This window comes from Gloeothece verrucosa PCC 7822 (assembly GCF_000147335.1).
Classification (GTDB): Bacteria; Cyanobacteriota; Cyanobacteriia; order Cyanobacteriales; family Microcystaceae; genus Gloeothece; species Gloeothece verrucosa.
This window is the reverse complement of sequence record NC_014501.1, coordinates 6,019,649-6,076,741: the sequence shown is the minus strand read 5'-3', so window position 1 is coordinate 6,076,741 and position 57,093 is coordinate 6,019,649. Positions and strand designations below refer to the sequence as shown.

58 protein-coding genes and 1 tRNA gene (2 of these 59 only partly in view) are annotated in these 57,093 nt (G+C 40.5%); 30 read left to right on the top strand and 29 right to left on the bottom strand.

Annotated elements, in window-relative coordinates; all coding sequences use genetic code 11:
• Positions 1-411 carry the 5' end (the start) of a signal peptide peptidase SppA gene (gene sppA / locus CYAN7822_RS27325; RefSeq protein ID WP_013325503.1) on the bottom strand. Its footprint begins 414 nt before the window's first position, so 411 of the gene's 825 nt are visible here — the first part of the coding sequence; its start codon is at positions 409-411; the stop codon falls past the left edge of the window.
• A gap of 211 nt (positions 412-622) precedes the next feature.
• Between sppA and CYAN7822_RS27320 the strand changes: the two genes are divergently transcribed.
• Positions 623-1,621, top strand: coding sequence for a DMT family transporter (locus tag CYAN7822_RS27320; protein ID WP_013325502.1), 999 nt, complete (start codon positions 623-625; stop codon positions 1,619-1,621).
• Between the two features lie 259 nt (positions 1,622-1,880).
• Entirely contained in the window at positions 1,881-2,612 is a 732-nt protein-coding gene (locus CYAN7822_RS27315) for a lysophospholipid acyltransferase family protein (RefSeq protein ID WP_013325501.1), read from the top strand.
• Between the two features lie 83 nt (positions 2,613-2,695).
• Here the strand turns inward: CYAN7822_RS27315 and CYAN7822_RS27310 are convergent, their stop codons facing one another.
• Positions 2,696-3,976, bottom strand: a complete 1,281-nt coding sequence (locus CYAN7822_RS27310; protein WP_013325500.1) for an RNA-guided endonuclease InsQ/TnpB family protein — start codon at positions 3,974-3,976, stop codon at positions 2,696-2,698.
• A gap of 230 nt (positions 3,977-4,206) precedes the next feature.
• Between CYAN7822_RS27310 and accA the strand changes: the two genes are divergently transcribed.
• The 3 genes from accA to folE all read left to right on the top strand — a co-directional run bounded on the left by accA (position 4,207) and on the right by folE (position 7,029).
• Positions 4,207-5,187, top strand: a complete 981-nt coding sequence (gene accA / locus CYAN7822_RS27305) for an acetyl-CoA carboxylase carboxyl transferase subunit alpha (protein WP_013325499.1) — start codon at positions 4,207-4,209, stop codon at positions 5,185-5,187.
• A gap of 310 nt (positions 5,188-5,497) precedes the next feature.
• The gene (locus CYAN7822_RS27300; RefSeq protein WP_013325498.1) at positions 5,498-6,226 is read left to right on the top strand and encodes an SDR family oxidoreductase; all 729 of its coding nucleotides are present in this window, start codon (positions 5,498-5,500) and stop codon (positions 6,224-6,226) included.
• 59 nt (positions 6,227-6,285) lie between these two features.
• Entirely contained in the window at positions 6,286-7,029 is a 744-nt protein-coding gene (gene folE, locus CYAN7822_RS27295) for a GTP cyclohydrolase I FolE (protein ID WP_013325497.1), read from the top strand.
• A 263-nt stretch (positions 7,030-7,292) separates the two neighbouring features.
• Here the strand turns inward: folE and CYAN7822_RS27290 are convergent, their stop codons facing one another.
• A complete protein-coding gene (locus CYAN7822_RS27290) occupies positions 7,293-8,111 on the bottom strand; it encodes an acyl-CoA desaturase (RefSeq protein ID WP_013325496.1) in 819 nt (272 codons plus the stop codon).
• Between the two features lie 243 nt (positions 8,112-8,354).
• Between CYAN7822_RS27290 and CYAN7822_RS27285 the strand changes: the two genes are divergently transcribed.
• Together CYAN7822_RS27285 and CYAN7822_RS27280 are read left to right on the top strand one after the other, a co-directional pair.
• Positions 8,355-9,587, top strand: coding sequence for a methionine gamma-lyase family protein (locus CYAN7822_RS27285; protein ID WP_013325495.1), 1,233 nt, complete (start codon positions 8,355-8,357; stop codon positions 9,585-9,587).
• A 174-nt stretch (positions 9,588-9,761) separates the two neighbouring features.
• A complete protein-coding gene (locus CYAN7822_RS27280; RefSeq protein ID WP_013325494.1) occupies positions 9,762-10,166 on the top strand; it encodes a CAAD domain-containing protein in 405 nt (134 codons plus the stop codon).
• An 82-nt stretch (positions 10,167-10,248) separates the two neighbouring features.
• Here CYAN7822_RS27280 and CYAN7822_RS27275 read toward each other — a convergent pair whose 3' ends face one another.
• Both CYAN7822_RS27275 and CYAN7822_RS27270 read right to left on the bottom strand, forming a co-directional pair.
• Positions 10,249-10,824, bottom strand: coding sequence for a Uma2 family endonuclease (locus tag CYAN7822_RS27275; RefSeq protein WP_013325493.1), 576 nt, complete (start codon positions 10,822-10,824; stop codon positions 10,249-10,251).
• Between the two features lie 128 nt (positions 10,825-10,952).
• Positions 10,953-13,034, bottom strand: coding sequence for an NAD(P)H-quinone oxidoreductase subunit 5 (locus CYAN7822_RS27270; protein WP_013325492.1), 2,082 nt, complete (start codon positions 13,032-13,034; stop codon positions 10,953-10,955).
• Positions 13,035-13,595: 561 nt separating this feature from the next.
• Here CYAN7822_RS27270 and CYAN7822_RS27265 point away from each other — a divergent pair.
• The gene (locus tag CYAN7822_RS27265; protein ID WP_013325491.1) at positions 13,596-14,216 is read left to right on the top strand and encodes a CPP1-like family protein; all 621 of its coding nucleotides are present in this window, start codon (positions 13,596-13,598) and stop codon (positions 14,214-14,216) included.
• Between the two features lie 32 nt (positions 14,217-14,248).
• On the opposite strand, the gene CYAN7822_RS27260 is transcribed toward CYAN7822_RS27265, so the two are convergent.
• The 3 genes from CYAN7822_RS27260 to CYAN7822_RS39685 all read right to left on the bottom strand — a co-directional run bounded on the left by CYAN7822_RS27260 (position 14,249) and on the right by CYAN7822_RS39685 (position 17,752).
• Positions 14,249-15,790: a glycoside hydrolase family 1 protein gene (locus CYAN7822_RS27260; RefSeq protein ID WP_013325490.1), complete on the bottom strand. Its 1,542-nt coding sequence runs from the start codon at positions 15,788-15,790 to the stop codon at positions 14,249-14,251.
• A 123-nt stretch (positions 15,791-15,913) separates the two neighbouring features.
• On the bottom strand, positions 15,914-17,113 hold the full coding sequence (locus CYAN7822_RS27255; RefSeq protein WP_013325489.1) for an MGDG synthase family glycosyltransferase: 1,200 nt from the start codon (positions 17,111-17,113) through the stop codon (positions 15,914-15,916).
• 450 nt (positions 17,114-17,563) lie between these two features.
• Positions 17,564-17,752, bottom strand: a complete 189-nt coding sequence (locus CYAN7822_RS39685; RefSeq protein ID WP_245602621.1) for a hypothetical protein — start codon at positions 17,750-17,752, stop codon at positions 17,564-17,566.
• Between the two features lie 80 nt (positions 17,753-17,832).
• Here CYAN7822_RS39685 and CYAN7822_RS27245 point away from each other — a divergent pair, with 80 nt between their 5' ends.
• Entirely contained in the window at positions 17,833-19,275 is a 1,443-nt protein-coding gene (locus CYAN7822_RS27245) for an NF041680 family putative transposase (RefSeq protein WP_041933402.1), read from the top strand.
• A gap of 301 nt (positions 19,276-19,576) precedes the next feature.
• On the opposite strand, the gene hisC is transcribed toward CYAN7822_RS27245, so the two are convergent.
• The 3 genes from hisC to hisB form a co-directional block, all read right to left on the bottom strand.
• Positions 19,577-20,623: a histidinol-phosphate transaminase gene (gene hisC, locus CYAN7822_RS27240; protein ID WP_041934055.1), complete on the bottom strand. Its 1,047-nt coding sequence runs from the start codon at positions 20,621-20,623 to the stop codon at positions 19,577-19,579.
• A 67-nt stretch (positions 20,624-20,690) separates the two neighbouring features.
• Positions 20,691-21,329, bottom strand: a complete 639-nt coding sequence (locus CYAN7822_RS27235) for a Uma2 family endonuclease (RefSeq protein WP_013325486.1) — start codon at positions 21,327-21,329, stop codon at positions 20,691-20,693.
• Positions 21,330-21,974, bottom strand: coding sequence for an imidazoleglycerol-phosphate dehydratase HisB (gene hisB, locus CYAN7822_RS27230; protein ID WP_013325485.1), 645 nt, complete (start codon positions 21,972-21,974; stop codon positions 21,330-21,332).
• A gap of 117 nt (positions 21,975-22,091) precedes the next feature.
• Here hisB and CYAN7822_RS27225 point away from each other — a divergent pair, with 117 nt between their 5' ends.
• The 4 genes from CYAN7822_RS27225 (at position 22,092) to CYAN7822_RS27210 (ending at position 26,612) form a co-directional block, all read left to right on the top strand.
• The gene (locus CYAN7822_RS27225; RefSeq protein ID WP_013325484.1) at positions 22,092-22,916 is read left to right on the top strand and encodes an inositol monophosphatase family protein; all 825 of its coding nucleotides are present in this window, start codon (positions 22,092-22,094) and stop codon (positions 22,914-22,916) included.
• 123 nt (positions 22,917-23,039) lie between these two features.
• Positions 23,040-23,237, top strand: a complete 198-nt coding sequence (locus CYAN7822_RS27220) for a cyclic di-GMP-binding domain-containing protein, MshE-related (RefSeq protein WP_013325483.1) — start codon at positions 23,040-23,042, stop codon at positions 23,235-23,237.
• A 729-nt stretch (positions 23,238-23,966) separates the two neighbouring features.
• Entirely contained in the window at positions 23,967-24,605 is a 639-nt protein-coding gene (locus CYAN7822_RS27215; RefSeq protein ID WP_013325482.1) for a chemotaxis protein CheB, read from the top strand.
• 132 nt (positions 24,606-24,737) lie between these two features.
• The gene (locus CYAN7822_RS27210) at positions 24,738-26,612 is read left to right on the top strand and encodes a CheR family methyltransferase (protein WP_013325481.1); all 1,875 of its coding nucleotides are present in this window, start codon (positions 24,738-24,740) and stop codon (positions 26,610-26,612) included.
• A gap of 8 nt (positions 26,613-26,620) precedes the next feature.
• Here the strand turns inward: CYAN7822_RS27210 and smpB are convergent, their stop codons facing one another.
• Complete coding sequence (smpB, locus tag CYAN7822_RS27205) at positions 26,621-27,088, bottom strand: SsrA-binding protein SmpB (protein ID WP_013325480.1); 468 nt, start codon at positions 27,086-27,088, stop codon at positions 26,621-26,623.
• Between the two features lie 521 nt (positions 27,089-27,609).
• Here smpB and CYAN7822_RS27200 point away from each other — a divergent pair.
• Entirely contained in the window at positions 27,610-28,458 is an 849-nt protein-coding gene (locus CYAN7822_RS27200; RefSeq protein ID WP_013325479.1) for a DUF6492 family protein, read from the top strand.
• A gap of 140 nt (positions 28,459-28,598) precedes the next feature.
• Here CYAN7822_RS27200 and argC read toward each other — a convergent pair whose 3' ends face one another.
• The gene (argC, locus tag CYAN7822_RS27195) at positions 28,599-29,657 is read right to left on the bottom strand and encodes an N-acetyl-gamma-glutamyl-phosphate reductase (RefSeq protein WP_013325478.1); all 1,059 of its coding nucleotides are present in this window, start codon (positions 29,655-29,657) and stop codon (positions 28,599-28,601) included.
• Positions 29,658-29,909: 252 nt separating this feature from the next.
• Here argC and ribBA point away from each other — a divergent pair, with 252 nt between their 5' ends.
• The 3 genes from ribBA to CYAN7822_RS27180 all read left to right on the top strand — a co-directional run bounded on the left by ribBA (position 29,910) and on the right by CYAN7822_RS27180 (position 33,518).
• A complete protein-coding gene (gene ribBA / locus CYAN7822_RS27190; protein ID WP_013325477.1) occupies positions 29,910-31,577 on the top strand; it encodes a bifunctional 3,4-dihydroxy-2-butanone-4-phosphate synthase/GTP cyclohydrolase II in 1,668 nt (555 codons plus the stop codon).
• Between the two features lie 6 nt (positions 31,578-31,583).
• Positions 31,584-32,069, top strand: coding sequence for a DUF29 domain-containing protein (locus tag CYAN7822_RS27185; RefSeq protein ID WP_013325476.1), 486 nt, complete (start codon positions 31,584-31,586; stop codon positions 32,067-32,069).
• Between the two features lie 444 nt (positions 32,070-32,513).
• Positions 32,514-33,518 carry a CHAD domain-containing protein gene (locus CYAN7822_RS27180; RefSeq protein WP_041934054.1) on the top strand — a complete coding sequence of 335 codons (1,005 nt, stop codon included), beginning with the start codon at positions 32,514-32,516 and terminating at the stop codon, positions 33,516-33,518.
• Positions 33,519-33,644: 126 nt separating this feature from the next.
• On the opposite strand, the gene msrP is transcribed toward CYAN7822_RS27180, so the two are convergent.
• Entirely contained in the window at positions 33,645-34,628 is a 984-nt protein-coding gene (gene msrP, locus CYAN7822_RS27175) for a protein-methionine-sulfoxide reductase catalytic subunit MsrP (protein ID WP_013325474.1), read from the bottom strand.
• Positions 34,629-34,778: 150 nt separating this feature from the next.
• Between msrP and prfB the strand changes: the two genes are divergently transcribed.
• The 9 genes from prfB to CYAN7822_RS27130 all read left to right on the top strand — a co-directional run bounded on the left by prfB (position 34,779) and on the right by CYAN7822_RS27130 (position 40,199).
• Positions 34,779-35,892, top strand: a protein-coding gene (prfB, locus tag CYAN7822_RS27170; protein WP_013325473.1) for a peptide chain release factor 2 whose coding sequence is annotated in 2 segments (ribosomal slippage) — positions 34,779-34,850 and positions 34,852-35,892 — 1,113 coding nt in all. Because the reading frame shifts where the segments join, the coding sequence is not laid out codon by codon here.
• A gap of 139 nt (positions 35,893-36,031) precedes the next feature.
• Positions 36,032-36,229 carry a DUF3285 domain-containing protein gene (locus CYAN7822_RS27165; RefSeq protein WP_013325472.1) on the top strand — a complete coding sequence of 66 codons (198 nt, stop codon included), beginning with the start codon at positions 36,032-36,034 and terminating at the stop codon, positions 36,227-36,229.
• Between the two features lie 11 nt (positions 36,230-36,240).
• A complete protein-coding gene (gene ybeY / locus CYAN7822_RS27160; protein ID WP_013325471.1) occupies positions 36,241-36,786 on the top strand; it encodes an rRNA maturation RNase YbeY in 546 nt (181 codons plus the stop codon).
• 77 nt (positions 36,787-36,863) lie between these two features.
• Entirely contained in the window at positions 36,864-37,373 is a 510-nt protein-coding gene (locus CYAN7822_RS27155) for a diacylglycerol kinase (RefSeq protein ID WP_013325470.1), read from the top strand.
• Positions 37,374-37,377: 4 nt separating this feature from the next.
• Positions 37,378-37,968, top strand: a complete 591-nt coding sequence (locus tag CYAN7822_RS27150; RefSeq protein ID WP_013325469.1) for an anthranilate synthase component II — start codon at positions 37,378-37,380, stop codon at positions 37,966-37,968.
• Between the two features lie 30 nt (positions 37,969-37,998).
• Positions 37,999-38,865, top strand: coding sequence for an MBL fold metallo-hydrolase (locus CYAN7822_RS27145; protein WP_013325468.1), 867 nt, complete (start codon positions 37,999-38,001; stop codon positions 38,863-38,865).
• Between the two features lie 13 nt (positions 38,866-38,878).
• Positions 38,879-39,373 (top strand): peptide-methionine (S)-S-oxide reductase MsrA, encoded by a 495-nt coding sequence (gene msrA, locus CYAN7822_RS27140; protein WP_013325467.1) that lies wholly within the window; start codon positions 38,879-38,881, stop codon positions 39,371-39,373.
• 26 nt (positions 39,374-39,399) lie between these two features.
• Positions 39,400-39,771, top strand: a complete 372-nt coding sequence (locus CYAN7822_RS34860) for a recombinase family protein (protein WP_013325466.1) — start codon at positions 39,400-39,402, stop codon at positions 39,769-39,771.
• Between the two features lie 17 nt (positions 39,772-39,788).
• Positions 39,789-40,199 (top strand): hypothetical protein, encoded by a 411-nt coding sequence (locus CYAN7822_RS27130; RefSeq protein WP_013325465.1) that lies wholly within the window; start codon positions 39,789-39,791, stop codon positions 40,197-40,199.
• Positions 40,200-40,419: 220 nt separating this feature from the next.
• Here the strand turns inward: CYAN7822_RS27130 and CYAN7822_RS27125 are convergent, their stop codons facing one another.
• From CYAN7822_RS27125 to CYAN7822_RS27115, 3 genes are all read right to left on the bottom strand, one after another.
• Positions 40,420-40,860: a hypothetical protein gene (locus CYAN7822_RS27125; RefSeq protein WP_157871857.1), complete on the bottom strand. Its 441-nt coding sequence runs from the start codon at positions 40,858-40,860 to the stop codon at positions 40,420-40,422.
• A 131-nt stretch (positions 40,861-40,991) separates the two neighbouring features.
• Positions 40,992-42,227, bottom strand: a complete 1,236-nt coding sequence (locus CYAN7822_RS27120; RefSeq protein ID WP_013325463.1) for a hypothetical protein — start codon at positions 42,225-42,227, stop codon at positions 40,992-40,994.
• Between the two features lie 60 nt (positions 42,228-42,287).
• Entirely contained in the window at positions 42,288-43,073 is a 786-nt protein-coding gene (locus CYAN7822_RS27115; RefSeq protein WP_013325462.1) for an SAM hydrolase/SAM-dependent halogenase family protein, read from the bottom strand.
• 190 nt (positions 43,074-43,263) lie between these two features.
• Here CYAN7822_RS27115 and pirA point away from each other — a divergent pair, with 190 nt between their 5' ends.
• Positions 43,264-43,425: an arginine synthesis PII-interacting regulator PirA gene (gene pirA, locus CYAN7822_RS37985; protein ID WP_483466313.1), complete on the top strand. Its 162-nt coding sequence runs from the start codon at positions 43,264-43,266 to the stop codon at positions 43,423-43,425.
• An 84-nt stretch (positions 43,426-43,509) separates the two neighbouring features.
• Here the strand turns inward: pirA and dtd are convergent, their stop codons facing one another.
• The 5 genes from dtd to CYAN7822_RS27090 all read right to left on the bottom strand — a co-directional run bounded on the left by dtd (position 43,510) and on the right by CYAN7822_RS27090 (position 46,736).
• Positions 43,510-43,965 carry a D-aminoacyl-tRNA deacylase gene (gene dtd / locus CYAN7822_RS27110; RefSeq protein WP_013325460.1) on the bottom strand — a complete coding sequence of 152 codons (456 nt, stop codon included), beginning with the start codon at positions 43,963-43,965 and terminating at the stop codon, positions 43,510-43,512.
• A gap of 31 nt (positions 43,966-43,996) precedes the next feature.
• Positions 43,997-44,239 (bottom strand): DUF4351 domain-containing protein, encoded by a 243-nt coding sequence (locus tag CYAN7822_RS27105; protein ID WP_013325459.1) that lies wholly within the window; start codon positions 44,237-44,239, stop codon positions 43,997-43,999.
• Between the two features lie 92 nt (positions 44,240-44,331).
• Positions 44,332-45,453: a CobW family GTP-binding protein gene (locus CYAN7822_RS27100; protein WP_013325458.1), complete on the bottom strand. Its 1,122-nt coding sequence runs from the start codon at positions 45,451-45,453 to the stop codon at positions 44,332-44,334.
• 136 nt (positions 45,454-45,589) lie between these two features.
• Positions 45,590-45,958: a cyclic nucleotide-binding domain-containing protein gene (locus tag CYAN7822_RS27095; RefSeq protein WP_041934052.1), complete on the bottom strand. Its 369-nt coding sequence runs from the start codon at positions 45,956-45,958 to the stop codon at positions 45,590-45,592.
• A gap of 139 nt (positions 45,959-46,097) precedes the next feature.
• Positions 46,098-46,736 (bottom strand): histidine phosphatase family protein, encoded by a 639-nt coding sequence (locus CYAN7822_RS27090; protein ID WP_013325456.1) that lies wholly within the window; start codon positions 46,734-46,736, stop codon positions 46,098-46,100.
• 86 nt (positions 46,737-46,822) lie between these two features.
• Here CYAN7822_RS27090 and CYAN7822_RS27085 point away from each other — a divergent pair, with 86 nt between their 5' ends.
• Both CYAN7822_RS27085 and CYAN7822_RS27080 read left to right on the top strand, forming a co-directional pair.
• Entirely contained in the window at positions 46,823-47,386 is a 564-nt protein-coding gene (locus CYAN7822_RS27085) for a TIGR04376 family protein (protein WP_013325455.1), read from the top strand.
• A gap of 395 nt (positions 47,387-47,781) precedes the next feature.
• The gene (locus CYAN7822_RS27080) at positions 47,782-48,186 is read left to right on the top strand and encodes a fasciclin domain-containing protein (protein WP_013325454.1); all 405 of its coding nucleotides are present in this window, start codon (positions 47,782-47,784) and stop codon (positions 48,184-48,186) included.
• A 98-nt stretch (positions 48,187-48,284) separates the two neighbouring features.
• Here the strand turns inward: CYAN7822_RS27080 and CYAN7822_RS27075 are convergent.
• The 3 genes from CYAN7822_RS27075 to CYAN7822_RS27065 form a co-directional block, all read right to left on the bottom strand.
• Positions 48,285-48,357: transfer RNA gene (locus CYAN7822_RS27075), tRNA-Glu, on the bottom strand.
• 90 nt (positions 48,358-48,447) lie between these two features.
• Positions 48,448-49,410, bottom strand: coding sequence for an NAD-dependent epimerase/dehydratase family protein (locus CYAN7822_RS27070; RefSeq protein WP_013325453.1), 963 nt, complete (start codon positions 49,408-49,410; stop codon positions 48,448-48,450).
• On the bottom strand, positions 49,407-50,543 hold the full coding sequence (locus CYAN7822_RS27065) for a hypothetical protein (protein ID WP_013325452.1): 1,137 nt from the start codon (positions 50,541-50,543) through the stop codon (positions 49,407-49,409). Before CYAN7822_RS27065 ends, CYAN7822_RS27070 begins: the two co-directional genes overlap by 4 nt.
• 750 nt (positions 50,544-51,293) lie before the next feature.
• On the opposite strand from CYAN7822_RS27065, the gene CYAN7822_RS27060 reads away from it, so the two are divergent.
• Positions 51,294-52,499, top strand: a complete 1,206-nt coding sequence (locus CYAN7822_RS27060; protein WP_013325451.1) for an MFS transporter — start codon at positions 51,294-51,296, stop codon at positions 52,497-52,499.
• Positions 52,500-52,669: 170 nt separating this feature from the next.
• Here the strand turns inward: CYAN7822_RS27060 and CYAN7822_RS27055 are convergent, their stop codons facing one another.
• The 4 genes from CYAN7822_RS27055 to CYAN7822_RS27040 form a co-directional block, all read right to left on the bottom strand.
• The gene (locus CYAN7822_RS27055) at positions 52,670-53,404 is read right to left on the bottom strand and encodes an aspartyl/asparaginyl beta-hydroxylase domain-containing protein (RefSeq protein ID WP_245602650.1); all 735 of its coding nucleotides are present in this window, start codon (positions 53,402-53,404) and stop codon (positions 52,670-52,672) included.
• A 64-nt stretch (positions 53,405-53,468) separates the two neighbouring features.
• A complete protein-coding gene (locus tag CYAN7822_RS27050; protein ID WP_013325449.1) occupies positions 53,469-55,139 on the bottom strand; it encodes a GH3 auxin-responsive promoter family protein in 1,671 nt (556 codons plus the stop codon).
• Complete coding sequence (locus CYAN7822_RS27045; protein WP_013325448.1) at positions 55,136-56,401, bottom strand: aminotransferase class I/II-fold pyridoxal phosphate-dependent enzyme; 1,266 nt, start codon at positions 56,399-56,401, stop codon at positions 55,136-55,138. The genes CYAN7822_RS27050 and CYAN7822_RS27045 overlap by 4 nt, the downstream gene beginning before the upstream one ends.
• A gap of 111 nt (positions 56,402-56,512) precedes the next feature.
• A protein-coding gene (locus CYAN7822_RS27040; RefSeq protein WP_013325447.1) for an aromatic ring-hydroxylating dioxygenase subunit alpha crosses the window boundary here: on the bottom strand, positions 56,513-57,093 show its 3' portion. The gene runs 433 nt beyond the window's last position; 581 of the gene's 1,014 nt are visible here — the last part of the coding sequence; its start codon lies beyond the right edge, outside the window; its stop codon occupies positions 56,513-56,515.

Sequence of the window (57,093 nt, the reverse complement as noted above, 5' to 3'; positions counted from 1 at the left end):
TTTGTAAGGCCCTGATTTAATGACTTTGAAGGATACGCCGATTTTATCGAGTAACCTTTCTAGATTATTCCCTCGGATAATGACCCCAATACTCCCTGTAATTGTACCTGGGTTAGCCATGATGTGTTGCGCCCCCATCCCGATATAAACGCCACCCGAAGCCGAAATATTGCCGAAACTAGCGACGATTTTGACTTTATCCTGCAAACGCCTCAGCGCTTGGTAGATTTCTTGAGAGTCTCCCACTGTTCCTCCGGGAGAATCTATTCGTAATAGCAGGGCGGGATATTTCTTTTCTTCTACCTTTTTTAAGGCTTTAAGCACCTGTTTACGAGTTTGAGAGGCAATTACCCCTGTAATTTCTATGCGAGCTATCTGTTTGCTAGTTCTGGGTTTAAACGGCCAAATCATAAAACCATTTTCTTTATTGAGTGATTAAAGAGATTAAGCACAAATGTCAGTGAATTATCTATCTTCTAGTTTGCCTTATCTTGCCTGAGCCTAGCCGAGTTCGTGGAAAAATTTATTTTTGGGTTTGAGTTAACAAAAATATACAATTAGTTAGAATAGAATAACTAAACTTAAAATTAATTCATATTACCCTCCCCTTTCGACTCGACTCATGGAATTAAATCTGAGAAAGTCTTATATAGCCTGGTCTTCAATCTTTGCTATCGCTCCCTTTTTTCTTTGGGGAACGGCAATGGTAGCGATGAAAGGAGTTATTCCCAACACCACTCCTCTATTTATGGCTGGCGTTCGCCTTTTACCCGCCGGACTATTAGTATTACTGATCGCTATTGGGTTAGGCCGTCCTCAACCCAATAGTTGGCGGGCCTGGCTGTGGATTGGAATTTTTGCCTTACTAGACGGGACCATGTTTCAAGGCTTCTTAGCTGAGGGATTAGTCAGAACAGGGGCGGGTTTAGGTTCTGTCATTATTGACTCTCAACCTCTGGCAGTGGCACTGATGAGTAGTTGGCTGTTTGGGGAAGTGATTGGTTTATGGGGGTGGTTAGGTTTAGGACTCGGAATGATCGGTATTAGTTTGATTGGTTTGCCGGATGAGTGGTTCATTCATCTATTTCAGGGACAGACCATTTCTTTTTCCTTTAGCTGGTTAGGTTTGTTTGATAGTGGAGAATGGTTAATGTTCCTCGCTTCCCTGTCTATGGCAGTGGGAACAGTAACTATCCGTATGGTCAGTCGACACGCCGATCCAATCGTCGCTACCGGCTGGCACATGGTATTAGGCGGCTTACCGCTATTTCTCGGTTCTGCGCTGTGGGAATCTAACCAATGGACTCAAATCCATCTCGAAGGTTGGTTAAGCTTGACTTATGCTACCGTTTTTGGCAGTGCTATCGCTTACGGAATTTTCTTTTATCTGGCCTCTAAGAGTAATCTGACCAGTTTAAGCTCTCTCACCTTTTTAACGCCTGTATTTGCGCTAACCTTTGGAAATCTCTTTTTAGCTGAAGTTCTCAGCCCTTTGCAATGGCTCGGCGTTTGTTTAACTTTAGTCAGCATTTACCTCATTAATCAACGAGAAAAACTTGCTCAACAACTTGAAAAATTAGGGTCTTCTAAAAGCCTGGTACAACCGACAACGAACCAATAAAGTCGTCAGACTTTCAAGCTGAGGCATCGGCCTAACAACAAGCGTAGCAATTGCTAGATGATGGTTGCCCTTTACAACAGACAATATATTGCCTGATAAATTTTCAGATCATATCCCTCGACAAATTTATCCATAACCATTAGAAATTGAAAATCGAATGACACCTAAATAACTGTCCCTAGGCCAGAAGACACTTGCCATCGTTTGAACTTAAGCTAGAGCTAGAAGCAAGAGAAACGAACAGCATCATCTGTCAGTCATGAGTCAGCAAATACATTCGATTGATGAATCAAGCGCTAAAAAAGCTATCACCGTAAGCTCTCATATTAATCCTTTATTAATACGTCTTGTTTATCCTCTGGGATGTTATTTAGTCATTCCCTTATATTTTGGTCGCATCAAAATAACAGGACAAGAAAATATTCCCACTACAGGGCCTGTGATTGTCGCCCCAACTCATCGTTCTCGTTGGGATGCTTTGCTGATTCCCTATGCTGTTGGACGGTTTGTCAGCCGCCGAGATTTACGTTTTATGGTTATGGTGGAGGAAATGCAAGGGTTACAAGGTTGGTTGATTCGTCAATTGGGTGGGTTTCCCGTTAATACTGAGCGTCCGGGAGCGAAAAGTGTCCTGCATACAGTGAAACTATTAAGTGAAGGCGAAATGGTGGTGATTTTTCCTGAAGGGGGGATTTTCCGCTCTACTGAAGTTCAACGCCTCAAACCCGGTGTCGCACGAATGGCTATTGATGTGGAAACCCATCAACCCGGCAGTGGGATTAAAATTTTACCGGTTAATCTTAACTATTCTCATCTGTACCCTCGTTGGGGAACTGATGTAGAGATCAAGATTGGTCAGCCTATTGATGTGGCTCAATATCAGGGAACCAACCTCAAAGAAAATACACGACAACTGACAGCAGTTCTCAAAAATGCCCTCAAGAAGCTTCAAGAAGAAAAACAAGCGGCAAAAGAAGTAGTTTTAGTCTAAAATGCCCTTCAAATAGTCTCCCAGACAGCATGGAATAACTACCGATTCGGTCAAGTGAGATATTGACACTCCCCATCTAATTACTACACTTTGTTTGGTAATATAGATGGGGATTCTTGGTTCACAGAAGATGCTTGCTCTGACAGGATTGCTCCAACCAAAGTAGAGGCATCTTCTCCCCCATTAGCTATAGCTAACGTTGAAAGAATTTCACTTTCAAAAGCTTTAGATCCGCTATGCCCTAGCGTACTTAATCCTAATTTCAAAATGTTAATTGCTGCGTTAATATCTCTATCTTCTTCATATAGACAATGCGGACATTTATGAGTTCTAGTTGATAGAGATTTTTTGACTTTTTCACCACAGTTAGAGCAATTTTGAGATGTATTATGAGGTGGAACAGCTACAGTTGCTTTTCCATATTTAAAAGCAAAATATTCTAACCATTGACGAAAAGTTGACCAAGCAGCGTCATTAACACTTTTAGCTAACTTGGATTTAGCTAGACCTTTAACATTTAAGTCTTCATAGGCTACCAAATCGTTAGATTGGATTACGCGCAATGCCTCTCGTTGGACAAAACCTTTACGCTGCCTACTTACCCTTAGATGCTTACGGGCGTATTTTTGTCTAGCTCTTTTATAGTTGTTTGATGGCTTTTGTCCCTTCTTAAACTTCTTAGATTTACGTTGATTAAGCCGGTTTAAAAGTTTTTCAGCTTGACGATAGTATTGAGGGATTTCTACAGTTTTGCCATCACTATCTGCATAGAAAACTTTTAATCCAACATCAATTCCTACACAATGTTTAGTAGGTTCTAATGGTTTAGAGTAGCTTCTTATATCAACGCTGATACAAAACTGGACATAGTAACCATTGGCACGACGTACTAATCTAACTCGTTTAAAGGAGTCGATTGGGTAAAAGTTTAAATCCCTAGTTCCTTTTAAAGAGAGTGTCCCAATTCCTTTTTTGTCGGTAAAAGTTATCTTCTTTCTATTATCAGATAATTTCCAACCTGACTGTTTATATTCAACGGAACGATTATTCTTTTGAAACTTAGGAAAACCTTTTTTACCCTTAATATTCTTTTTGCAATTGTCATAGAAACGAGAAATAGCAGCCCAAGCCCTTTCTGATGATGCCTGTCTTGCTGTTGAGTTTAATTCATCAGCAAATTTATACTCTTTGGCTAAAATACGACAATATTTATTGAGAGCATATTTGTCAATTTTATCCTCTCGACTAGCATCCATCCAAAGCCTTAATGCTTTATTTCTGATGAATTGCACTGTCCTGATAGCATCGTCAATAGCTAAGACTTGATTAGGCTTGACCACTGCTTTCATTTCTAAAACAATCATTGTTTACCGACCTCAAACAAATATGTTTTTATGCTAGTAGTCAGAGCGCAAAATGTCAAGATGTGCTACGCTGTTATTTATTGGTTGAGGTTTCATTCCTTCCCCTTCGCATTGCTCAGGGTCAGGACAAGCCCCACCGTTCAATGTGGGTATTTTTGTAGAATTTATAGGTGGGGTCTTCCCCTCGACATTTCTGATAAACTGAGTCATGAGTAAGTATAAAAAAAATTATGTCAAAAACCGAACGTCGCATTTTTCTTCTGGACTTTGAAAAACCTTTATATGAGCTACAAGCACGAATTAACCAAATTCGGCAACTCGCTGAAGAAAATGATGTCGATGTCTCTGAGCAAATCTCTCAGCTACAAACTAGAGCCGAACAACTCCGCAAAGAGATTTTTAGCTCCTTAACCCCTTCTCAACGTCTGCAATTAGCTCGTCATCCCCGTCGTCCTTCTACCCTCGATTATATTCAAGCCATGACCGATGAATGGTTTGAGCTACATGGTGATCGCGGCGGATATGATGATCCCGCTTTAGTAGGGGGTGTAGCCCGCTTAAATGGTCGTCCAGTGGTGATTTTAGGACATCAAAAAGGACGAGATACCAAGGATAATGTGGCTCGCAATTTTGGGATGGCTGCCCCCGGAGGCTATCGCAAAGCCCTGCGGCTGATGGAACACGCAAACCAGTTTAATATGCCGATTTTAACCTTTATTGATACTCCTGGGGCTTGGGCTGGTGTAGAGGCAGAAAAACTTGGACAAGGAGAAGCGATCGCCTATAATTTGCGTCAAATGTTTAGCTTTGATGTGCCGATTATTTCTACGGTCATTGGTGAAGGAGGGTCCGGCGGCGCTTTAGGCATTGGCGTTGGCGATCAACTCTTGATGCTCGAACATTCAGTCTATACCGTGGCCACTCCAGAAGCTTGCGCCGCTATTCTCTGGAAAGATGCCAAAAAATCGGAACAAGCCGCCGTCGCCCTCAAAATTACGGCTCCTGACCTCAAAAATTTGGGCATTATTGATCATATTGTCCCTGAACCCTCCGGAGCCGCCCATGCTGATCCTTTGGAAGCCGCTAGTCTTCTCAAACAAGCTTTAATTGCCCATTTAGAAGACTTATCTCAAATGAGTCCCCAACAACGTCGCCAGTTACGTTATCAAAAATTCCGTCACATTGGCATTTTTGAAGAAGCTTATGCCTAAATTTCCCGAGTCTTACTATTGAGGCCAATCAATAGCTGATGAGATTTATCTAAATCTTAGCTCGGTGATCTTTGATCCCCATTGCCCATGTTATAATTGCCAAGGTATACTTTTGTAACGTTATTCCTTCCTTGGCTCATTTTTTGGTATAGCAAAACACTTAGCTCACTGAAAAATTGATTGGGTTTAAATCATTAGTCCATGAAAATTTATCAGACTGTCTGATACAGATAGTCAGGTCTTGTAGCAGGTTTTCAAGGCTGATCGCCGAAATTGGCCAAAAATATCCTAAGAGTCGATATAGCATATCATGAGTTTGAATTCTAGTCAACAGCGAGCGATTATTACAGGAGCTAGTAGCGGCATTGGTAAAGCAACTGCCTTAGCATTTGCTAAAGCCGGTATTGATGTCGCCCTTGTGAGTCGTTCTCAAGATAAACTAGAAGAAGTGGTGAATGCGGCCCTAGCTGTCGGAGTAAAAGCTCGTTCTTATCCGGTCGATTTAGCCAAAATTGAAGAAGTAAAACAAAAAATAGAAGAAATCGTTCAAGATTTTGGTTCAATTGATATCTTAGTTAACAATGCTGGCATAGGTTACACAAATTCTTTATCTGATACTTCCCTAACCCATTGGCAACAGGTGATGGATATAAATCTCACCAGCGTCTTTCAATGTGTCTTGGGAGTTTTACCCCAGATGCGTCAGCAGGGTCAAGGCACAATTATTAATGTAGCCTCTTGTGCGGCGAATAATGCTTTTCCCCTGTGGGGAGCTTACAGTGTAAGCAAGGCAGGAATTGTGGCTTTTTCTAAGGTTTTAGCGGCTGAAGAAAGGGCGAATGGCATTCGTGTGATGACCATTTCTCCAGGTTCAGTCAATACACCGCTTTGGGATACAGAGACGGTTCAAGCTGACTTTGAACGTTCAGTCATGTTACACCCTGAAACGGTAGCCCAAGCGATTTTACAAGCCGCCTTACTACCAAAAGAAGCCGTCATTGACGAAATGACCATTATGCCTAGTGCAGGCGCTCTTTAATTTTCCTCTGTTTGTTTTCATTTTTAATCACCATACACCAAAACCATTCACTAAAATTTATGACAGTAGCTCCTTCTAACGGATACAATCGCGCTAATTCTTCTAATTCTTCTAACGTGACAGCAGCTAATTCCAATATCCTTAATCCCAATTTAGTTGATCGGGTTTCTACTCGACCAGATCGCAATACTCACAACGGTCAACCGGCCCAAATTCATCTAGCTAGTGTAGACAGCAAAGCACAAATGAGCGATGCCGTACGGATGATTTTAGAGGCAGTGGGAGAAGACCCAGATCGAGAGGGACTTTTAAAAACGCCTAAGCGTGTGGCCGAAGCGATGCAGTTTCTCACCCAAGGATACAATCAGTCTCTTGAAGAAATCGTCAATGGTGCTATCTTTGATGAAGGGCATAATGAGATGGTACTGGTACGAGATATTGATTTCTTCAGTCTGTGTGAGCATCATATGTTGCCTTTTATGGGTAGAGCGCACGTGGCCTACATTCCTAATCAAAAAGTAGTGGGATTGAGTAAATTAGCGCGAATTGTAGAAATGTATTCTCGCCGCTTACAAGTTCAAGAGCGACTGACCCGTCAAATTGCCGAAGCCATTAAAGAAATTTTAGAACCTCAAGGGGTTGCTGTGGTCATGGAAGCGACTCATATGTGTATGGTGATGAGAGGAGTTCAAAAACCTGGATCTTGGACGGTTACCAGTGCCATGTTGGGAGTTTTTCAAGAAGAACAAAAAACCCGTGAAGAATTTTTGAATTTAATACATCATCGTCCCAATTTTATGTAATAAATTGTTGATAAAAATTTTTGATTAAACTTTCGGTGCTGACTTTTTATTTTCGGGAAAGTCAGCTTTTTTTGTCGCGCTTGAATTGATCATCCACCTAAAACAGTTTGTACCACTATTATTTTTAATGCTAGTGGGGTTTTGAAAACTTAAAAAAACTTATCTCCCGCTTAGGCGAAATATCCAATAACGGGAGATGAATATAGATTAACTAATATAATTCAACAAAAGAAAACCTTTTGTCTAGTTGGATTGTTTTTTGCTTATTCCTTCGTCGGAGCTAACTTAATATTGGTTGCTAAACCCAAAAACTGTAAAGTTCGAATAAACATCCATGTTAAATCAATTTCCCACCATTCTAAACCATGACGAGCCGAATATTGATAAGCATGATGATTATTGTGCCAGCCTTCTCCAAAAGTTACCAGGGCAACCCACCAACAGTTTTTAGAAAGATCTCCTGATTCGTGACTTTGGTAACCGAATTTATGGGTAGCACTATTAACAAACCAAGTGCAATGAAATACCACCACTAAACGAACAAAAATCCCCCAAATAACAAAAGGCCAACCGCCTAACGCGAACAGCAATAAGCCTAAACCTACTTGAATAGCAATTAAATTTTTTTGGCAAAATTGATAAAACGGATCATCAGCGATATCTTTTGTATATCGAGGAATTTCTTTATCGGCAGGAAGATTATAGAGCATCCACCCCAAATGACTCCACCAAAATCCTTTATTAGAATCATGGGGATCTAATTCGGTATCAGAATATTTGTGGTGCATTCGGTGTAAGCCTACCCAGTCGATGGGGCCCCCTTGACATGCAAGCGTTCCACAAAAAACGAGAATATATTCTAACCATTTAGGAGTTTCAAAACTTCTATGGGTCGCTAAACGATGGAAACCTAAAGTAACTCCAATTCCAGCAGTCACAACATACAGAATAAAGGCAACGGCAACTGCTCCCCAGTTAAAATTACTGGGCAAAAAAGCTAACAGAGCTACTAGATGAATGGTAGCCATGTAGATAATAATATGCCAAGCAGGGGAGAGTTTTTCAGATGTAGCAACAGTCATGTATTAACCTATAATGCGAAATCAAGTCGGAACCAAGCCGTGTTAAAAATCAAAGAAATCTGGGATAATCCAGATATGTAATTGATTCTAACTCATTAAGCTTAACTATATTTGGGTAATAGTTGAGCAAAATTTCAAAATTTATTTACATACCTGTAACACAGGTGTCTAAAACTGCGACACCAAGGTATTTTTGGATTTTGACTCAATAATGAGTAACAAAATTTAACCTTTTCTAAATCAATGGACAATTTGACTCTTGTAAGCTCAGCCGAAAAAATATTATCTCCAATCTTTTCTGAAATTGACACTCAGGTCAAGCACAATTTGAAAAAAGTTTTAGGGGCTTTTCAAAATTGCCGTGTCGGAGTACACCATTTTTCCAGTGTGAGCGGCTATGGGCATGATGATCTAGGGCGAGAAACACTCGATCAAGTCTACGCTCAGGTCATGGGAGCAGAAGCGGCTGCGGTACGAGTACAGCTTGTCTCTGGCACTCATGCGATCACCTGTGCTTTGTTTGGCGTTCTTCGTCCTGGGGACGAAATGTTAGCCGTAGCAGGAAAACCTTATGACACCCTCGAAGAAGTTATCGGTTTGCGAGGAATGGGCCAAGGCTCCATAAGAGAGTTTAACATCCAATATCGAGAATTGAACTTAACTTCAGAAGGAAAAATTGATTGGCAAGCTTTAAGCACTGCAATTAGAGCTAATACTCGGTTGGTATTGATACAACGTTCCTGTGGATACAGTTGGCGTGAGAGTTTGTCCATTAGCGAGATTGAAAAAATAGTCACTCTTGTTAAAGCGCAAAACCAAGACACAATCTGTTTTGTCGATAACTGTTATGGGGAATTTATCGAAGCTCGAGAACCCACCGCAGTAGGGGCTGATTTAATGGCCGGTTCATTGATTAAAAATCCGGGGGGAACCATTGTCACCGCCGGGGGTTATCTGGCCGGCAAAGCCGCCTTAGTCGAACAAGCCATGTGCCGCTTAACCGCTCCGGGCATTGGTAGTAGTGGAGGTGCCACTTTTGAGCAAAATCGTCTACTGTTTCAAGGGCTATTCCTTGCGCCGCAAATGGTGGGAGAAGCCATTAAAGGCAGTCATTTGCTCGCTTATGTCTTTGACAAGTTAGGATATCCTGTCAATCCTCCTCCTTTAGTTACTCGAAAAGACGTAATTCAAGCGATACAATTAGGGTCAGCAGAAAAACTCATCGCCTTCTGTAAAGCTATACAACGCTGTTCGCCGGTCAGTTCCTATCTAGAACCCGTTCCTGCTCCTATGCCAGGGTATGAAAGTCAATTAGTCATGGCTGGAGGAACTTTTATTGATGGGAGTACCTCGGAGTTTTCGGCTGATGGTCCTTTGCGAGAACCTTATATTGTTTTTTGTCAAGGGGGAACTCATTGGACTCATATAGCGATCGCTTTAGAAGAAGCCATTGAGGCCATCAGTCAATTCAAATGACTTGGGAGTAGCGGCTCTATTATCCCTTTTGTCAAACTTAAATAGTTGTTGAGAGGGATAACAAGCTATCTGAAGTGTCTGATAATATGAGCAAGTTAGTGAGTCTGTTTCATCAGACAACTCGCTTGTTATATTGCAAAAAACGTCCAACCTGACTAAAGGGATAGAGTAAATATGGAAGCAAAAGAGCGACAAATTGACAAAACTACCATCAATAATGAACCAGGAACTTTAGCTAAACCGGCTTCTGACCAACCCTGGATGGAGTATGTACAACCTGTTATGGATACTCTGGCTAAAGTTCCCGATTATATCGGTGAATTTTTTGCAGATAATAAAAAACCTCTGATTACCATTGGCTTAATTGTGGCAGGTCTTGTGACTGTTAAAGTTACCTTGGCTGTGCTAGATGCAATCGATGATATTCCCTTACTAGCTCCTATTTTGGAACTCGTAGGATTAGGTTATACCGCTTGGTTTGTCTATCGTTATCTCCTGAAAGAAGAAAACCGCAAGGAATTAATTCTCGAGTTTGAAGCCCTTAAAACTCAAGTTTTTGGCGACGGACCCAACAGTTAATTCTTATTTTCTTTCTCTGTTCTATATTTGTATCCCCACCAGAATTTATTAATAGGTGGGGATGATTTAAAACTATCTCTGGTTAAATATTTCCGGCATCTAAAACTTGTTTAACGGTCAAATCGATTTCATTTAACTGTCTAGAAATAATCTTATCTTCTCCAATAAAGACTGATTCTTCATAAAAACCTTCTTCTAAAATTAATACAGTTACTTTGTTTTCTTTCGGGTCAACAATCCAATATTCAGCAATTTCTACAGCCGCATATTCAGAGCGTTTATAACGATAATCTCTAGTAACCGAATCAGGACTAACAATTTCTACAACTAACAGAGGAGGAGTTTGAAAAATAGCTGACTGATCGATTAATTCTAGAGCCGCTTCTTGAGGAACAATAAATAAATCCGTTAATCTTGACTTTCTCCATCCTGTTCTGACACCTGCCTCTTTAAAACAGACCCAAGGTAAAATTTTTCTAGTAATTTCTTGGTCAAAAACTTTTTCTAAATATTTGGTAATCAAAAAATGTCTAACAGTTGGTGGATTTATTACCTCTAATTTCCCATCCACCAATTCATAACGGTTATCTGTTCCATCATCATAATTACAATATTGTTCAAAACTATATAAATGCTCTTGTGTGGATGTTACCGTCATTTTTGATGCCTCTATTTTGGCTTATCCTAACTTCTATAAATTTTTTCAAATATGATCAGGTGGCCAGTGGAGGGGCTAAGGGGTGAATAAGATCACCCCAATAACAACGCCCCATCCTAGCCTAAAAATTAAACCACACTAAACACAATCACAAAACCCAACACTGCCGCAAAAACAATTAAAGCGTAGAATTGGGCGCGACCATTTTCTAAATACTTCAACCCTTCACCACTAATAATCGTAGCTAGTCCAGTTAAATTAACTGCTCCATCGATCACTCGGTAGTCCACTTCCATGATCTGACGAGCCAAACGACGAGATCCTTGAACAAAGAGGCGATCATAGATGTCGTCGAAGTACCACTTATTGAGAGAGAGCTTGTAGAGGGAGGGGAATTTAAGAACGATCGTAGCCGGATCAATCTTCTTGTGGAGATACATCAAAGAAGCAAGGGTGATCCCAATTAAGGCAATGCCCACAGAAGAGCCGCCCATAATGTAAAACTCATTCCAGTCGAAATGGTGAGCCGCTTCTTCGATAACTTCCCCAGGGGGATAGATAAAACCTTCAAAATAATTCTCCCAAGGTTTACCCACCAACCCAATGAGGGTAGAAGGAACCGCCAAGATCATCAGGGGTAATGTCATCGTCAAAGGAGACTCATGGGGAGAGTGACTATGACCATGACCATGATCATGATCCTGTTCATGGTCCTGTTCATCAGTATCATGGTCTAATTCTTTGACATCCATCGCTCCCGGCCCAAAAACCGGTTGGGCTGGTGCAAATCCCCGGTTAACGGCTACGAATTTCCGCAGAGCCATATTATTGCCCCGAAATTCCCCTTCAAAGGTCATAAAATACATTCGGAACATATAAAAAGCGGTTAGCCCTGCGGTTAACCAACCTACCAGCCATAAAGCCGGATTAGCTTCAAATGCTAGGTGAAGGATCTCATCTTTTGACCAGAAACCAGCAAAGGGAGGAATTCCACAAATGGCCAGATTTCCGATTAAAAACGTTAAAGCCGTAATGGGCATATATTTTCTCAGTCCCCCCATTACCCGCATATCTTGCGCCACAATGGGGTCATGACCGACGACTCCCTCCATTCCATGAATGACAGAGCCAGAATCGAGGAATAACATCGCTTTAAAGTAAGCATGGGTCATCAGGTGGAATAATCCAGCCGTATAACCCCCAATTCCCATAGCCATCACCATATAACCTAATTGGGAAATGGTGGAATAAGCTAAACCTTTTTTGATGTCATTTTGAGTCAGAGCGATGCTTGCTCCTAAGAAGGCAGTAAACGCCCCTGTCCAGGCGATCACCGTCATCGCGATGGGAATGTGATCAAAAACCGGATACATCCGGGCGATTAAAAATACCCCGGCGGCTACCATTGTTGCCGCGTGAATGAGAGCGGAGATCGGTGTGGGGCCTTCCATCGCATCCGGCAGCCACACATGAAGGGGAAACTGAGCCGATTTAGCCACAGGCCCAAGGAACACTAAAATCGCGAATAAAGCCGCTAAAGCCCCGCTTAAGCTCCCAGTGGAGACTAATTCTTCTAGGCGATCGCCCATGATTTGAAAATCAAAGCTATTGGTCGCCCAGTATAATCCGAGCATTCCCAACAGCAGGCCGAAGTCACCCACGCGGTTAGTCACAAAGGCTTTTTGAGCCGCATCGGCGGCTGATTTGCGGTCAAACCAGAACCCGACTAACAGGTAGGAACACATTCCCACCAATTCCCAAAAGATGTAAACTTGCACTAAGTTAGGACTGATGACCAGACCCAACATAGAAGAGGCAAATATACTCAAATAGGAATAAAAACGGACATAACCGGGGTCGTGGGCCATATATCCGTCGGTGTAGATCATCACCAGAAAAGCTACTGTAGTGACGATCACTAACATTAGGGCGCTGAGATGGTCGATCACATAACCCATTTTCAGGTGAAAATTGCCGGCTGCTGCCCAATCGAAGGAGCGAGTATAAGGCGCATGACCGTGAATCTGGCTCCACAACAGCGCAAAAGATAGCACCATTGCCGCACCTGATAAAGACACTATCAAAACCGCGTTGAGTTGCCGAAGACGGTTAGTCGCTTGATTGAGAGAAATTAACCCACTGCCGACGATTACTGCCCCAATTAGAGGGAGAACAGGGATCAGCCAGGCATAACTATAGAGTGATTCCATGACGTAAGACCTTATTGATATGGGTCACATAGTCTTTTTATCGACTTAGGCTAGTCAGCTTTCTAAACTTAGAGGCATAAAGCCGCGTCTATTTAAATGGTAATGCTGACTACTTACGATGATTACCGTTTTTCATTGTGACATACAGGAATCTTTAATATTGTATTTATCTTAATCAACACAAGTAAAATACAGAGCTTTCTGCAATTTTTTTGGGAGCGATTACATTTTTGCGCCTGTTTATATTTTTTTAATTTTCCCAGGCTTTACCCGACGATCGGCTCTGCTCCAGCCTCATAGACTCGTTTTTTTAACTAATACTGCTGCTATTTAGGGGTCAACCAGGCACTTGAGCCACAAGTTCAAGGGATTTTTAGCCGCCTTGGGTTAGTTCTTTGACTCTCAAGCTAAACTAAAAACAAAATCCAGCCTAAACCCTAACAGACAATTCTCAGTCCAAGTTATCCTAGAGAAAACTAACTGTTATTGGTATCCAATAACTACAATCCTTAATACACTATATTTAACTGAATATAGGGCAAACCATAAGGGAGGTTATAGATGAGCGAGCAAAATCCCTATCAACAACTAGGGGTAACAGAAGATGCTTCTTTTGAAGAGATCCAAGAGGCTAAACAGCGCTTGTTACAACAATATGCTGATGATAGTAAACTCCGCGACAGCATCGAAGCGGCTTACGATGCTATTATTATGGAGCGCCTCAGACTACGGCAAGAAGGCAAAATTAAAGTTCCTGAGCGAATTCGTTTTCCGGAGCGTGAAAAACCTGCCGAACCCCAGCTATCTTTCAATTCATTACCGATTAATGCCTCTCCATCCTGGCTACAACAGTTTATTGATACACCCTCGTCAACCGATATTTTGTTGGCTACAGGTGTGTTTTTAGCTTTAGCGGGAATTACGGTGGTGATTCAAGATTCACAAGGATCTTTAGTTTCTCTGCTGCTAACTTTGGGAATTTTTGCTAACGTTTATTTTCTCAACCGTAAAGAGCAAAAATTTTGGCGTTCGGTTTTAATTACTTTGGTTGGGTTAGTCGTAGGGATCGCTATAGGATCAGGTTTAGCGGCTTTGCTAAAGAGTCTTCCCATAGATAATCAACAATTATATGCTGTAGCGACCTTTTGTATATTTTGGTTATGCAGCAGCTTTTTGCGCTAACCCATCAAAGACAAGGTTTGCACCGGACAGGATTATATCCTGTCTTGATTTTTAAGTGCTTGTTTGGCTTTCTGTATCAATTCAGCATAAGTTTGAGAAGGGCGATCCCCTAAATGATCCACTTCAAGACGTTTTGTTCCCTCCATAAAATCAAGGCTAAATAGTCCAAAGCGAGGGGTATAAGACCCCCATTCATAATTATCTGTGAGTGACCAGTGGATATAACCCATTAAAGAAACTCCCTCATCAAATAAGCGTTTAACCTGTTCTAAATGGATTTTGATAAACTCACTTCTCGACATTTGATCGGGTCTTTTTGTCGCAATACTATTATCAAATTTGCGACGCAAGGCCATGCCATTTTCAGCAATGAGAATAGGTTTGTTTTTATACTGTTCTGAATAATATTTACAGAAAAAATGTAAGCCTTCAGGGAGAGAACGCCAATCCCACCATTTACTGGTAATTCCACTCATGAGCCAGCCGCGAAAATCTTTGGTTTGAAACTCGAAATCCGAGAAAAAAGGCAAGCGAAAAGTATGAGCAATGAAAGGATCGTAATAATCAATGGCTAGATAATCAAATACATCAGGATAGGGAGATTTTTCTAATTCTACTAAAAGTGTTTTAAAATATTTAGGGTCAAATAGATAATAGCCTAAACTTTTGGCGGCTCGACGAACTAAACGCCCTAAATAGTAAGGGAGGTCACGACGAAAGGGCAACTTAGCTTTAGAGAGAGAAATTTCTAAATCTTGGGCTTGGCTGTCAAAATAATCTTTGAGTTCTGCCAATTTTATCTGATTTTTTTTGACGCTGAGTAAATCCCAAATAACTTTTTCTAGCCAATATAAATCACTACAATAAGTATTCAAAGAAACTTGCGGAGTTGGCCAGCCTTGTGACTGATAAATATTATGAATAGAATTATAAGCCCTCACATGAGCCAGCAAAATATTATTATAAGCTTTTAAAACTGCTTTAATGCCTCTAGTTTTTGCCGGAAAATCGGCTCTTAAAAAAGAGTTTGTTACTAAAATATTTGGTTCATTTATAGTAATAAATAAATGAATTGGTGAGACTTGATAATGATCGATTAGGAGTCGATTAATTTCTGTAATACTGACTTGAACAAAATTGATAAAATGATCGATGGTACGTTGACTCAGCCAAGCATCTAACCCCAACCAAGCCGGGTGGGTAAAATGATGAAGCGTGACTATCGGTTCTAGTCCATAATGACGACAGGTTGCAATTATTTTAGCATAGGTATTAATGGCTTGTTGGTCAAAATCTGGAGCTTGGGAACGTTTAGCCACTGTTGAAGGTTGAATGCGGGCCCATTCTATTCCGATACGAAAGCTATTGAGTCCCATCTGTTGACAGGTTTTAAAATCTTCTTCATAACGAGTCCAAAAATCTGCCGCCTGTCCAGTCACCATGACTCGACCTTTGTGTTCACTTTCATACCAATTGTTTTTTGGTTGATCTATTCCATTGTAGCCGCCTTCACTTTGATAAGCAGAAGTCGCTACTCCCCAGAGAAAGGGTTGAGTCTCGATGGATGTTAACATAATTATTGAGTGTTTTTTCCTTGAAAATTAAGAACGTTCCAGCCTAGTTTAGGGAAACTTATCCCCAAGATTTTTAGCGTCAAAAAAAATTGGATTTTTGACGAAATTTTCTCATTAATTGCATTAAGTTTGAATTGATAATTCTGAATTTTGAACCGTTTCTACATTTATTAATGATACTTCAGAAACGGTCTGAGAAACAATATTATTGAGAATATATTCAGCAATATTAAGGGCCGCCCGAGGTTGACCTACTTTTTCGGCCACTTGACGCATTTGTGCTAGACGTTCTCTGTCTTTGAGTAAATACTCCACAGCAGGCCCTACCATTTCTATCAATCTTAATTGTATTCCTGCACCGGCAATCGTGATCACATCAGCATTTTGTTCTTCTTGTCCTGGAATAGGATCAACAATGATCATCGGTGTATTTCTAGCGAGGATCTCGCTGGTAATGAGTCCCCCGGCTTTAGTAATAATTAAATCACTGGCCACAATTAAATCATCAACATAGTCAATAAGTCCTAATTTTCGCAGTTGAACCTGTTCGGTTTCCTCAAGATCTTCTAATACTTCGAGTAAGGTTTCATTTCGTCCTGCGGCGACTATAATCATTGCTTCTGAAAGCAGACTCAGCAATTCTGACACCATCGTGCGAACTCGTTTAGAATTGAGTCCACCACCAAAGACAGTGACCACAGGAGTGTTTAGCGGCAGATTATGTTTTAATCTTACCTCAGCTTGGGTTTTGGGTTTGATAATCTCTAATTTGACCGGAATACCGGTTACCTGAAATAGAGAGGGATCTGCACCCCGTTGAATCAAAACATTAGCGGTTAATTGACTGGGAATGAAATAAGCATTTATGCCATAATTAAGCCAACTACTGTGGGCAATAACATCAGTAATCACGACATAATGGGGGATGGCGAGTTGATTTTTTTCTTCTACTAATTGAATTAATCGTCCGGGAATTTGTTGTACAGAAACAATGGCATCTGGGGCAAATTCGATGACTAATTGTTCTAATTTATTAAAAAAGAGGCGTTCGAGTTTAGCGACGGAGAGATTATCATCCAAAGAGGTTTCTAAATCAGTGGTATCTGTACCTTCATAATAAGCTCTATACAAAAGAGGAACTTTTTCACTTAACTGTTTATAAAGTTGAATAATGGTATTACGATAAAGAGCGCTCGCATAATCTAAAGCATCTTCAATACGGACTTCTACTTCTGGATTTTGGGAAAAAGCCTCATATAATGCTTTAGCGGCATTGAGGTGTCCGTCTCCTAACGAAGAATAGAGAATCAGGATTTTTGTCATATATTGTTCTGACAAGACCTAGAATAGTTATCAGTTTAGCTTGTTTCCCCAAAAAATGGGAATGTCTTTTTACCTATATCTTAAGACAGTTGACGCTTATTTGTCATTAGTTATTAGTTTTGGACTTTGGACAAAGGAGAAAATTAATTAGCGTAAAAAATACGCTAATTAAAAAGTTTTTTTTGAGAAGCGGCAAAAAAATCAATCATCTTTTAATTCTTCTGTACAATAGGAAGAGTCGGTTTCTACTTCTCCTCCAAAATAAATATCCAAGTAGCTTTCACAGAAGAGAATTAATAACCCTTTCTAACTCATCAATAAGATCTCTTCTTGTTAATTTCTCTATTGCATCAATATGAGCTTCACTGCCAGCTTTACCTAAATATACATCTAAGCGTTTTTTTTTGGCTGTCAGTGGCTCGTGTAAAGATAGGTTCGGCGGCTTGTAGTTTATAATACCAATAGATTTTTTGATGAAAGGGTAACTTGGTAACGAATAATATGACAATTAGGGGGAGCGACTTCTCCTTCGTTTTGAATCTTCTGAATTTTTTGCTTAAATTTGCGGATTAGGTTTTTAATTTGTCTAGCTCTTCGGGTCGGGTCTTGATTGGTTTTCAGACAATTTTGGGAATCCATTTGACATCTTGAGAAACTATTGACCTCCCTTTATATTAGCGTATATATTACGCTAATATTTGAAAAAGTTAGTAATGACCATGAAAAATCAAGAAACTGAAAAGGCAATTAAAGAGTTTCGTCGTTGGAGGGAAAATCTTTTTAATGGGCTTAAAGCCAGAAAAGAGTCTCTCATAGAGTTGATAGATGCACTCTCCAGTAATCAACAAGCAACATCAGTAGTGGAATTATCTCTTAATCCCTTGTTTAGACGAAATTATAACAGTTTATATAAAGGAATTCAAGAATTTTTTCCTTATCAAACTGAGGATACTGAGGATGAATACTTAAAACAAATTAAAGATTTACTCAAGGCAGTTTCTCTTACTATACCATTATCTCAATCCCGACATTTTAACTTATTTGCAATAGATACAACTCCTTATCAACGACCGTATTCACCGGTATTAGCTGATAAAAAATTTATCCATTATCCTAATCCTATTAAAGGAAATAAACCCATAAATATTGGACATACTTACTCAGTTATCTGCGCTTTACCTGACCCAACAATAACAGGTAATAAGCCTTGGGCAGTTCCTTTATCAGGAGAAAGAGTACCGAGTAACGATAAAGCAGCGAATGTGGGCAATAAACAACTTAAAGAAATTTTTGAAAGCTCTTCGTTTTCAAGACAAGAGTTATCAGTTTTAGTCGCTGATAATTTTTATAGTCAACGAGATTTTATCGGCGAACAAGTCAATTATAAAAACTTAGTTACTATTACGCGAGTCAGAAGTAATCGGGTTTTTTATAGACAATTTATTGAGAAAATAACTACTCAAAAAAAGTCGGGACATCCCCGTTGGTACGGGGATAAATTTGACCTAAAAGATGAGAACACTTGGACTCAACCCAATGAAGTTACTCAATGCGTCTTTACTACTAAAACAGGTCGTCAACTGACCACTACAATTTCCGCATGGAAACAGATGTTAATGAGAGGAAATAAAAATTATAAAATGAACAGTTATCCTTTTACTTTACTACAAATTCTCATCACTGATGAAGTTAATAATGCTGTTTGGCAGCCTATGTGGCTTATAGTCATCGGTTCTCGCCGTGAAGAGTTAAGTCTGATTGATTGCTATCAATCTTACCGACAACGTTATGATATTGAACATTTTTTCAGATTTAGTAAACAGAAATTATTAATGACAGCCTATTCTACTCCCGATGTAAGGCACGAAGAAAACTGGTTCAAATTAACACTATTGGCTTATGTAAATTTATGGGCGGCTAGAAAATTAGCTGTTGTTTTGCCCCGCCCTTGGGAACAGTATTTAAAAACCAATGAATTAATTAAAATTTCTCCTAGTTTAGTTCAAAGAGATTTTGAGCGAATAATTTCAACATTGGGCACATTTGCCTCTTCTCCCAAACGTCGGGGTTATTCCTCTGGACGTATTAAAGGTTATAAACAAGTCCCACGAACTCGCCATCAAGTTATCAAAAAAAGACAAAAAAATAAACTGAACAAGTAAAAGCGGACTTTCAAATCGCCAAGTAAGCTGTTCTTTTTCCGATTACTCAGCAATTTTTACCGGCTGAGGTAGAGGGAATATTGTCAATTTTATATTAGCGTAATATTTACGCTAATTATTTTTTTCTTTTGTCCAAAGTCCAAATTAGTTATTAGTCATTAGTTATTAGTCATTAGTCATTAGTCATTAGTTATTAGAAATCCTTAATAACTGTAATAACTAACCCATAAATTTTACTCTGGGTAAATATCATTAATAGCTAATAATATTTACCTCCTCACTAATGACCGATGACTCACGACTAATGACTCATTTTAATTTGAGTGATGGCTTCTAACAAACGGTCTATCTCTTCATCAGTGCCGATAGAAATTCTGACATAATTACTAATACGGGGATGCTTAAAATATCTGACCAAAACTTTTTGGTCTTTCAGTTGACTATATAACTCCGATGCGGCTATCCATTCAGCAGAAGCTAAAACAAAATTTGAGTCTGAGTCAAACACAAAAAAGCCTAATTCTTTAAGAGATTTGATTAACCTTTCTCGCGTTTGACAAACCTTCGCCCAAACTTGCTGGAAATACTGATAAGATTCAAAGGCGGCTGTTCCTAAAGCTTGAGCAAGACGATCTAAATTATAAGAATCTCGTACCTTATCCATTTGTTCAATAATCGGAATTGAAGCGATGCCAAATCCTACGCGCATTCCCGCCAAACTATAACTCTTTGACATAGTACGAGAGATAATCACATTGTCATATTTTGCCAAAAAATCGAGATGATTCTCAGCCGAAAAATCTACATAAGCTTCATCAATTAAAACAACGCCTGCCGCTTTTTGACAAGTTTCTTCCAGATAATCTCGGTTTAAATGTTGACCCACTGGAGGATTAGGAGAAGCGAGAAAAATTAATTTTGCCTCGGGACAAATGAGAGGACGATCTAATTCAAATTTTTCATTAGTAGGAAATGTTTTAATAGCAGCACCATGAACCCGAGTAATGGTTTCATATAACGAATAAGTTAAATCTAAAAAAGCCACCGTTTCCCCAGGATTAACAAACGTTCGTAGAGCAATATTGAGAATATCATCAGAACCATTACCTGCCAAAATTTGTTCATGAGATACGCCAAAAACTCGAGCGGCGGCTTTGCGTAATTGAGTAGAAACCGGATCGGGATAAAGTCTTACTTTCGATAACTCACCTTGTAAAACCTCAAAAATTTCTGACGGGGGAGGATAAGGATTCTCATTAGTATTTAATTTAATAAAATCAGTGGTTTGGGGTTGTTCTCCGGGGACATAGCCGGGGGTTTGAAAAACACAGTCTCTTGTAGGTAATATCATCTTAATTCCAATTCTTGATAGTTAACTAACCATTTCTGCTTGACGGCCTTGGCGCGAGAAAAACTTAACGTAATTGAGATAAAAACCCATTAATCACCTGACTTTGATCATTGTGACGTGTGCGCTGTAAAGTTTCTTCTAACAGAGACATCGCTAAACCCGGCAAAACTTGAGAATCCGTGATTCGCTTACTACCTCCATCCACAATTTTAAAAGCAATAATTTCTAAATTTTGAACATCGACGATCCAATATTCTTGTATGTTTAAATCTTCATATAAGAGCCGCTTTTCTCCTTTATCATCAGCAAGAGAAGTATTCGCCACCTCGATCACTAAATCCGGTGGGGGATAAACATCTAAATCGACAATGGAAGTGCCCCAAGGGATTATATTAGCTTTATCCCCAATGTAATAAGATACATCAGGCTGCATCTGATGGGTTCCCGTTTTTCGGTAGGTACAGTTATCCGTACCATTAATAGGAATGCCTCGCAAACTGGCAAACAGGCTAACAGCAATAATAATAATTAGATGATCTCTTCCATGATCATTGCCTAACGGTGACATTTCTAGCCTAGATTTTCCTTTGTAATAATAAGATTTCCCCTTTTCTCCTTCGATTGGTTCAAGAATTTCTAGATAGTCTTGCCAAGTGGTGTTGAACCAGGTATCTGTAGGGATAACCGTTTTTAATTGACTCATTTACAAAACCCCCTTGGAACTGGGAATAGCATCTGCACGACGAGGATCGATTTCTATGGCCATTCGCATTGCTCTGGCAAAGGCTTTAAAAGTTGCTTCAATAATATGATGAGAGTTGATTCCGTCTAACTGTCGTATGTGTAAAGTCATTTGAGTATGATTGACTAGGGCGACAAAAAATTCTCTCACTAACTCGGTGTCATAAGTGCCGACGCGCTGGCCCGGAATTTGTAACCCATAACTCAGATGAGGCCGTCCTGAAAAGTCTAAGGCCACTTGGATTAAAGCTTCATCTAAAGGCGCGATAAAATGACCAAAACGACTAATTCCTTTGCGATCACCTAATGCTTTAAACAGTGCTTGTCCTAATGTTATTCCTACATCTTCATTGGTATGATGGTCATCGATTTCTAAGTCTCCTGTTGCTCTCACTTCTAAGTCAATTAATCCGTGAGAGGCGATTTGATGGATCATGTGGTCTAAAAAAGGTATTCCGGTTGCTGCACAGCAATTTCCCTGGCCGTCTAAGTTTAAGCTGACTTGTACATCTGTTTCTTTGGTGGTGCGGCTAACAGTGGCACTTCGCCCGGCTATTGTGGTGATGGCGTTTTCAGAATCAGGGACTTGCAGGTTACGGGTTTGCATTGCTTAGGGATTTGATATTTACTATTATTGATTTTCGCGCAAAGACGCAAAGATCGCAAAGGATATTTTAGGTAGAAGGCGAGTTATATTGAGTTATGGTTCTCGGATACAGGCATTATGAGTCAGAATATTGATCCATTAGAAGAAAAAGTTAAGTTAGCTCATCAATTGGCTGATGTTTCTGGAGAGATTATTTGCCGCTATTTTAGACAACCCTCTTTACCGGTAGAAACTAAGTTAGGGCAAGTTTCTTCTATTGTTACCATTGCTGATTGCCAAGCTGAAGAGGCGATGGTTGAGATGATCTTAGCCGAGGCTCCCGAAGATGGTATTATTCGCGAAGAAGGTGAAGATATTCCCTCTCGTAGCGGCAAAGCTTGGGTACTCGATCCTATTGATGGCACTTCTTCTTTTGTCAAAGGGTTGCCGATTTTTGGGACTTTAATTGGTTTAGTGGACCTTGAATGTAATCGGCCTTTGCTCGGTGTGGTTAATCAGCCGGTTCTACAACAGAGGTGGTTGGGTGTACAGGGACAACCCACTTATTATAATGGTCAACTTGTGGTCAATCCTTATCGGGATGATCGCTATGGAAATTTAGCTGACGCTTGTCTGACTTCTACCACTCCTTTAATGTTTATCAGCGATGAACAACAACAAGTGGCCCAAAAATTACGGCAAGTCTGTCAACGGACGGCTTTTGGCGGTGACTGTTATAATTACGTGGCTTTAGCTTCTGGTTGGTCTGCTATGCCTATGATTATTTTAGAGGCTGATTTGCATTTTTATGATTTTTGTGCTATAGTGCCCATCGTCCAAGGAGCAGGGGGAGTCATTACTGATTGGTCAGGAAATTCTTTGATCAGTGAATCTACTGAAGTGATCGCCGCTTCCAACCAATTTTTATTAAGACAAGCTTTAAAAATCATTAAAAATATTTAATTTTTATGAATTTTTTGTTAAATTTAAGTAAAATCTTATTAAAGTTTGAGAAAAAATAAGGTAATCCTACGGGAACTCCTGCTATCTTAGAACTAGGAAATTCTCTGCTCATTCACTAAATTTATGCTAATAGGTCAGATACTAATGCAGAAACACTTAATTTCTCCTGAGCAACTAGATGCTGCCATTCATCAGCAAGCCTACAACCGGATAAAATTAGGAGAATTGCTTATACAACAGAAGCTAATTGTTAAAGAACAGCTAGAAGAAGCTCTAAAAGAGCAATACTGGCGTAGAAATGGCTTTTGGGTCATTGATTAATTCCCAATTTGCTCCTAAATTTTAAGATTGCTCAATTGTTAGAGGTTTAATTCAAGCCCTGACCTAAATTTAAGGTCCTCTTAACTTTACTCGCTCAACTTCTTGGTGAATGGTGAATACTTTCTGGCTTGACTGTCAGGCGATTATCAGCATAATCCCTAAATAAAGTCAATCAATTTCGCATGAACATAAATAAGGAAAAAGCGGTCGTCTATTTAAGACGACATAGCTATTCGACGGCTTATTAAAAATTAATAGGTGAGGTCTTATACCTTACATATAGGATAGTTGCTCAAAAATTAACTGTCATCTGTCTAGTGAAGGAAAAACTAGCCTTATTTGGTGATTTTCAATACCTGAAAACTTAATGAACCGAAGTCATAAGTCAAGGGAGGCTTAAAAATCTGCTAGTTCAAAAAATTGGTCGCATTTTTTATGCGACTTCATCAATACCGTCTCTAAATTAAAAAATCAAGTTGACCTAAATCAATTTATATTAATTGTATTTCCTCTAAGCAAATTGTTCATCTCTCTTATGAAGGAAAAAATATTAAATTTGAGCGTGCTATAAAAAACATCCCACAAACTTAGCGGATAAGCGAAGTTAAGTCTGGAGAAAAAAGGTTTTTGCCGCGACAATACCATAAATTATAAATTTTTGCTGATTAATTAACAAAACTTCGGGTCGGTTGTTAAAATATAACAAGCCAGGTAACCCATTAATGAAATGTGAACAATTTGAAGCCAGATCAAGAACAAAACGAGCCGCTAAAGTTGGCTAAGACAAACTTTGATCTGATTGCTTTAGCCGCCTCAGCCGGAGGAATAAAAGCACTTTCAGAAGTAATTTCTCAACTGCCGGCTGATTTTCCAGTGGCGGTTATCGTCTTGCAACATTTAGATCGTCACTATCGCAGTTTTCTACCGGAAATCTTGAAACGGCGTACTCATTTACCAGTCAAGCAAGCTGAGGAAGGAGAGCTTCTTCAACCAGGATATATCTATATCGCCCCATCTAATTATCATTTATTGGTCAACCCTGATGGGAAACTCTCCCTTAATCAAGCCGCCTTAGTACATTTTGTGCGCCCCTCTGCGGATGTTCTGTTTAATTCCATCGCCACGAATTATCAAACGCGAGCGATCGCGGTTGTTCTCACCGGCACCGGCCAAGATGGTTCTCTAGGAGTCCAAACCATCAAGAACATGGGCGGGATAGTGATCGCTCAAGACCAGGAAACCTCTGAATTTTTTGGGATGCCCAAGGCGGCCATTGCCACTGGAAAAGTTGATTTTGTTCTGCCTTTATCTAAAATTAGTGAGATGCTCATTTCGTTAGTGATGCAAAAGCCAAAAAATATAAAATAATAAAAAAGCTAAAGGAGAAAAACAGGCGTATCCAATCGTCAAACCTAGTTCAACTAAAATTTATCCTATTGCCTCTTGCAACAGCGTATGAGTGAATGAGTGCTATATTTGTTATTTTTAACCCAAAAAATTATGAGTAAAAAAGAGGACGAGCAAGAACAAATATTTGAAACTCTTTTAGAATTTCTCAAACAATCGCGGGGATTTGATTTCACGGGATATAAATACTCCAGTCTAAAGCGGCGAGTCCGTAAACAAATGCAAAGCCATAACATTGACAACTTTAGCGATTATTTAGACTATTTACAAGTTCATCCCGAAGAATTTCTCCCCCTATTCAACACGATTTTGATCAATGTGACCGCTTTTTACCGCGATCCTAAAGCTTGGCAGTATCTCCAGCATCAAGTTCTTCCCCAAGTTTTTAACTCAGAATCAGACTCCAAAACGATTCGGGTGTGGTGTGCCGGTTGTTCTTCGGGAGAAGAAGCCTACACTTTAGCCATGATGCTGGCCCAAATCCTGGGAATAGAAAAATTTCGCCAGCGAGTCAAAATTTATGCCACCGACGTAGACGAAGAAGCCTTAGTGCAAGCTCGTCATGCCAGTTACAGCAACAAAGAACTCGAACCCATTCCCCAAGAGATACGGGAGCTATTTTTTGAAACAGTAGGAAATCGCTTTATTTTTCGTCCTGATTTGCGTCGCTGCGTAATTTTTGGTCGTCATGACTTAGTACAGGATGCGCCTATTTCTCGCCTGGACTTATTGGTGTGTCGTAACACCTTAATGTATTTTAATGCCGAAACCCAAGCCAAAATTCTGCATCGTTTTCATTTTGCCTTGAAAAATTCAGGTATTCTGTTTTTAGGGAAAGCAGAAATGCTGCTCACTCATAGTCATCTGTTTACCCCCATCAATCTGCAACATCGCATTTTTCGTCCAACCCCTAAAAGCCAGCGACCAGAGCGAGGTATTTATATCCCTAACGAGAATGACGAAGCAAACAACACCATTGAACGCTACATCCGCCTCCGAGAATTAGCGTTTGATACAGTTCCCATCGCGCAACTGATAGTGGAGTTGAATGGTCATTTAGTGCTGGCCAATGAGCCGGCCCGAACCCTGTTTGGCCTCAACATCTTAGATCAGGGTCGTCCTTTACAAGATTTAGAAATTTCTTATCGTCCTCTAGAGTTACGTTCTTATATTGATGAAGTTTATCGCAATCGTGCCAGTGTGGTAGTTAATGATGTGGTTCGAAATCTGCGGGACAATACTACTCAGTATCTAGATGTCAATATTGACCTTTTGGAAGAGAGTAATGGGGAGCTTCTCGGAGTCAGCATTACCTTTACTGATGTTACCCGTTATCATGACCTTCAAGTGGAACTTCAGCGAGCTAACCAAGAACTAGAAACCGCTAATGAAGAGTTACAGTCTTCTAATGAAGAATTAGAAACCACTAACGAAGAACTCCAATCTACCAATGAAGAATTAGAAACCACTAACGAGGAACTGCAATCTACCAATGAAGAACTCGAGACGATGAATGAAGAACTGCAATCTACTAATGAGGAACTACAAACCATTAATGATGAATTGCGCCAGCGCACCACAGACCTCAATCAAGCCAATGCTTTTTTAAATTCTATCTTGGCCAGTCTGCAAGCGGCGGTGGTGGTGGTCAATCGTCAATTTAACATCTTAACTTGGAACGAAGAAGCGGAAAATCTGTGGGGATTGAGGTCTGAAGAGGTACAAGGGGAGTCAATTTTAAGCCTCGATATTGGTTTGCCGGTTGAGCAACTGCGAGAACCCATCCGTAACTGTTTAAGCGCGACCATAAATAGCCAAGAAATCTTACTAGAAGCTATTAATCGTCGTGGGCGAAAGATTAACTGTCGTGTGAGTTTTAATCCCCTCATCGGTCATGAAAAAGAACTTCAAGGAGTAATTCTGCTGATGGAAGAATTGACCTCTGCCCTCGTTGAAACAGATAGCTAAAGCCGCCATTAATATCGTTTCATCGCCCGTTGCATTTCCCGTTCATCTTGACGACGCTTGAGGGTTTCTCGCTTGTCGTGCAGTTTCTTCCCTTGCCCGAGTCCTATACTAACTTTGATCCAACTGTCCTTAAAATACATTTTTAAGGGGACTAAGGTTAAGCCCTTTTGTTCTACTTGTCCAATTAATTTATTAATTTCTTTGCGGTGTAGCAAGAGTTTGCGAGTGCGGCGAGGGTCATGATTAAAATATTGTCCGCTCGCTTCATAAGGCGAAATATGGACATTAATTAACCAGGCTTCTCCATTACGGATTAGGGCATAACCATCTTTAAGGTTAATTCTGCCGGCGCGAATAGACTTAACCTCTGTTCCTGTTAACTCGATTCCCGCCTCATAAGTTTCTAAAATCTCATAGAGAAAGCGAGCTTGGCGGTTATCACTGATTAGTTTGGTTTTTCCATTTTGATTACTCATATTTGTCTATGATAGCACTGATTAGCCGACAATAGGCACTCTAGCCCGAGGTCTTGTTTACTGTTACCTGTTCTCTAAAACGCAAAAACTCTGTACCTGACTAGCAAGATTTTAGGGGTTAAAAAGATTAATTATCGGCCAATAAATCCAGATTTATCGCTTAAAAAAAGGAAATTATCGGAAAATCTTCCCTCTTGCCGATGCTCACAGTTAACAAGAGTTTTGTCGATCTACTTAGTTATTTTGTCGAGTTTTTTACTTTTATTTGTTTTAGTAAAAATAACAGTCATCATCTCTGGCTCTGGCTGTTAGCATTTTTCCTCGATTCCACAATCCCTGTTCTAATCAGCAGGGATTTTTTGATTTAAGAGTAAACTGATTCCTATTTTCTGCTATAAATGACCCTAATCAACACCTGTAATGAGCAGAGTTTAACCCCTAATTTTAACTTGTCATTAATGGTTCTATTTGGTAATATATAAAAAATTTAACTTATTATTTAATTAAGAGCAGTTCCACCTATGAAATTGGCATTTGTTACGCCCACCTACAGGGGCGACTACGAGCGATGCAAACTTTTGTGTGAAAGCACCAGCCGTTTTCTGCCAAAAGACTCTGAGCATATTTTGATTGTAGATCAAAGAGATATCTCTTTTTTTAAAGGGCTAGAAAATTCTACTGTCCGAATTGTCGTCAGCGAGTCGTTAATGCCTTGGTGGATCTTTCGCCTACCCGGAGTTAAAAAGTGGTCGTTTAGTTTAAGAACTTTACCGATTCGCAATTGGATCTATCAGCAGTTACTGAAAATATCGTCAGTTTATGCCACTGATGCGGATATCATTCAATTTATTGACTCGGATGTCACCTTGATCCGTCCATTTCCTCTGGATTATATCCATAAAAATGATCGATTCCGCCTACAGAGGGTCAATTATATCGACCCCGACCAAAAAAAGTGGGCTAATACCGCCGCTACACTACTTGGGGTGGAAATTCCGGACGACTTCCACTACTCTTATGTAGGCAACTTAATTACTTGGACTCGCCCCAATATTTTAGGTTTGATCGAGCGTCTCGAAGAGGTAGCCAAGTCATCTTGGGTTAGTGCTGTCGGGAATCAGGTTTATTTTTCTGAGTATATGCTCTATGGGATTTACGTGGACTACGTTCTCGGGATTGAAGCTTCAGGACAATATCATGACGATTCTCCTAACTTACATCTTTGTTGGGATTACGATTTGAGAACTCAACAAGGGATGAAGCAGTTTTTTTCCGAGATCAATCCCGACAACTTAGGTATAATGATTCACTCTAAATATAATATTCCTGTTGAGCTTTACCGCGATCACGTGAAGTCTCTTTTTGTTTAGGCGTAAATTTGATTAACTTCTCCCTCCAATCCATGCCGAGGGATTAAAATAAAACAAATTTTAGGTCTCGGTGGCGAGTCGGGAACAACTCCCGACCCCAGTATCCTTGAGCCGCTAAGGCCCATTTAGAATTAAACCTCTTAGGGATAAAAACATAACTGAGGCAATGCCAAAGTTTCCTCCCAACCCATGATGAGATTCAAACACTGTACTGCCTGACCGGCTTGTCCCTTAATTAGATTATCAATCGCAGACATAACAATCACTCGATCCGTTCGGGGATCAACTTCTATGCCGAGATAACATAAATTCGTCCCACAAGCCCATTTCGTTTGAGGATAAACCCCTGTGGGCAGTATTTTCACAAACGAAGAAGAACGGTAAAAGGCGTTATAAATCGTAATCAAATCTTCCCTGACTAAGCCGGGGTCGCGCAAAGTAGCATAGACAGTGGCTAAGATCCCTCTGACCATAGGAATTAGATGAGGAGTAAATTGAATTTTCACCTCATGGCCGGCCAAATCACTACAAACCTCTTCAATTTCTGGGGTATGTCGATGTTTACCCACTCCATAAGCCCCTAAAGAACCATCGGCCTCTGCCAACAGCGCATTAATTTTCGCCTGACGACCCGCCCCAGACGTACCGGATTTAGCATCAATAATAGCTGTTTCTGGCACAATTAACCCTTGTTTGAGTAAAGGGGCAAGGGCTAATAAACTAGCAGTGGGATAACAGCCAGGACAGCCGATTAACTGTGATTCTTTAATTTTCTCGTGATATAACTCGGGTAAACCATACACAGCCCGAACAGCAATGGCCTGATCAGTACGGTCTTTTTTGTACCAAGCGCTATAAGTGTCTAAATTACGGAAGCGATAATCAGCAGACAGATCCAGAACTTTACAGCCTTTGTCCAATAATTGAGGCGCTAAATCACAAGCGATGCCATTAGGTAGCCCTAAAAACACCACTTCACACCGGGAAGCTATCTCATCTACATCAATCGCTTCAACCGTTAAATTAACACTATGACCTAGATGAGGGTAAATGTCTGTGTAGGGTTTACCCGCGCTACTATCACCACCCAAATACACTATCTCGACTTTTGGATGTTCCATCAGCAGGCGTACCAATTGCACACCACCATATCCTGAAGCTCCAACAATACCAACGGGTATCCGTTCTGTATCACCCATAACTCAATAGTCCTAGTTAGTTTTCATCTTATTCAACTTTGGCAGAATTTTAATACCAAATTTAGAGATCGAATCAGAATTTTTTGCTAAGATTTGCTTTTTTGTTGGCTCTGGTCCTAAGTTATCCGTTTTTAGTTTATCTTATTAACTGATGATTAACCACCATAATTCCTAACTCTTGAAGCAGACGCGCTAAAATCGATCTTGAAAACCCAAAAACTATTGACACTTTTGTCAACCTAAAGATTAAGCGTGGAATGGCTCCCTAACAAGACTATTGAATTTGACACCATCGACGACGCTCTGGCTGACCTCAAAGCCGGGCGGGCTATTGTGGTAGTGGATGATGAACACCGAGAAAATGAGGGAGACCTCATCTGTGCGGCTCAGTTTGCTACCCCTGACATGATCAATTTTATGGCAGTGGAAGCCCGAGGTTTGATTTGTCTAGCCATGACAGGAGAACGTCTGGATGCTTTAGATTTGCCTTTAATGGTGACTAAAAACACCGATAGTAACCAAACTGCCTTTACTGTCAGTATTGATGCCGGACGGCATTTAGGCGTTACCACAGGCATTTCGGCTGAAGACCGCGCCAGAACCATACAAGTCGCCATTAACCCGGCCTCTCGTGCAGAAGATTTAAATCGTCCGGGCCATGTTTTTCCTTTACGCGCTAGAGAAGGGGGCGTTTTAAAACGGGCAGGCCATACAGAAGCGGCCATTGATTTAGCCCGACTAGCCGGATTATACCCGGCAGGGGTGATTTGTGAAATCCAAAACGCCGATGGCTCAATGGCTCGTTTGCCTCAATTGTTTGAGTATGCTCGTAAATACAAGCTTAAACTGATTAGTATTGCCGATTTAATTAGTTATCGCCTCAAACATGACCGCTTTGTTTATCGAGAAAGCGTCTGTCAATTTCCCAGTCAGTTTGGCTATTTTCAACTTTATGCTTATCGAAATTCTCTAGATGGTACAGAACATATTGCCATCGTTAAAGGTGAACCGGCTCAATTTCAAGACCAACCCGTTATGGTACGAATGCACTCAGAATGTTTAACTGGGGATGCTTTGGGTTCACTGCGCTGTGACTGTCGGATGCAGCTTCACGCCGCCCTGAAAATGATTGAAACTGCCGGGTTAGGCATCGTGGTCTATCTACGTCAAGAAGGGCGAGGTATTGGCTTAGTTAACAAGCTAAAAGCCTATTCATTGCAGGATATGGGACTCGATACAGTAGAAGCCAATGAAAGATTAGGGTTTGCGCCGGATTTACGCGATTATGGTATGGGAGCGCAAATGTTAAATGATTTAGGGGTGAAAAAGATTTGTTTAATTACTAATAATCCCCGCAAAATCGCCGGCTTAAAAGGCTATGGTATTGAAATAGTAGATCGCGTGCCGCTATTAATTGAGGCCAATGATTATAATACAACTTATTTAGCCACCAAGGCTCAAAAGTTAGGGCATCTTCTTTTACAAACTTATTTAATCACTATAGCAGTGGAATGGCAAACCCCCTTAAGAACTGTGACCGAACGTTATGAAAGAATAGAAAAATTGCGGGAGTTGGGGCGCTCTTTTCAGTTAGTTTTACAAGAAGAATCTAGACCCGTTGCTATTGCTTTATTTGGGAATCCATCGTCAATTGTTCATTTCGGTTTTGATCAACCGGATTTAGCTCAAACAGATTGGTATAAAAACCCCGAACATCCTTATGTACAAGTTTTGACGAAAATTTTAGATAAAATCGTGAGTTGGGATGATCTCAAGCGGCTAGAATTTTTATTGGCTTCGGGTGACGATCCTATGAGTAAATTACAAGTCAATTTAGAAAGGAAAACTTTTTCTTTAGAGGATAAGCCTTCTCAATTATCGGAGCAATTAGAAACGCAAATCATTTATAGTTTTACTTAATCAGTTATGGTAAAAACCAACGAACAAGCTCAAACACTATACGAGCAAGATTATAATCTTTGGTTGCAAAAAACTATCGAACAATTGCGTTCCCGTCAATTAGAAAATCTTGATCGGGAAAATTTAATTGATGAGTTAGAAGGCATAAATAGAAGTGATAAACGCGCTCTTGAAAGTTTACTGACAAGGTTATTAGAACATTTCCTTAAATTAATTTATTGGGAAAAGGAGCGAGATTATAAGGCTAACAAGTGGCAAGGAGAAATTACCACTTTTCGAATCCAGATTAAAAGACTGCTCAAAGATAGTCCTAGTCTTAAACCTTACCTAGTTCAGATTTTTGATGAATGTTATTTAGATGCTTGTAAAGTCGTCTCTCGTTTGATGAAATGCAAGATCAATACTTTACCTGAAATATCTATATTTACACTAGAACAAGCCTTAGAGGAAAATTGGTTTCCTGATGTTCAGATAAAGGCAGAGGAAGAATAATAAAAAACTTTATTGGTTTTATTTATACTCTTCCTGGAAGTAGAGAACATAAACAAATATTTCGGCTTAAAATTTCTTATAATAATCATTGGGAAATTGCTTGCAATGGAGTAATCATTGATATTACTCCTATCGATGAAGATGATTTTAAATTTCTCCGCAGTCGGGAGAATTCAACCATAAAAAAATTAGCGGGAGTTAAAATCAGTGTTGCAAATACAACTTTTTTCCATTCATCTTTATCTGTAATGAAAGATGACCCAATTCCTCGGCTTTGGATTAACGAGCTAGGTAATTAAACTTAATATTAAATTTCTGTTAATCTAATCTTAACCATGTCAAAAAAATTTCGTTAAAATAATTAACAGTAGACACAATGAGTAATATAACGTGCTAAATAGTCAAGCAAGTCAATTACAGCAATCAGGAGTTTGGGTACATAAAATGACTAACGTTTTAGAGCAACAGGCCACAACCTTCGGAGATTGGGCTTATATTGCCATCGCCAAGCACTTTAAAAAAATCCTTAAACATGAAGATCATGTCTTAAAAGATACAGATCCCGAAGATTTACATCAAATGCGGGTAGGGATGCGGCGCTTAAGAAGTACGATAGCCGGATTTGCCCCGGCCTTAGCCTTACCGAAAGCGGCCAAAGAAAAGACCGTCGGGAAAATTGCCCGAATTTTAGGCGAATTACGAGATTATGATGTATTAGAAGATGCTCTTAAAAATCACTATCAATCAACCTTACCCGAAAAAGAACAAAAATCTTTAGATGAAGCTTTAAAAGTTTTAGCGAAACGACGGAAAAAAGCCTTTAAAGAAGTAGAGGAAACTCTTCAAAGTGAGCGTTATCTTCATTTAAAAGAAGGGTTTCAAAGTTGGTTAGAAAAGCCTACCTACCAAGAGATAGCCAAAATTGCCATTCACAATATTCTGCCCGATTTACTGTTACCTCAAGTCAGTAAACTGATGCTGCATCCAGGATGGTTAGTTGGGGTAAAAGTAGAAGCGGGAGAAATTCAGTTTTCTGGAGGATTATCATCCAGCGAAGTGGAAACTCTTTTGACAACAGAGGGCACAAGCTTACATGAACTGAGAAAAGAAGCCAAGCGCTCACGCTATAATATGGAGTTATTTACTCAGTTTTATGGAGATATTTATCAAGGATATCTTAAAGATATTAAAGCGGTTCAAAGCCTTTTAGGAGACATTCAGGATGGTTTTGTTTTATCAGCGTTTCTCGGCGAAGTTTTTGGAGAAGACCTCAGTAAAGTCATGCCAACTCTAGCGGATAATTTTCGAGAAAATCGTTATCAAAAATGGCAAGAGTGGGAAGGGTTACAGGCAAAATTTCTCAATCCTAAAAGCCGCAAAGATTTACATATTGCTATCTTACAACCTAGCTTAATTAAGTCGGAATTAGAAGCGACAGTTAATTCATAAATACTAGCATTTAAAGTCAGAGTAGGGTGGGCAAGATGGGTTAAAATATTGAACTCGCTCAAAGAGTTTAAAGTCAACTTACCCACTCCGGTAGTTAATGATCAGAAAAAAAATTGAAAAATTGGCTTAAACATACAAACTAGCCACATATTTTCCGTATCCATTATAAGGTAAGGTTTCCTTTAATTCCCAAGACAAACCCGGACCTTTACTAATAAATTTTTCAGTGGCTTGTGACCAGCGAGGATGAGGTTTAGTTGGATTAACATTGGCCTCAAAATCATACTCATTGGGGTCAATTGTATTCCAATAAGTCGCGGGTTGTTGCTCTAAAAATTCAATTTTAACCACCGATTTTGCTCCCTTAAACCCATATTTCCAAGGCAGGACACATCGAATGGGTGCCCCATGCTGTTTCGGTAAATCATGACCATAAATTCCCAGAGCAAAAAAAGCTAATTCGTTAGCCATTTCTTCAAGGCGTAACCCTTCTTGATAAGGCCAGGGCAAAAAGCCAAAATGCAGTCCAGGGCCTCGAGTAATTTCCGGGTCATAAAAAGAAGTAAAACGGACAAATTTCGCTTGTGCGGTAGGCTCTACAGCTTCCAGTAATGCTCGCATAGGAAAGCCAACCCAGGGAAGAACCATAGACCAAGCTTCGACACAACGAAAGCGATAAATTCTTTCTTCTAGAGGGAATTGCTTTTTCAGTTGCTCGAGGTCGTAGGTTTGAGGATTTTTAACCAAACCCGTCACCTCTACCTTCCAAGGATCTGTGGGTAAATTTTGCGCTTTTAACCAAATATTTTTCCCCCCTCCAAATTCGTAAAAATTATTGTATCTGGCGGCTAAAGCTTCATCAGCAATGGGACCATCAACAGAAGCAAAAGCCGGGTTAGTTTTAAGCGAGGGAATTTTAGGTAATTGAAAACTTTGTTCTAAAGCCAGAGAAGAAGAAGATTTTTGACAGCCAGTTAAAGGCAATAAACTTGCTCCAATTCCCGCCCCTATTAAACTTTTTAGAAAGCGACGGCGGTTAGTGTAAATTGTTTCTGAAGTTACTTCATTTTCCGAAATTTCCCAGGATTTAACAACGCGAAGGTGGGTCATAATTAACTATCTATTTTAAAAGTTATAGGAGCCAAAAAAACACAATTTTTATTTTGACACAGGTTCAGGAGACAAAACCCTCGGGATTTGACCACGAGTCAGAGCAATAAGGACTACAATAAAATAGGCAAACTAGCCGCTAGGAGGAGCATGGAAACTACAGAACTCAAAAGAGAAATAGAATTAATCGGTTCGCGCCTGGGGAAAACCCAGGACTATCTTTGACTTACCGACTCTGGGCGCAAAAATCAAAGACTTAGAACAAGTAGCCGCTCAACCCGAGTTTTGGGATAGTCCTGATATGGCTCAAACCACCCTTCAGGAACTCAATGAACTCAAAAGCGCTTTAGAACTTTATCAACAGTGGCAAACCCAATTAGAAGACGCTAAAGCCATCGTTGAACTATTAGAATTAGAAGAAGATACAAGCCTTTTAGAAGAAGCCCAAACCAACCTAGAACAGCTTAATCATGAGCTTGAGCGTTGGGAATTACAACAACTCCTATCAGGACTATATGATGCTAAAGGAGCCGTATTAACCATTAATGCCGGTGCCGGCGGCACAGATGCTCAAGACTGGGCAGAAATGTTACTGCGAATGTATACCCGTTGGGGAGAAAAACAAGGTTATAAAGTCCATCTAGCCGAAATTTCTGAAGGAGATGAAGCCGGACTTAAATCAGCCACCTTGGAAATAGAAGGGCGTTATGCCTACGGATATCTCAAAGGCGAAAAAGGAACTCATCGCCTAGTGAGAATTTCTCCTTTTAATGCCAATGGAAAACGGCAAACCAGTTTTGCTGGCGTGGAAGTGATGCCGAATCTCGGGGTAGAAGCCGTTAATGTGGAAATTCCCGAAAAAGACTTAGAAATCACCACATCACGCTCAGGCGGAAAAGGAGGGCAAAACGTCAACAAAGTCGAAACCGCCGTGCGAGTGGTGCATATTCCCACAGGGCTTGCTGTACGCTGTACTCAGGAACGCTCCCAACTGCAAAACAAAGAAAAGGCACTGGCTTTGCTCAAAGCGAAATTACTGGTGATTCTCACCGAACAACGAGCCAAGGAAATTGCCCAAATTCGCGGGGATATGGTAGAAGCCGCTTGGGGCAATCAAATCCGTAACTATGTCTTTCATCCTTACCAGATGGTTAAGGACCTACGGACAAACGTTGAAACGAGCGATGTGGGTGCTGTGATGGATGGCGACTTAAATGGCTTTATCGAGGCTTATCTACGTCAATCTACTAAATTGGAAGGATAATCTTTACCGACCATGAGAAAATATAACTAGGAACTTAGTGGTTATTGACTAACGTACCTCTTGCTTTTTTGCAAGATCTTGTTACATTATAGGCAGTTATCTCCTAGTTAATAACTGCTTAGGTAATCAAACGAACTGTATGAACAACCCGTCGTCTACTCCTGTTCCCTCTCAAACCCCAAATGTGCCTCCCGAATCCCCTAAGCCGCAAGATAGCTATGTGAAACTTGCCATGCGTAATATGGTACGCAAAAAGGGGATTTCTCTAAAGCACTTCTTTTTAACCACAGTGGGCTTATTAGGCTTTCTGGTGGGCATCTCTTATCTGACTCGCTAACCTTTTTGAGGATGACCTCTTTGACGAAATCCACTCTCTCTCTAGCCTTAAACCTACAGGATGTATTCTTTAATAATACATCGACTGAAGATTTTTTAGCAACCAAAACCCCCCCGATTACGTCACAGACTTGGGAGAGTTGGTTTCAAATTTGGCTAGAGATGCTGGTGGCGGCTCTGCCTTCATCAGACAGCTATGAGTTAAGTTTGCGATTGACAGACGATCAAGAAATTCAGTATTACAACGCTCAATATCGTCACAAAAATCAACCGACAGATGTATTAGCTTTTGCTGCCTTAGAAGTAGAGGTTCCCTATCAAATTGACGAGTTTTCCGATGAACCTTTATATCTAGGAGATATTATTATCTCGGTAGAAACGGCTTCAAGACAGGCAACCGAACAAGGACATTCATTAACTCGAGAATTGGCCAATTTAGCGGCTCACGGATTTTTGCATCTGTTGGGTTGGGACCATCCCGATGATGAAAGCCTCATGGCAATGCTTTCTCAACAGGAAATATTGTTAAACCATTTACCCCTGTTGCATCAGGATTAAAGCCAATTTTTTTGAGGGAACAAATACAAATCATTAAATAAAGAAAAAACTTTTTTTAACTAACAGGTAATCGATTTATGAAATCTAAAATAAGAATATCTCAATCAACCAATGGTCACGTGTCTACCATGCCCTATCTTCCTTCTAACGCCATCGGCTCCCGCAACTTCATTGAAGCCTCAAATGAACTGAGACATGAATATGCTTGGCAAGTCGCGTCGAATTTATTAATTAGTTTTAAGTATGCTTGGGCGGGAGTGTCTTATGCTTTTGCTACTCAACGAAATTTTAGAATTCATGTGGCCCTTACCATTGTCGCTCTGAGTTTAGGCGGCTTTTTTAAAGTCAGCCCCGTAGAAATGGCAATCATCGCTGTTACCTGTGCTTTAGTGATGGTATTAGAATTATTAAATACCGCTTTAGAGTCGGTGGTAGACCTGACAGTCGGGCAATCCTATCATGAACTGGCTAAAATTGCTAAAGACTGTGCGGCAGGAGCGGTACTCATTGCGGCCCTTGCGGCTCTATTAGTGGCCAGTTTTGTTTTAATTCCCCCGATGATGACCTTTATTTCCTGTGCTGGATAATTAAATGATTCTTGTCATAGATAACTACGATAGTTTTACCTATAATTTAGTTCAATATTTGGGGGAACTGGGAACGGAAATCCCGCTTGCCTCAGAAATCCAAGTGTATCGTAATGATCTTATAGACCTCGAAAAAATTAAACATCTCAATCCAGATGCTGTGGTTATTTCCCCGGGTCCTGGCCGTCCCGAAGATGCGGGGATTTCTATGGATATCATTGCTCAACTTGGACCAACACTGCCCATTTTAGGGGTTTGTTTAGGACATCAAAGTATTGGGCAAGTATTTGGGGGTAAAATTATCTCGGCCCCGGTGTTGATGCACGGAAAAACCTCAGAAATTTATCATAACGGCATCGGTGTCTTCCAAAAATTGGATAATCCGTTTAGTGCCACTCGCTATCATAGTCTGGTGATTGAACGAGAAACTATGCCCGATGTCTTAGAGATTACCGCTTGGGTAGAAGATGGCACAGTCATGGGAGTTCGTCATCGGAACTATCCCCACATTCAAGGAGTCCAATTTCATCCAGAAAGTATCTTAACCCAATCAGGTAAACAATTGTTACGAAACTTTCTAGAATCCATCTCTTAACAATTAATTTTATAATTAATAATCCGCTCTATGAAAAGACGACAGGTGATTTACTACGGAGGTGCCGGCATTTTTGCAGCAGCCAGCAGCTTATTAACCTCAAACTGGCAAAAGGCACAAGGACAAACCCAGCCAAGTAACTCTCTGTTAGTACAATATTTTGGTCATACCTGTTTTTTGCTATCCGGTAGTGGTCTAAGAATTTTAGTGAATCCTTTCCGAAGCATTGGCTGTACAGCCGGCTATCGTTTGCCTAGGGTAGAGTCGGACCTGGTGTTAATTAGTAGTCAACTTTGGGATGAAGGAGCCGCCGAAAAATTACCCGGTAATCCTAGAGTGTTGTATGAACCTGGAGTCTATGAAATTAGAGGTTTTAGGATTCAAGGCATAGGGATTGATCATGATCGCAAGGGCGGGCGACAGTTTGGCACCAATGTGGCTTGGCGCTGGAATCAAGGAGGAATCAGAGTTCTACATTTAGGTGGGGCGGCCGCACCTATTGCCATAGAACAAAAAATTTTGATGGGTTCTCCGGATTTGGCCTTTATCCCGGTTGGTGGCGGACCGAAAGCGTATAATGCACAAGAGGCCAAACAGGCCATGGAGATTTTAGACCCGAAAATTGTCATTCCTACTCAATATATGACGACGGCAGCCGATAAAGCGGCTTGTGATATTGCGCCGTTAGATAACTTTTTGAAGTTAGTAGAGGGAATGAATGTTCGCAACATTCCGGACAATCAACTGCTGATTAAACGGCAAGATTTGCCTAAAGAAGGTACATTGATTCGGATATTAGATTATAAAAAAGTTTTAAGACCGGCCTCTGAGAGGACCACCTCACCCGCCGCCCCGACACCATCAACCACGCAAAGTAAACCGACTTCAAGCAAGTAAATTTCGAGAGAGAATGAGCCAACCATCAACAACCAATCAAAACACTGAAAAAGCCACTTTTGGAGCAGGATGTTTTTGGGGAGTAGAAGCCGCCTTTCGCGCCTGTAAGGGGATTGTTTCCTCTTCTGTGGGCTATATGGGGGGACATTTCCCTAACCCCTCCTATCTTGATGTCTGTGCCAGAATTACCGGTCATGCTGAAGTAGTACAGGTAGAATACGACCCTCAACAGATTAGTTATGAGGAATTGTTGGAGGTGTTTTGGAAAATTCATGACCCCACTAGCTTAAATCATCAGGGCCCAGACCGGGGAGAACAATACCGTTCTGTGATTTTTTATCATACTCCTGAACAGGAAAGAGTCGCGAGAAATTCAAAACGGAAATTACAATTATCTGGGAAATATAAGAAGGATATTGTCACCGAAATTAAGGCGGCTTCCGATTATTATTTAGCGGCTGAATATCATCAACAGTATTACTCAAGACGCGGAAAAAAGCTACAGTAGAGTTGTAGTAACAGTTTATTGCAGTTATGCGTGTAGGTTATGCTAGGGTGTCAACAGGGTTCAGTTTCCAAGACTCGTCTATTGAACGCCAGATAGAAACTTTTAAGTCTAGAGGTTGCGATCTTGTTTTGGTTGAACGTGAATCAGGCACAAGTGACAATCGGAACGAGTATCAACGGTTGTTAAGTATGATTCAATTAGGTGAAGTTACTTGTGTAGTTGCTTGTAGAAGTGACAGACTTAACCGAAACCAATTAGAGCAAAATTACTTCTATGCTTTATGTTGCCGTCATGGTGTTGAATGGGAATTCACAGATGAGCCAGAAGCATCTAGTAAAAGTCCTTTTACAAAGGAAAGATATACAGGTATTACCATTGTAGGGGAAAGGATGATCTAAAGTGTAAAACTTCACCTGTGAATGAATCAAAACTCATCCCTCAGTTAATTGAGCAAGTAACCCGTCAAGCCAATTCCCTTATATCTATGATCGAAAAAGCTAAGTCAGATTTTGTAGAAGCAAATCCCGAGAGAATAAAGTTATTAGAAAAAGAACTATTAGAAGCAAAAAACAAATATGAGGTTTTAAAGCTAGATGCTTTTTTATCTCTTTCCAGAACCTTAGAGCAACAATTAGCGGAGTTAAAATCCAATAGAGCAAAAGAAATAGAGAGAATAGAGAGCCGAAAAGATTTGTTAAAAGGATTATCGGATGTTCATGCTTGGAAAGCACTTGACGATGTTACTTTGCATCGGTATTTCCGCAATATTGTAAAAGATGCTTGGATCGAAGATGGGAAGCTTCTTGACGTTGATCTTGAGATTTAGATTTAGCCCAATTAACAAAATAGTTTTCTATTTTGATTGCCATTGATCTAGTTAGTGCCATACAAAAACTCTTCTAGTGAATTTTCTAGTTAAAAAAAAAGACCCGTCAGAAAAGACAGGTCTTATAAACCACAATTGATTTTTTGACTAAACTGTTATGTACTCACATTTCACTATGTGAATCTAAATATTGATGATGCTTGAACATTAAATTTGATAACTAATTTTCAGGCAATCGAACATCTCGCCGCAGAGTCAGCCCTGTCACGGTAGCATTATTAATATCTTGTTCTGTAGGTTCAACTTCTGCAATCAAGGTGCAAGTAAAAGCCGCTTGAGGAGTATCGGACTCAAACATAACTTTCAGAGGACTATTCCAATGAATTCTAGGCAGGGTTTTATAATCTCCAAAAATACTTTTTAAATCGGCTATCGTCAATTTAGAAGACTTAGCAAGCACGAATTCCACATGAGCCGGGCTATTGGTTCCTGTTTGAAAGACAATTCTAGCTAAGGGAAATGATGAATCATTGGGCTGAACTTCTAGCGGCATTTCGTCGCCCGGAGCTTTAATAAGTTTCCCCAAATAATTAGCAGTTTCTTGAACAGTTATCCTCTCTTGAGAAAGGAATTGGCAAGTATTCTTTAAGGTTTCTAGCATGGTTTTTTTTTGGGAAACAGGCTTAATAGAAATATTGCTATTTAAAAAAAAATGCTCTCCTTTTGTCTGGCTTATCAAAGAGTAGAAAGAGCCAAAACAGAAGTTAATAACCAACAGAAAAGCTAAAATATTCATGGAGAAGTCGGTGATTGATAAGCCACATTAACAGCGTGACCAACTCGGTGAGCATCCGCTTCTTCTGGTAGATCTACATATTTAGCATAAGCAATATCAAATCTTTTTTGTGCCGCATCAAGTTTCGCTTGATTGGTTTTGGTGGGAGATTTATTATAAGTTTCCTGTGCCTTATTTAAAGCTGTTTTACTGGCTAAAACCTCCGTTAACACTTGCTCTCGATAAGCGGCTCTCGCTCCATAGACGCTTTCATGCCAACCCTCAGCAATTAGGGCCTCCATACTACCCGGTTTGAGAGGGTTACTGACAGCAGTCGCCACTACTTCGGCTTTGATGCCGGTTTCTCTGGCGATCGCTTTAGCCGATCTACCTTTACCGGCTAACATTTGCGCCATGCGATACCACTGTTCGGCGTGTCGGGCTTCATGATAGACGGTATCGGCTATTTCGGCGGCTTCAGCATCGGTTAGGGTAGCTTTAGAAAAGGCTTCTTTTCCGAGATCGATCGTCCAAGTCTCAAAACTTAATTGTCCGGCGGCTGCACCTAAATCTTTGAGCGCTTGGTTACAGATCGGCACCCCGGCAGCGCTTAATCTTTCATTGACGACTTTGATCAAAGCGGATGCTCTCGCCTGTGGGGTTTTTAAGGTAGCCCATTGGGTTTGAATGGTTTTAGCCGCTCCCACATATTGATTAATCGATTTTTCTTCGGCTAACCCACTGGCAAAAGCGGCAGGTAACGTTCTAGGTCCGGCCATTCCATCGACTTTTAGGGGAGGGTTACTTTGTTGCCATAAAGCCACCGCTTGAACGGTTTCGCTGTTGATCTCTCCTGTTTGGGTAACTCCCACTTTTGCTTGAATTTGTTTAATAATCTCAGGTGTATATTGTTGTTTCTTGGCGGCATACCAATTTTTAGCTTGAATGACTTGAGTGGGGGTTAGGGGTCCGGGAGATTCTTCATCAAAGCGTTGTATTAAGTTGTTTGGCGAGTGGGTATAGGCTGTTACAAGCGGCTGTAGTTTGGGCTGAAACAGAGATGAGGGGGTAGGAGAAGGGCTAAGAGAAATATTTTCTAGATGATGAGTGATAACTGTAGAGTGTTCTGGGTTAATTTTTCGGGGGGGATCTGTCGCTAAACTACGGCCTGTTCTAAGTTCAGCTTGTTTGCTCTTAGAAAGGGGATTATTTGCCTTGCTTTGGCTCGTTTTTACTTGGCGAATTTTTCCCATATTCTTAACCCTCCCAATGGAGAAACACGCTACAGCTAAAACTAGGCTGATGATTTTATTTTAAGATAAAATTTCGATTGGCTCTCCAACTTTTAAGGCTAACTCGGTTTGGGCATTTCCTCCATTAAGGGCTATTTCTACCCAATTATGACTCCCAATTAAACTGACTAATTGACCCAAATCTACATCACTGTAGGTTTTTCCTCGAGAAATAACTCTTTGTTTTACCCGCACTGACCAATTTTTTCCTTCTACTGCACTCGCTGGAATATTAGTAATTAAATTGCCAAAAATATCAATATATTGAATACAACCCCTTAACCCAAGATCACTGAACTCGAGGTCCACAAGCGGCAATGGTACAAGACTTTCTATATCGATGACAGTGCCTAACATTTGTAAAGCAATTCCACTCGCTAAATAAGCTCCCACTGGTGCAAAAATATCTCGTCCGTGAAAAGTGGTGCTTGCCTGAACAGTACGCCAGTATTCTGAATGGGTTAACTCCACCGCCGCCACCGCCGGGGATAAACTCAGAACGCCGCTAAATAAACCATTATCCGGACCGACTAAATACCCTCCTGAAAATTGTATCGCTACTCCTCGGCGTTCACTTCCTACCCCAGGATCAACCACAGCTACATGAACCGTTCCTCTGGGAAAGTAAGCATAAGCATTCATCAGACAAAATCTTGCCGCCACCAGGTCTTGAGGGGGAATTTGATGAGTGATATCGATGGTTTTGAGCGAAGGGTTAATTTGGGCAATAACTCCTTTGATCACTCCTACATAACCATCTTGTAAGCCAAAATCACTTAATAAGGTGACAATACTTTGTTCAGACATCGCTGTTTTCCGCTTGAGGAGCTAAAAAATCGCCATTCGGCAAGGGTTGATAGTTAGTAAAAGTATACTTACCGTTCTTTAGGATTAAAAAGTTTTTTAAAAAATTCTGTAACAATAGCTACATTTTAGCCGAAAAAATGTTATGGTAAAGAAGTACAGTATATCAGATCGTTTCAAAATAATGTCCATGATGAACAAAAATCGTCAAGAAATCGTAACACAAGCCGCTTCTGCTCACCAAGAAAGCCTGCGTAAGAGCTTACAACATCGTCTAGAAGTGGCAAGAGCGCAAGGAAATGAGTCTCTAATCCGCCAATTAGAAAAAGAAGCCGCTTATTTACATTTACAATAAATTTTTCTCTTGTAGTGAGTATAAATAAATCATTCCTCCGCCACCGGTGATCAGTAAATAACTGATCACTAAAATGGTTGGAAGTTATAGAGTCGCTTCTCGTTCCAGTAAAAGAGTGACCGGCCCATCATTTTCTATAGTAACCTGCATCATTGCACCGAATCGACCTGTCTGTAAGCGCAACCCACTGAGTGCTAGTTTGCTGACAAAGAGGTCATATAATTGTTGAGCGATAGGGGGAGGAGCAGAGTCACTAAAAGAAGGACGACGACCTTTGCGGCAATCACCATAGAGGGTAAACTGACTAATAACCAGTAATTCTCCTTGAATATCTTGCACCGATTTTTCCCAACGATCTTCTCCGTCACCGGTGCTAAATAGACGCAACTCTAAACATTTGCGGCTCATCCAATCAATTTCCTTTTCAGTATCAGTGGCGGCAATACCTACTAATAGATTTAATCCGCGTCCAATTTTACCGACTATTTCGCCATCCACAGTAACCTGAGAAGATATAACTCGTTGGATAATAACACGCATGGGATAAGTTTAAGAGAACGATTCAGCATAATTATTGTACTCGGTTATCCATCGCTTCATTCAACCAAGTCCTCAAATCTTGTTCTCCAGAAAAATCTAATAAAGCTATCGCTAAATTTTCTAATTGAAAAACTGATAACTGTTCAAGTTGTTTTTGGACTGGTGGGTTAATGATGCCGATTTTTTGGGCGAGTTGACGCTTAATGACTATCTGCATTCCTTCTCTAAAGCCTTCTTCTCGGCCTTCATCTATCCAATTTCTAATGCTTGGCATAATGCTATCAAGTTAATCAATCCGGGTGCGTTATATCAAGTAAACGCACCGCGAAACCGTTAGTGCAGAAATCGTTCCGCACGGCAATCTAGTTATTGTCCAAACCCTTTACCTCGGCTAATAGAAGGTAAGCATAAACAATTTTCAATTTGTTCACGGATCTTATCGTGATCAAGGTTTTGTCCTATTAACACTAGCTGGTTTTTGGGTTCTCCTTTCCACTCATCATCTTCAAGAGTAAATCGTTTACCACTCAGGTGAAAAATATGACGTTTAGGACTCTCATCAAACCAGAGAATTCCTTTGGCCCGAAAGATATTTTCTGGCAGTTGATTATCTAAGAAATATTGAAATTTGCGAATAGAAAAAGGTTTATCACTCTGAATAGATAGAGAAGTAAATCCATCATTTTCTAAGTGATCTGAATGATGATGGTGGTGGTCATGATCATGATGGTGGTCATGATGGTGATGGTCGTGTTCATGGTCATGATGGTGATGATGCTCATGATCATGATCATGGCTATGATCCTGTTTAGCTTCGGAAGCGTTAAAATATTTATCCGATTCAAACAGACCGACACTGAGGATCAAGGGTAAGGGAACTTGAGAGTTTTTCGTGCGTAAAATTCTTGACCCCTGCTTGATATCCCGAATTCTGACTTCTAAAGCGTCTACATCAGCTTCATCGACTAAATCAGTTTTATTGAGGATAATCACATCTCCGTAAGCAATTTGGCTGTAAGCGGCTTGAGAGTTAAATAAATCCAGACTGAAGTTAGCGCAGTCTACCATTGTAATGATCGAGTCTAAGCGGGTCATATCCCGTAACTCTGTCCCCAAGAAAGTTAGTGCTACAGGTAACGGATCAGCTAATCCTGTAGTTTCTACCACAAGGTAATCGACTTTTTCAGGACGCTCCAGCACTTTATAGACGGCGTTGACCAAATCTTCATTGATGGTACAGCAAATACAGCCATTGTTGAGTTCCACCATATTATCGTCGGTGGAGATAATTAATTCATTATCTATACCAATTTCCCCAAATTCGTTGACGAGGACGGCTGTTTTCAATCCCTGCTGATTAGTGAGGATATGATTCAGTAGGGTGGTCTTGCCACTGCCGAGAAAACCTGTAATGATGGTAACTGGTAAACCGTGCTTAGGAGCATCTAAGGCTTCTGAAGTACCTGGTTGTGGATCAACTGTTTGCATAATATTCGCGTTTGGAAAACGTCAGATCATTGAGTAAAATTACTCATCAAAAAAGGGTGACAAAAATTTTACCCTTCATAAAACTATTATTGCTTATTTATTTAGGGTAACTGATGGCAAGGGGAAAAAACTTCTTTTAGATCGTTTGCTTGAGTTGGCGAAAGCGCTCCGAGTAACTTTTCATCACTTGTAAGGCAAACAGGGGGGTTTGCTGTACGGCAAACAGAAAATGTTCCCGATCTAGTACGGCTAGTTTACAGGCAGTCTTAGCTTTAGCAGTAGAGGCTCTCAGGTGATCGTCATGAATGATAGCTCCCTGGCCAAAGACATCCCCTACTCGAATAGTCTCGATTACTTTGCCCTTGAGGGACATTTCTACTTCTCCCTCTATCACACCATACATTACTTGGCCTTCTTTTCCTTCTTCAAAAATCATCTCACCAGGAGCAAAATTTTGCTCGGGTTGCCGTTGGAAAATTTTTACTGTGTCTGCTGGCTGTAACAACATAAAGTTTTTATCTCTGCTAATCTGTGCTAATTTGAGTTGGGTTGAAAAATCTGACTACTGATATAGCAAACTGATCAGGGGTTAGTCCAACCTCATTAAATCACGATCACATCAACTCAGGTTACCTGCTAATTAATTAAGTTCCGTATCGTTTGCGTAATTCTTCTCTTAGGTGAGAGCGATCGCCCATGATTTCAATTAAAGGCCCTTGTTCAGTCATCGTTACGATAGTAAGAGCCGCCACCGGCATACCAATGCGATCACGATAACGTCCCAAATCGATTCCCAGTAAGGAACAAATCATAATTCGAATGGTTGCTTTATGAGATACGATTAGAATATTGCCACCCGAGTAAGTATTTTCAATTTCTTCTAGCACTTCTGAACTACGGCGGGCGATATCTATGCCTTTTTCTCCCCCTGTGGGACTATTCCAGCCGGGATCGGCTAACCAACGCACGTACTCATCATGATAAGAGCTTGTTACCTCTTGGGGTGTTTTACCTTCCCATAAGCCATATTGAATCTCTCTGAGTCCTTGTCTAATTTGTATTTCCATTCCGAGCGCATCAGCTAACGGTTTGGCGGTATGAATCGCTCGTTGGAGGGGACTCGAAAAAATGGCTGTCCAAGCTAAATTTTTATAAGCCAGCGCAAAATCTTCCCCCATTTGTATTCCTGATGGGGTTAATGGAATATCTAATTTGCCACAATAGGAGCCGCTTTGGCTAGAAGTGGTTTCGCCGTGTCGCAGAAAGTAGAGCTTGAGCTTCATGGTGGGTGTTAACAATTCTTTATTATTTCGCCAATCTACCTGCTATAAACCATAAAGTAAAGTAAGGATAAGTTAAGCAATTAGTCATGGGTCTATTTGAAGATGTCACCCGCTTTCTAGAAGAACGACTCGATGAGTTTTTAAAAAATAATCCTCATTTAGAGTTACAAGCTCTTTTAGAGCAAGTTCGGGAACAAGAACAGGATACAACGAGATTGATTCGAGAGCTAGAATCGGAAAAACAACGATTAGAACAGCAAATTCTCGCACTAGCTCAAGAAATTCAAACTTGGCATGGCCGGGTTAATAAGGCTAAATCGGCTGGAAGGCTTGATTTAGCTGAAGCCGCACAAGAACGAGAAGCGGCTTTACTGCGCCAAGGGAATCAGCTTTGGGGACAAATGCAAGGAGCTAATAAGCGGCTGACTCAATCTCAGGAATTGTTGCGCCAAATTCAGCAGCGCCGTAAAGAGGTACAAGCTAAAGCGGCTCAAGCTCAAGCTTCTAGCACTTCTAATGGGGATACGAAAGGATGGAATCAAGGTTCTACTTATAAAAGTTATAACAAGGCCACTGATCCGCTAGAGGCAGAGTTTCAGCGCTGGGAAATTGACGATGAATTAGAGCGAATTAAGCGAAATTTGTCATAATTTGACATTGATAATCGTTAATTAAATTTTTCCTCTCGGTTCTTTATGCCCTACCCATAAAGGACAAGGCTGATAGAGTAACAACTCCGTCGGGAACTCGTTCCCGACCCCAGTCAGCTATTTTAATTGCTAATAGCTTGATCGTTCTGAGTATTTAAGTAGGTAGAGAAAAAGTAAAGAAATAAAAAAAACAAGAATAATAGAATACATATAACCTCTATAACATTCTATTTGATTAACTATATTTTTTAGCTTTTCCTACGATAATTTGGTCAGCCACAATACTTCAATAAAGTGACTTTAATTACATTTTTTTCTAGCCATAAAGTGGGATAGAACACGACATTTAAAATTTTATAAAGTTAGTATAAAAAGTATGAGTTTAGGGAAAAATTATGGCTGATATTATTGACACCGCAGCGAATGCAGGCTCTTTTCAAACTTTAGTTAGCGCCGTCAAAGCGGCTAATTTAGTAGAAACTTTAAAAGGTGCTGGTCCTTTTACGGTTTTTGCACCTACGGATGAAGCGTTTAAGAAACTTCCAGAAGGAACGGTGGATGCTTTACTGAAAGATATTCCCAAATTGTCAAAAATCTTGACTTATCATGTCGTCTCTGGGCAAGTAACCTCGGCTGATGTGGTAAAATTGTCATCAGCAAAAACGGTAGAAGGTTCAGAATTAAAAATTGATGCTTCTAACGGTGGTGTTAAAGTCAATAACGCTACAGTCATCAAGCCTGATGTAGATGCTGACAATGGTGTTATCCACGTCATCGATACGGTCTTAATTCCTGCCTAGGAAAGCACTTTGGCTTTTGGGAAGCACTCCAGTCTTGATAGATTTAAAATTGTTGATGAATTAAACAGGGTGGATATACAATCCCCCTTTTCTTTTAATACCCCCAAGGGGATTCGAACCCCTGTCGCCTCCGTGAAAGGGAGGTGTCCTGGGCCTCTAGACGATGGGGGCCAGGAATTTGATTGGTGCTTTGTTTTATTCACACCTTCATAAATATAACGATAATTTTTTAGCTTGTCAACACTTTTCCTCAAAAATTTTTTAAGCCAGTTTTTCGATAAACTCCAATAGCACCTCTTTTACGGAACGAGGTTGCCAACCTAGTTGTTGACCAGCTTTGTCTGCCTTTACTCGCACACAGCGATCATATATATAGTGTACTCGCTCCCGACTAATGGGAGGATTCCAGGAAAACAACTGTCCTATGGGATCAAGTAAATTGCCCAAGAAGCGAACTAAGGGTTCGGGGACTTCTCGCGGCATAGCCATGCCGGTTTCTGTTGCCAAAATTTTCAACATTTCTCTGGTGGAGAGTTCTCCGGCTGAGAGAATGTAATACTCTCCGTTGCCTCCTTTTTGGGCAGCCAAAATCATCGCTTGAGCTACATCGTCCACATGAACAATACCCGTAAGGCGCTCGCCGCCGATCCAAAACCACAAACGCCCTTTAAGAAATAACTCAATCACAGGAGCAAAATGAGGGTCATCTACGCCAAAAATCCCTGAAGGCATCACACTGACAACGGGTAAACCTTCAGCCGCCAAGTGATCTACCAGTTGTTGGGCTTGATATTTGGTGCGATCATAAGCCGAAGAAAAGTTTTTTTGTCGGCGTTGAAAGGTTTCATCGATCATTTCCCCTTGACTATCGCCAAAGATTCCAATCGTACTACAGTAAACCAATTTAGAGACACCCATCTCTTTAGCCACTTCTAGCACAGCACGAGTTCCTTCTACATTGACTCGTTCCATCTGGACTTCATCCACTAACCCTAATTCAACATAAGCGGCGGTATGAAAGACCCTATCCACATCTTCCATACCCTTTCTTAAAGCCGCCCTGTCAGTAATATCGCCTTGAATTAACTCTATGTTGCACTTATCGAGACGGGATAGGTTACTCGAAGAACGAACTAACCCTTTTACCGAGTAGCCTTGTTGCTGTAAAAGTTTAACTAAATGAGAACCCGTAAAACCATTAGCACCAGTGACAAACGCTTTCATATCGCTTTTTCATAAATACGGTAAGTTTTATAAATTTTGCCGCCTGCGGCTTCAATGAGTTTGCGCGAGGGAGTATTATCTTCCCAAACCCAAGACAATTCTGCTCGTTGATAAGGTTTCCCTTTTCTGGTTCCCTCTCGCATTCCCAAATAAATCAGAGCTAATGGCACCATCTTACGACGATACTCTGGTAAGGAACAAACCACTAACACTCTGGCTCGATTAATTTGACGACGATACCAGAGAAATTTTAGGATTCCTAGCCAATCTAATTTTCCTTTAACCTGCTTGAGGGCAATATTATAGTCAGGTAAAGCCATCCAAAAGCCGATCATTTCTCCGTTATCTTCGGCGATAGGAAAAATATCCGGATCAGCTAATTGCTGTAAATCTTTGGCTTGAGTGAGAAATTCCTGTTCATCTCGGGGGGTAGAACTCCAGTTATGGGTAAAGGCGGTGGTAAATAGACGATATAACCCCCGACAATCTTGTTCAAACCCTTCTCCCTTTAAACGAATCGGACGAAAAGTAATACCGGATTGACAAGCAATTTTATAACCTTTTTCAAATGACTCAGGTAAAGGTTTATCGAGGGGAAAATCATAAGCATAGGCATCTTTGGCTTTTTGCCAGCCGCTTTGTTCCATATATCGAGGATAATAAGCCGGATTATAGGGCATCATCATCATGGGCGGCGAGTCAAACCCATCCACTAAAAATAAACAGTTGTTATGGGTAGATAAATCGATGGGACCACGAGCTAGGGTCATTCCCCGATCTTTTAACCATTGACAAGCCGCTTCTAATAGGGCTTGAGCGACGGCAAAATCTTCAATACACTCAAAATACCCAAATAATCCTACCTTTTGATTGTCTCGCTCGATTAAATGTTGATTAATAGCGGCTACTATGCGGCCTATAGCTTGGCCCGTAGCCGGATTGACAGCGATAAACCCTTGAAATTCACCAATTTGACAAAAAGGACTATTACTATCTAGTTGTTTAGCGATACTACTGATTAAGGGTGAAACCCAGTAAGGATCGTTCTGATAAACTCGAAATGGAACCTCTAAAAAGGCTTTTTGTTCTTTTGGGCTGGTGACGGGTTTGATCTCCACTTGATCACTTTTCATGCTTGCCTTTTCTCTTTAACTAATTTCCATAGAGCCTCCTCTATCTAGTAAAATTATCTTAGAGGAGATTCTTTATAACTAAGTCGGTGTGCCTAAACTAACTATAAGCCTCAAGTCCGGTGGGCAAGGTCAATAAAAATTTTTTTGACAAGGATTTTAAGGTTTTAAGCGAGCTTGTCTACCCATCAGTTTTTTAGGAGTACATAGTTAGATCATCACAAAAATCTGAGTAAAACTCTGAATAGATACTGTAGACTCTACCGGTTTTTTTTTGTTGCCGGCATGAGTCAGGGCTAAAAGATATTGTTCTCTATCACCTTAATAATTGTAAAAACTTATGTCAAAAGTCAGAAGTTTTTTTTTATGTTACGATATTTATAAAGATTTAATTATTGCACTGTAGCATCAAAGCGAGGTAAAAATAGCCGTGAAGTTTACCCTGAAAAAAATTCATTTAAGAGAGCAATTGATGAAAGAATTGTTCTTAACAAATAAAAGTTTGATGGCCAACGAGCCACCTATGCTCTCCTCTATATAATTGAGGGCAAAATGAGGATGTTTGACAGCTAAATCCTCTCTAACTATTAGTTTAAAATCTTCCCCAAGATAGATAAGTTCATTTTGAACAAATAATTTGAGAAGATTAAATTCCTCTTTAATTAAGATCTCAATAAAAATTTTGAGAGCTAGAATGGCAGATAAAGAAACCCATTCAAGGGAAAAATTATTGTTTTTTTTAAGATCGTTATTATGATATCTGTACTACGATCTCCTGCAAAGCAAATTGTTCAATCTTTGATTCTTCTAGCAGCCGGATGTTTAACAACGATGACGGGAGGAGTTGTCGCTCCTGTTTTTCCAGAAATTTTACATCATCTTCATCTAGAACCCAGATGGGCGGGAATGCTAGTAAGTATTCATGCTCTAACTATTGCGGTATTTACTCCGATACTCGGGATTTTGGCTGATCGAATCGGAAAATTAAAAGTATTAATTGTGGCTTTAATTTTTTATGCAGTCTTTGGTGTATCAGGAGCATTTATCGGACAATTTATTCCTCTATTAGCAGACCGGGCTTTATTAGGCATTGCCAGTGGTGGTATTAGTGCCGCTTGTATTGGTTTACTCAGTAATATGTTTGAGGGAGAAGCGCGGTTACAGGTTTTGGCCTACGCCACCAGTGCCATGACCACAGCTAGTATATTTGTCCCGCTATTCGGTGGCTGGGTAGGGTCATATAACTGGCAATACGCCTTTTTTCTCTATGCTGTCAGTTTACCCATCGCTTTGTGTGCCGCTTTACTGATACAAGAATCTAGTCACTCTAAAAATTCTATTCTCAATCGTGAGATGGGAGCGGAGTTAGTTAAAATTGTCAAGCAGCCTCAAGTGATTGGTTTATTTATTACTCTCGCTTTAGCGGCGGCCATTGTTTATACAGTGGTGATCTATACACCCGTTTACCTGCGAGAAACCATCGGCGCAGATGCCAAACTCAATGGAATTGTCTTGACAGCGCGGGCCATTGGTGCAACGGTTGTTTCTGCTTTAGCCGCTAGTTGGTTAGGGAAAAAATTAGGCAGAAATAAAACTATTGCTCTTGGTTTTATTCTGATGGCTTTGATGTTAGCGACGATTCCGGTATTAAACGACATCTCATTAATTCTTTATGCGGCTGTCTTCTTCGGTGCCGGGTTTGGGGTAACTGTTCCTAATATTTACAATGGTTTAGCCGATCTATCGCCGGCTGAATTGCGTTCTAGTGTTTTAGCTATCGGAACAGGATTTAATTCTTTAGGTCAATTTCTTTGTCCTATCTTCTTAGGGGCCGTTTGGGCCTCAGGCGGCTTGAAAAATGTTTTTTATACCACAGCAGTAGTGGGGATAATCATAGGAGTATGGATGTCATTACATCGAGAAAGAAAATTGAGAGATAGAAGCCATTTAAAGTCCTAAAAATTCAAATGTTGTTTTTCTAGGGGTTTCTCCAGTTTACAAGGATCAGTTCAAATATTCGTTGAAACTCACCCTCATTTGAGCTAAGCAGCTTGAGGTTGTGAGTTTTTACGGTTACTGTAATAAGCAAATCCTAAGAACCAATGGGAGTTCCTTGTGCTTTTAAAAGACTATTGAGGGTAAAACTTTTTTTCCCAGAGTTCATGATTAATTTTAGCTTGCTTAACAATAGAAGAAGCCGTAATAAAACGGTTAACTAACCAATTAATTAAAGACCAGGGAAACCGTAAAGGTCTAGCAATATCTAAAAATAAAATCGCCCGATAACCCTCAGTATCATTCCAAACTTCGTGCAAAAAAGTATCATCAAAAATTAAACTTTTGCCTTCTTCCCAATAAGCAATTTGATCAGCCACCCGAATGCGACAAGCGGCTTTGGGTTCAGGGGCCATCAAACCCAAATGATAGCGAATTAAACCTTTATGTTTACCCCGATGTTCAGGAATATGTTTACCTGGGGCCAAAATCGAAAAAAAAGCCACTTTAAGCCCGGGGATTTTTTCGATCAGTTTTGCGGTTTGGGGACATCTTTCACAGTTTTTTTGAGATTTATAGCCAAACGCATAAAAGAAATAAGTTTTCCAGCGATCATCATTGGCTATTTTATATTGCCGCTCGGAAATCTCCTGAAAATTCGGTAACTCGTTCACAAAAGGGAGAACTTGCTCAAGTTCAGAGCGAATAACTTGCCAATTTTTTTCTAATTCTTTAGACCAAGGAAACTGCTCAGTATCAAAAAAAATTGAATCTCCGATTAAAGAATGTTTTGCCACCTGATTTTCTAACCAATTATCGGCTAAAATCCAGTTTTCTAATCTTTTGATCAACTTACTTGTTAAAGTCATTCCACTCATATCAATTCAAAATTATCTTGGGCGTTCCCGATAGCATCAGCAAATTCAAAAAAGGTCAGGCGGTGATTTCCTGCTCCACATTTAGGCCAGCAAGAAATTGACGATCTTCACTAATATGAGGCAATTTAAGATGAGATTCTGGTATGCCTCGATCCAGTAAACGTTGACGAACTTGGGCAAAACTTCCGGGGGCTAAAATCCTCAGACGAGGGGGAGGAACTTGATCTTTTCGCTTGAGCGCATAAGAAGTATGAATTTGTTTGAGTTTGTCATCAAATCGCGTGACAAAATATTCAGGATTATTCAAACGATATCCCGGCCGCAGTTCTATATTGACCAAATAATGAGGGGGTATTTCTTGTTCCGAAAGTGTTACACAAAAACTTTCTAAAGGAACACTAAATTCTTGTTGCAGTTGCCCCATTACCTGAGTTACATGGTACTCTGTGGTTTTTTCAGTAGTAGAAGACAACAAGCCCTTATAACGATATCTAAAGGTAATAATGGGAGTCTGATGATAAAAACCGACAACTTCTACCACATCCCCGATATCATAACGATAAAAACCATTATAATTCGTGACTAAAATTCGATAGGGCTGTCCGACTTTCACCTCTTGGGGGAGTAAGGTTTTGGGTTGTTCTGCTTCCCACTGCTCCTGGGGAATAAATTCATAAAAGCCGCTATTAATGGCTAAGATGGTATGGTCATCATTCAAGTCAGAATAGACTCCAAAAGTTGCCTCCGCAGAAGCATAAATTCCCCCAAACACCGGAGTATCCCCAAAATGGGCAGGAAACCGTTGAAAATAAAAACTCGAGGTTCCTCCTCGGGCGGTGACTATACAACCAATAGAAGACCAAGCCAATTGAGGAGTCAGACAACCTTCAGCTTTTAAAATCTCCCGCAACCTCGCCGCCCGTTGGGGCTGGGGTTTCAACTGTTTTTCTAGAGAGGCTCTTAATGGGGGTTCGAGGGGTAGCCAAGGGGCTATAGTACCCGTTTTAAGGTCTTCAATTAACTCCTCAGCATAACTTTCTAAGTAGTCGGCTAGGCGCAGTGCTAAAACGGGAAAATTAGCCCCTAGTACCCCTAAGTAGGGATATTGCAGAGCAAATAGCAGACAAACATAATGCCGCGCTAAACTATCACTTGATTGTAGGGCTTGATAAGGATGGACAAAAATTTGCTTGTAGAGAAAGTTACTCAAGCGGAGATCGCCCACACTCACCGGACCGTAGGGAATACCGCTCTGGGTATAGCCTGCCAGTTTGACTGAACTGGTGAGCAGCATTTTCCCTAAAGAAATTCCCCGTTTTTGGATGGCTTCGGCTAAAAAGCCTTGGGCAACTTGATTGACTAATTGTCTTTTTTTGCGGGAGCGTTTCGTAACGGGGATGAGTTTCTTTTTACTGGTTGTCCCACTGGTCAAATTCAGATAAACCACTGGATCGCTAGTGAGAATATTAGCTTGCCCTTGGCTAATTTGTTCCATATAGGGATGATAGAAGCTATAGGGCAAGATGGGAATACGATCGCGGAATTGTTCAACGGTTTTAATCTCGCCGATTTTCCACTTCTGACCCAGTACCGTATTTTGGTAAGTTTTTAATAGGGTCAGAAGAAACTGATTTTGGACTGATTCTAGATGATGAGTTTGAGCGATAAACTCTTCCTTTCTACGAACGGCGATCGTAGTCAGTAAAGATAATAATATACTGCTCATCGAGATAGTGCCTCCCGAGTAGCGACCATCGCATCCACTAATTGATCCATTTCCGCTTCGGTATGAAGGGCTGTTACCGTAATTCTCAGGCGAGGTTTAGCAATAAACCAGATAGGAGATATCCAAACGCCGTAGTTTTCCATCATATAAGTGGCAAAGGCTTTAGGATTTAACTCTGGAGGCAGCAGAACGGGAATAACATTGGTTTCTCCTATGGCCATAAATTCCTTTTCCTTCAGGCGTGAGCGCAAGTAACGGGTATTGGACTGGAGAATTTGCACTAATTCGGGATTTTGTCTGACTTGACGGATACTTTCTAAAGCGGCGGCTGTAGTCGGAGGCGGTAGAGAAATGGTGCCAATGGAAGTAGGAGAAACATCTAATAAATCTATCAGTTCTTTGGAATAACTGCTAATGGCTGCTCCGGCTGAGGCGGCGAACTTGGAAAAGGTGGTCATAATAATGGGGTTAATGCCGCGATTTAGAACCTCTTGGGGACTAATGCCAAAATAATCATAAATTCCCCCGCCAGTTGGGCCAATTGCCCCACTCGCATGAGCTTCATCCATCACGATCGTGCTACCCGGATAATTTTCTAAGATGTCGAGCATCTCGGGTAAGGGGGCGATATCTCCATCCATCGAGAACACCGCGTCAGAAACCAGCATAATCCGATCATCGGGTTTAGCGTAACGCTTTAATTTGCGGGCTAAGTCTTTGACATCACAGTGGCGATAGGGTTTGACTCGAACTTCAGGACTATGACTAAATACTTTTCCTGAGCGGTTATCGGCATTCACCACAGCCGAGATGATACAGCCATGATTGAGGACATCTGTTAATATTAAGGTCTCTCGAGTATTGCGGAAATCCGGCAAGGTTATGGCAAAATGACAAAAGCCATCCATTAGCGCTTGCATCGCCATCCAAGCATTGAGAAATAAATGGGTATGAGGCAAATGTTTAAACGCAGAAATTTCTTCTTCTAGCTGACGATGGAGATCAATTCGACCACTCAAGACTGAACAGGAACTATTAGAGGTCCCATACTGCCAAATTGCCTCAATAGCCGCGCGCTTAACGGCTTCTGACTGTACTAATCCTAAAATATCATTAGTACAAAAAGTCAACAGCTTGTAGTGTTGGCCCGTGCTGGGGTCTTCGACATCAACGAAATTCCCCTGTTTGTAATGACAGACAAATTTATCTGGATACAGTCCGCTCTCATAAAGAGCTTGCATATAGTCTTGAACAACTTCCACAATCTATTTCCTCTTTTTAGGTAATACCGATAAGCTAGATACTCAACCGATTAATTTTTGTGATTCGATGATGATTGAGATTGTTGCACAAATTTTTCGTATTGGGCAATATTAACGCGTTGAAGGGCGATTATGGCTGGGGTTAATTTCCACATACTGACGTTGAGGATTGGCCAAATAGGTTTGCTGTTCACTTTCGATCATTTCAATATCTTGGTCGAGAAATTTTTTAAACAAGAAATGCCAAATAATTGTTGTTAATTGCCCTCTGATCAAATTAACTAACCATTTAGGTAAGCGAACTTTAATAAAGAAAAGGCTAAAAGACCGAGTTTCAGTGAGACTCACGGGTAAACGCATTAAATAAAGGGATGAAACCCCTTCTAAAGTGCTGTGATAGTGAGGGTAGTTATATTCAATAGAAATCGTTCGAGTTGTCACTTGATTAGCATCATTAGTTAAATTGATAAATTTCGAGATCCATCCTCGGTAAGAGACGCGATATTCAGCATAGACACTATCTTCTTGTTGTCGCAATTTGAGCAGAATCGGATCAAACCATCCCTGTAAATTTCGATGTAGGAAGCCATGAAAGACATCCATTGTGTTTTCATTACAGATGGAAAAATGAGCTTTAAAATGAGCCGGAATTTCTACAATGATCCAGTCTGGATCGTTATATTCTGGTAGAT

Coding starts and splice junctions, on each gene's coding strand:
- CYAN7822_RS27060 (WP_013325451.1), top strand. CDS start 51,294: ATGATATCTGTACTACGATCTCCTGCAAAGCAAATTGTTCAATCTTTG.
- CYAN7822_RS27220 (WP_013325483.1), top strand. CDS start 23,040: ATGCTAATAGGTCAGATACTAATGCAGAAACACTTAATTTCTCCTGAG.
- CYAN7822_RS27255 (WP_013325489.1), bottom strand. CDS start 17,113: ATGACAAAAATCCTGATTCTCTATTCTTCGTTAGGAGACGGACACCTC.
- msrP (WP_013325474.1), bottom strand. CDS start 34,628: ATGACCCACCTTCGCGTTGTTAAATCCTGGGAAATTTCGGAAAATGAA.
- CYAN7822_RS27300 (WP_013325498.1), top strand. CDS start 5,498: ATGAGTTTGAATTCTAGTCAACAGCGAGCGATTATTACAGGAGCTAGT.
- dtd (WP_013325460.1), bottom strand. CDS start 43,965: ATGCGTGTTATTATCCAACGAGTTATATCTTCTCAGGTTACTGTGGAT.
- CYAN7822_RS27055 (WP_245602650.1), bottom strand. CDS start 53,404: ATGACTTTAACAAGTAAGTTGATCAAAAGATTAGAAAACTGGATTTTA.
- accA (WP_013325499.1), top strand. CDS start 4,207: ATGTCAAAAACCGAACGTCGCATTTTTCTTCTGGACTTTGAAAAACCT.
- CYAN7822_RS27155 (WP_013325470.1), top strand. CDS start 36,864: ATGAAATCTAAAATAAGAATATCTCAATCAACCAATGGTCACGTGTCT.
- CYAN7822_RS27080 (WP_013325454.1), top strand. CDS start 47,782: ATGGCTGATATTATTGACACCGCAGCGAATGCAGGCTCTTTTCAAACT.
- CYAN7822_RS27145 (WP_013325468.1), top strand. CDS start 37,999: ATGAAAAGACGACAGGTGATTTACTACGGAGGTGCCGGCATTTTTGCA.
- msrA (WP_013325467.1), top strand. CDS start 38,879: ATGAGCCAACCATCAACAACCAATCAAAACACTGAAAAAGCCACTTTT.
- CYAN7822_RS27235 (WP_013325486.1), bottom strand. CDS start 21,329: ATGAGTCAATTAAAAACGGTTATCCCTACAGATACCTGGTTCAACACC.
- CYAN7822_RS27120 (WP_013325463.1), bottom strand. CDS start 42,227: ATGGGAAAAATTCGCCAAGTAAAAACGAGCCAAAGCAAGGCAAATAAT.
- CYAN7822_RS27065 (WP_013325452.1), bottom strand. CDS start 50,543: ATGAAAAGTGATCAAGTGGAGATCAAACCCGTCACCAGCCCAAAAGAA.
- CYAN7822_RS27105 (WP_013325459.1), bottom strand. CDS start 44,239: ATGCCAAGCATTAGAAATTGGATAGATGAAGGCCGAGAAGAAGGCTTT.
- CYAN7822_RS27275 (WP_013325493.1), bottom strand. CDS start 10,824: ATGACGGTAACATCCACACAAGAGCATTTATATAGTTTTGAACAATAT.
- CYAN7822_RS27320 (WP_013325502.1), top strand. CDS start 623: ATGGAATTAAATCTGAGAAAGTCTTATATAGCCTGGTCTTCAATCTTT.
- CYAN7822_RS27150 (WP_013325469.1), top strand. CDS start 37,378: ATGATTCTTGTCATAGATAACTACGATAGTTTTACCTATAATTTAGTT.
- CYAN7822_RS27265 (WP_013325491.1), top strand. CDS start 13,596: ATGAGCGAGCAAAATCCCTATCAACAACTAGGGGTAACAGAAGATGCT.
- CYAN7822_RS27245 (WP_041933402.1), top strand. CDS start 17,833: ATGAAAAATCAAGAAACTGAAAAGGCAATTAAAGAGTTTCGTCGTTGG.
- CYAN7822_RS39685 (WP_245602621.1), bottom strand. CDS start 17,752: ATGGATTCCCAAAATTGTCTGAAAACCAATCAAGACCCGACCCGAAGA.
- CYAN7822_RS27310 (WP_013325500.1), bottom strand. CDS start 3,976: ATGATTGTTTTAGAAATGAAAGCAGTGGTCAAGCCTAATCAAGTCTTA.
- hisB (WP_013325485.1), bottom strand. CDS start 21,974: ATGCAAACCCGTAACCTGCAAGTCCCTGATTCTGAAAACGCCATCACC.
- argC (WP_013325478.1), bottom strand. CDS start 29,657: ATGGGTGATACAGAACGGATACCCGTTGGTATTGTTGGAGCTTCAGGA.
- CYAN7822_RS27270 (WP_013325492.1), bottom strand. CDS start 13,034: ATGGAATCACTCTATAGTTATGCCTGGCTGATCCCTGTTCTCCCTCTA.
- CYAN7822_RS27115 (WP_013325462.1), bottom strand. CDS start 43,073: ATGTCTGAACAAAGTATTGTCACCTTATTAAGTGATTTTGGCTTACAA.
- CYAN7822_RS27180 (WP_041934054.1), top strand. CDS start 32,514: ATGACTAACGTTTTAGAGCAACAGGCCACAACCTTCGGAGATTGGGCT.
- CYAN7822_RS27070 (WP_013325453.1), bottom strand. CDS start 49,410: ATGAAAGCGTTTGTCACTGGTGCTAATGGTTTTACGGGTTCTCATTTA.
- CYAN7822_RS27165 (WP_013325472.1), top strand. CDS start 36,032: ATGAACAACCCGTCGTCTACTCCTGTTCCCTCTCAAACCCCAAATGTG.
- CYAN7822_RS27260 (WP_013325490.1), bottom strand. CDS start 15,790: ATGTTAACATCCATCGAGACTCAACCCTTTCTCTGGGGAGTAGCGACT.
- ybeY (WP_013325471.1), top strand. CDS start 36,241: ATGACCTCTTTGACGAAATCCACTCTCTCTCTAGCCTTAAACCTACAG.
- CYAN7822_RS27290 (WP_013325496.1), bottom strand. CDS start 8,111: ATGACTGTTGCTACATCTGAAAAACTCTCCCCTGCTTGGCATATTATT.
- CYAN7822_RS27200 (WP_013325479.1), top strand. CDS start 27,610: ATGAAATTGGCATTTGTTACGCCCACCTACAGGGGCGACTACGAGCGA.
- folE (WP_013325497.1), top strand. CDS start 6,286: ATGACAGTAGCTCCTTCTAACGGATACAATCGCGCTAATTCTTCTAAT.
- CYAN7822_RS27100 (WP_013325458.1), bottom strand. CDS start 45,453: ATGCAAACAGTTGATCCACAACCAGGTACTTCAGAAGCCTTAGATGCT.
- CYAN7822_RS27085 (WP_013325455.1), top strand. CDS start 46,823: ATGGGTCTATTTGAAGATGTCACCCGCTTTCTAGAAGAACGACTCGAT.
- smpB (WP_013325480.1), bottom strand. CDS start 27,088: ATGAGTAATCAAAATGGAAAAACCAAACTAATCAGTGATAACCGCCAA.
- CYAN7822_RS27280 (WP_013325494.1), top strand. CDS start 9,762: ATGGAAGCAAAAGAGCGACAAATTGACAAAACTACCATCAATAATGAA.
- pirA (WP_483466313.1), top strand. CDS start 43,264: ATGAACAAAAATCGTCAAGAAATCGTAACACAAGCCGCTTCTGCTCAC.
- CYAN7822_RS27285 (WP_013325495.1), top strand. CDS start 8,355: ATGGACAATTTGACTCTTGTAAGCTCAGCCGAAAAAATATTATCTCCA.
- CYAN7822_RS27185 (WP_013325476.1), top strand. CDS start 31,584: ATGGTAAAAACCAACGAACAAGCTCAAACACTATACGAGCAAGATTAT.
- CYAN7822_RS27315 (WP_013325501.1), top strand. CDS start 1,881: ATGAGTCAGCAAATACATTCGATTGATGAATCAAGCGCTAAAAAAGCT.
- CYAN7822_RS27225 (WP_013325484.1), top strand. CDS start 22,092: ATGAGTCAGAATATTGATCCATTAGAAGAAAAAGTTAAGTTAGCTCAT.
- CYAN7822_RS27050 (WP_013325449.1), bottom strand. CDS start 55,139: ATGAGCAGTATATTATTATCTTTACTGACTACGATCGCCGTTCGTAGA.
- CYAN7822_RS27090 (WP_013325456.1), bottom strand. CDS start 46,736: ATGAAGCTCAAGCTCTACTTTCTGCGACACGGCGAAACCACTTCTAGC.
- CYAN7822_RS27210 (WP_013325481.1), top strand. CDS start 24,738: ATGAGTAAAAAAGAGGACGAGCAAGAACAAATATTTGAAACTCTTTTA.
- CYAN7822_RS34860 (WP_013325466.1), top strand. CDS start 39,400: ATGCGTGTAGGTTATGCTAGGGTGTCAACAGGGTTCAGTTTCCAAGAC.
- CYAN7822_RS27125 (WP_157871857.1), bottom strand. CDS start 40,860: ATGCTAGAAACCTTAAAGAATACTTGCCAATTCCTTTCTCAAGAGAGG.